Annotated in this window: 51 protein-coding genes and 1 pseudogene; 27 read left to right on the top strand and 25 right to left on the bottom strand. The window is 69.5% G+C overall.

Going from position 1 to position 53,530, the window contains the following annotated elements; genetic code table 11:
- On the top strand, positions 1-263 hold a 263-nt coding region (locus G7A99_RS00750; protein ID WP_163138638.1), incomplete at its 5' end, for a hypothetical protein.
- Between the two features lie 235 nt (positions 264-498).
- Here the strand turns inward: G7A99_RS00750 and guaA are convergent.
- Entirely contained in the window at positions 499-2,076 is a 1,578-nt protein-coding gene (guaA, locus tag G7A99_RS00745; protein ID WP_163138637.1) for a glutamine-hydrolyzing GMP synthase, read from the bottom strand.
- Positions 2,077-2,173: 97 nt separating this feature from the next.
- On the opposite strand from guaA, the gene G7A99_RS00740 reads away from it, so the two are divergent.
- Complete coding sequence (locus G7A99_RS00740; RefSeq protein WP_018718213.1) at positions 2,174-2,977, top strand: RimK family alpha-L-glutamate ligase; 804 nt, start codon at positions 2,174-2,176, stop codon at positions 2,975-2,977.
- Positions 2,978-2,986: 9 nt separating this feature from the next.
- Here G7A99_RS00740 and G7A99_RS00735 read toward each other — a convergent pair whose 3' ends face one another.
- Positions 2,987-4,192 carry an MFS transporter gene (locus G7A99_RS00735; RefSeq protein WP_205599686.1) on the bottom strand — a complete coding sequence of 402 codons (1,206 nt, stop codon included), beginning with the start codon at positions 4,190-4,192 and terminating at the stop codon, positions 2,987-2,989.
- Positions 4,193-4,208: 16 nt separating this feature from the next.
- Positions 4,209-5,678, bottom strand: a complete 1,470-nt coding sequence (guaB, locus tag G7A99_RS00730) for an IMP dehydrogenase (protein ID WP_163138636.1) — start codon at positions 5,676-5,678, stop codon at positions 4,209-4,211.
- Between the two features lie 218 nt (positions 5,679-5,896).
- Here guaB and G7A99_RS00725 point away from each other — a divergent pair, with 218 nt between their 5' ends.
- The 7 genes from G7A99_RS00725 to G7A99_RS00695 all read left to right on the top strand — a co-directional run bounded on the left by G7A99_RS00725 (position 5,897) and on the right by G7A99_RS00695 (position 15,770).
- The gene (locus G7A99_RS00725) at positions 5,897-7,087 is read left to right on the top strand and encodes a cation diffusion facilitator family transporter (protein ID WP_163138635.1); all 1,191 of its coding nucleotides are present in this window, start codon (positions 5,897-5,899) and stop codon (positions 7,085-7,087) included.
- A gap of 11 nt (positions 7,088-7,098) precedes the next feature.
- Positions 7,099-7,563, top strand: coding sequence for a flavodoxin family protein (locus tag G7A99_RS00720; RefSeq protein ID WP_163138634.1), 465 nt, complete (start codon positions 7,099-7,101; stop codon positions 7,561-7,563).
- Positions 7,564-7,664: 101 nt separating this feature from the next.
- Positions 7,665-9,068, top strand: a complete 1,404-nt coding sequence (gene xseA / locus G7A99_RS00715) for an exodeoxyribonuclease VII large subunit (protein ID WP_163138633.1) — start codon at positions 7,665-7,667, stop codon at positions 9,066-9,068.
- A 149-nt stretch (positions 9,069-9,217) separates the two neighbouring features.
- Complete coding sequence (gene putA, locus G7A99_RS00710; protein WP_163138632.1) at positions 9,218-12,418, top strand: bifunctional proline dehydrogenase/L-glutamate gamma-semialdehyde dehydrogenase PutA; 3,201 nt, start codon at positions 9,218-9,220, stop codon at positions 12,416-12,418.
- A gap of 161 nt (positions 12,419-12,579) precedes the next feature.
- Positions 12,580-14,052 (top strand): sodium/proline symporter PutP, encoded by a 1,473-nt coding sequence (gene putP, locus G7A99_RS00705; protein WP_163138631.1) that lies wholly within the window; start codon positions 12,580-12,582, stop codon positions 14,050-14,052.
- Positions 14,053-14,299: 247 nt separating this feature from the next.
- The gene (locus G7A99_RS00700) at positions 14,300-14,740 is read left to right on the top strand and encodes an NfeD family protein (RefSeq protein WP_163138630.1); all 441 of its coding nucleotides are present in this window, start codon (positions 14,300-14,302) and stop codon (positions 14,738-14,740) included.
- Positions 14,741-14,786: 46 nt separating this feature from the next.
- Entirely contained in the window at positions 14,787-15,770 is a 984-nt protein-coding gene (locus G7A99_RS00695) for an SPFH domain-containing protein (protein WP_018718223.1), read from the top strand.
- 45 nt (positions 15,771-15,815) lie between these two features.
- Here the strand turns inward: G7A99_RS00695 and azu (G7A99_RS00690) are convergent, their stop codons facing one another.
- From azu (G7A99_RS00690) to paaN, 6 genes are all read right to left on the bottom strand, one after another.
- On the bottom strand, positions 15,816-16,268 hold the full coding sequence (gene azu, locus G7A99_RS00690; RefSeq protein ID WP_163138629.1) for an azurin: 453 nt from the start codon (positions 16,266-16,268) through the stop codon (positions 15,816-15,818).
- A 294-nt stretch (positions 16,269-16,562) separates the two neighbouring features.
- Positions 16,563-17,015, bottom strand: a complete 453-nt coding sequence (gene azu / locus G7A99_RS00685) for an azurin (RefSeq protein WP_018718225.1) — start codon at positions 17,013-17,015, stop codon at positions 16,563-16,565.
- A gap of 140 nt (positions 17,016-17,155) precedes the next feature.
- Positions 17,156-17,872 carry a 5,6-dimethylbenzimidazole synthase gene (gene bluB, locus G7A99_RS00680; RefSeq protein ID WP_018718226.1) on the bottom strand — a complete coding sequence of 239 codons (717 nt, stop codon included), beginning with the start codon at positions 17,870-17,872 and terminating at the stop codon, positions 17,156-17,158.
- A 138-nt stretch (positions 17,873-18,010) separates the two neighbouring features.
- Positions 18,011-18,790 (bottom strand): enoyl-CoA hydratase, encoded by a 780-nt coding sequence (locus G7A99_RS00675; protein ID WP_018718227.1) that lies wholly within the window; start codon positions 18,788-18,790, stop codon positions 18,011-18,013.
- Between the two features lie 97 nt (positions 18,791-18,887).
- On the bottom strand, positions 18,888-19,496 hold the full coding sequence (gene paaY, locus G7A99_RS00670) for a phenylacetic acid degradation protein PaaY (RefSeq protein WP_018718228.1): 609 nt from the start codon (positions 19,494-19,496) through the stop codon (positions 18,888-18,890).
- Between the two features lie 182 nt (positions 19,497-19,678).
- Complete coding sequence (gene paaN / locus G7A99_RS00665; protein WP_163138628.1) at positions 19,679-21,346, bottom strand: phenylacetic acid degradation protein PaaN; 1,668 nt, start codon at positions 21,344-21,346, stop codon at positions 19,679-19,681.
- Between the two features lie 374 nt (positions 21,347-21,720).
- On the opposite strand from paaN, the gene paaF reads away from it, so the two are divergent.
- From paaF to G7A99_RS00630, 7 genes are all read left to right on the top strand, one after another.
- Complete coding sequence (gene paaF / locus G7A99_RS00660) at positions 21,721-22,500, top strand: 2,3-dehydroadipyl-CoA hydratase PaaF (RefSeq protein ID WP_163138627.1); 780 nt, start codon at positions 21,721-21,723, stop codon at positions 22,498-22,500.
- Positions 22,501-22,506: 6 nt separating this feature from the next.
- Positions 22,507-23,298, top strand: a complete 792-nt coding sequence (paaG, locus tag G7A99_RS00655; RefSeq protein ID WP_163138626.1) for a 2-(1,2-epoxy-1,2-dihydrophenyl)acetyl-CoA isomerase PaaG — start codon at positions 22,507-22,509, stop codon at positions 23,296-23,298.
- A 2-nt stretch (positions 23,299-23,300) separates the two neighbouring features.
- Complete coding sequence (gene paaH, locus G7A99_RS00650; RefSeq protein WP_163138625.1) at positions 23,301-24,821, top strand: 3-hydroxyacyl-CoA dehydrogenase PaaH; 1,521 nt, start codon at positions 23,301-23,303, stop codon at positions 24,819-24,821.
- Positions 24,814-25,281 carry a hydroxyphenylacetyl-CoA thioesterase PaaI gene (paaI, locus tag G7A99_RS00645; RefSeq protein WP_163138624.1) on the top strand — a complete coding sequence of 156 codons (468 nt, stop codon included), beginning with the start codon at positions 24,814-24,816 and terminating at the stop codon, positions 25,279-25,281. The genes paaH and paaI overlap by 8 nt, the downstream gene beginning before the upstream one ends.
- On the top strand, positions 25,278-26,486 hold the full coding sequence (gene pcaF, locus G7A99_RS00640; protein WP_163138623.1) for a 3-oxoadipyl-CoA thiolase: 1,209 nt from the start codon (positions 25,278-25,280) through the stop codon (positions 26,484-26,486). Before paaI ends, pcaF begins: the two co-directional genes overlap by 4 nt.
- Positions 26,487-26,575: 89 nt before the next feature.
- A complete protein-coding gene (gene paaK, locus G7A99_RS00635) occupies positions 26,576-27,892 on the top strand; it encodes a phenylacetate--CoA ligase PaaK (protein ID WP_018718235.1) in 1,317 nt (438 codons plus the stop codon).
- Positions 27,893-28,021: 129 nt separating this feature from the next.
- Positions 28,022-29,239 (top strand): multidrug effflux MFS transporter, encoded by a 1,218-nt coding sequence (locus tag G7A99_RS00630; protein WP_018718236.1) that lies wholly within the window; start codon positions 28,022-28,024, stop codon positions 29,237-29,239.
- A gap of 16 nt (positions 29,240-29,255) precedes the next feature.
- Here the strand turns inward: G7A99_RS00630 and G7A99_RS00625 are convergent, their stop codons facing one another.
- From G7A99_RS00625 to G7A99_RS00560, 15 genes and pseudogenes are all read right to left on the bottom strand, one after another.
- Entirely contained in the window at positions 29,256-29,969 is a 714-nt protein-coding gene (locus G7A99_RS00625; RefSeq protein ID WP_163138622.1) for an ABC transporter ATP-binding protein, read from the bottom strand.
- Positions 29,966-30,715, bottom strand: a complete 750-nt coding sequence (locus G7A99_RS00620) for an ABC transporter ATP-binding protein (RefSeq protein ID WP_018718238.1) — start codon at positions 30,713-30,715, stop codon at positions 29,966-29,968. Before G7A99_RS00620 ends, G7A99_RS00625 begins: the two co-directional genes overlap by 4 nt.
- On the bottom strand, positions 30,712-31,674 hold the full coding sequence (locus G7A99_RS00615; RefSeq protein WP_018718239.1) for a branched-chain amino acid ABC transporter permease: 963 nt from the start codon (positions 31,672-31,674) through the stop codon (positions 30,712-30,714). Before G7A99_RS00615 ends, G7A99_RS00620 begins: the two co-directional genes overlap by 4 nt.
- A 10-nt stretch (positions 31,675-31,684) precedes the next feature.
- Positions 31,685-32,557 (bottom strand): branched-chain amino acid ABC transporter permease, encoded by an 873-nt coding sequence (locus tag G7A99_RS00610; protein WP_018718240.1) that lies wholly within the window; start codon positions 32,555-32,557, stop codon positions 31,685-31,687.
- A 45-nt stretch (positions 32,558-32,602) separates the two neighbouring features.
- Positions 32,603-33,862, bottom strand: a complete 1,260-nt coding sequence (locus tag G7A99_RS00605; protein WP_018718241.1) for an amino acid ABC transporter substrate-binding protein — start codon at positions 33,860-33,862, stop codon at positions 32,603-32,605.
- A 466-nt stretch (positions 33,863-34,328) separates the two neighbouring features.
- Positions 34,329-34,907 (bottom strand): DUF2946 family protein, encoded by a 579-nt coding sequence (locus tag G7A99_RS00600; RefSeq protein WP_018718242.1) that lies wholly within the window; start codon positions 34,905-34,907, stop codon positions 34,329-34,331.
- Positions 34,908-34,923: 16 nt separating this feature from the next.
- Positions 34,924-35,130: a DUF2783 domain-containing protein gene (locus G7A99_RS00595; RefSeq protein WP_018718243.1), complete on the bottom strand. Its 207-nt coding sequence runs from the start codon at positions 35,128-35,130 to the stop codon at positions 34,924-34,926.
- A 50-nt stretch (positions 35,131-35,180) separates the two neighbouring features.
- Entirely contained in the window at positions 35,181-36,860 is a 1,680-nt protein-coding gene (locus tag G7A99_RS00590) for an FAD-dependent oxidoreductase (RefSeq protein WP_163138621.1), read from the bottom strand.
- Positions 36,861-36,872: 12 nt separating this feature from the next.
- Positions 36,873-37,823, bottom strand: coding sequence for an MBL fold metallo-hydrolase (locus G7A99_RS00585; protein ID WP_018718245.1), 951 nt, complete (start codon positions 37,821-37,823; stop codon positions 36,873-36,875).
- A gap of 99 nt (positions 37,824-37,922) precedes the next feature.
- Positions 37,923-39,086, bottom strand: a complete 1,164-nt coding sequence (locus G7A99_RS00580) for an ABC transporter substrate-binding protein (RefSeq protein WP_018718246.1) — start codon at positions 39,084-39,086, stop codon at positions 37,923-37,925.
- A 157-nt stretch (positions 39,087-39,243) separates the two neighbouring features.
- Positions 39,244-39,948: an ABC transporter ATP-binding protein gene (locus tag G7A99_RS25890; RefSeq protein ID WP_371807590.1), complete on the bottom strand. Its 705-nt coding sequence runs from the start codon at positions 39,946-39,948 to the stop codon at positions 39,244-39,246.
- Between the two features lie 234 nt (positions 39,949-40,182).
- A pseudogene (locus G7A99_RS25885) lies at positions 40,183-40,590 on the bottom strand (hemerythrin domain-containing protein); the annotation flags it as partial.
- A gap of 19 nt (positions 40,591-40,609) precedes the next feature.
- Complete coding sequence (locus tag G7A99_RS00570) at positions 40,610-41,371, bottom strand: ABC transporter ATP-binding protein (RefSeq protein WP_018718248.1); 762 nt, start codon at positions 41,369-41,371, stop codon at positions 40,610-40,612.
- Between the two features lie 3 nt (positions 41,372-41,374).
- Positions 41,375-42,316: a branched-chain amino acid ABC transporter permease gene (locus tag G7A99_RS00565; protein WP_018718249.1), complete on the bottom strand. Its 942-nt coding sequence runs from the start codon at positions 42,314-42,316 to the stop codon at positions 41,375-41,377.
- 3 nt (positions 42,317-42,319) lie between these two features.
- Complete coding sequence (locus tag G7A99_RS00560) at positions 42,320-43,195, bottom strand: branched-chain amino acid ABC transporter permease (RefSeq protein WP_018718250.1); 876 nt, start codon at positions 43,193-43,195, stop codon at positions 42,320-42,322.
- A gap of 401 nt (positions 43,196-43,596) precedes the next feature.
- Between G7A99_RS00560 and paaX the strand changes: the two genes are divergently transcribed.
- The 8 genes from paaX to G7A99_RS00520 all read left to right on the top strand — a co-directional run bounded on the left by paaX (position 43,597) and on the right by G7A99_RS00520 (position 50,122).
- Positions 43,597-44,520: a phenylacetic acid degradation operon negative regulatory protein PaaX gene (paaX, locus tag G7A99_RS00555; protein WP_018718251.1), complete on the top strand. Its 924-nt coding sequence runs from the start codon at positions 43,597-43,599 to the stop codon at positions 44,518-44,520.
- Between the two features lie 43 nt (positions 44,521-44,563).
- Positions 44,564-45,310, top strand: coding sequence for an SDR family oxidoreductase (locus G7A99_RS00550; protein ID WP_018718252.1), 747 nt, complete (start codon positions 44,564-44,566; stop codon positions 45,308-45,310).
- A gap of 252 nt (positions 45,311-45,562) precedes the next feature.
- Complete coding sequence (gene paaA, locus G7A99_RS00545; protein WP_163138619.1) at positions 45,563-46,555, top strand: 1,2-phenylacetyl-CoA epoxidase subunit PaaA; 993 nt, start codon at positions 45,563-45,565, stop codon at positions 46,553-46,555.
- Between the two features lie 26 nt (positions 46,556-46,581).
- A complete protein-coding gene (gene paaB / locus G7A99_RS00540; RefSeq protein WP_018718254.1) occupies positions 46,582-46,863 on the top strand; it encodes a 1,2-phenylacetyl-CoA epoxidase subunit PaaB in 282 nt (93 codons plus the stop codon).
- A gap of 10 nt (positions 46,864-46,873) precedes the next feature.
- On the top strand, positions 46,874-47,629 hold the full coding sequence (gene paaC / locus G7A99_RS00535) for a 1,2-phenylacetyl-CoA epoxidase subunit PaaC (protein ID WP_163138618.1): 756 nt from the start codon (positions 46,874-46,876) through the stop codon (positions 47,627-47,629).
- Positions 47,616-48,128, top strand: a complete 513-nt coding sequence (gene paaD, locus G7A99_RS00530; RefSeq protein ID WP_163138617.1) for a 1,2-phenylacetyl-CoA epoxidase subunit PaaD — start codon at positions 47,616-47,618, stop codon at positions 48,126-48,128. Before paaC ends, paaD begins: the two co-directional genes overlap by 14 nt.
- A gap of 41 nt (positions 48,129-48,169) precedes the next feature.
- Entirely contained in the window at positions 48,170-49,246 is a 1,077-nt protein-coding gene (paaE, locus tag G7A99_RS00525; protein ID WP_163138616.1) for a 1,2-phenylacetyl-CoA epoxidase subunit PaaE, read from the top strand.
- A gap of 111 nt (positions 49,247-49,357) precedes the next feature.
- Complete coding sequence (locus G7A99_RS00520; protein ID WP_163138615.1) at positions 49,358-50,122, top strand: alpha/beta fold hydrolase; 765 nt, start codon at positions 49,358-49,360, stop codon at positions 50,120-50,122.
- A gap of 22 nt (positions 50,123-50,144) precedes the next feature.
- Here G7A99_RS00520 and G7A99_RS00515 read toward each other — a convergent pair whose 3' ends face one another.
- Positions 50,145-50,933 carry an IclR family transcriptional regulator gene (locus G7A99_RS00515; protein WP_163138614.1) on the bottom strand — a complete coding sequence of 263 codons (789 nt, stop codon included), beginning with the start codon at positions 50,931-50,933 and terminating at the stop codon, positions 50,145-50,147.
- A gap of 88 nt (positions 50,934-51,021) precedes the next feature.
- On the opposite strand from G7A99_RS00515, the gene G7A99_RS00510 reads away from it, so the two are divergent.
- The 3 genes from G7A99_RS00510 to G7A99_RS00500 all read left to right on the top strand — a co-directional run.
- Entirely contained in the window at positions 51,022-52,104 is a 1,083-nt protein-coding gene (locus G7A99_RS00510; protein WP_205599685.1) for an LLM class flavin-dependent oxidoreductase, read from the top strand.
- Between the two features lie 11 nt (positions 52,105-52,115).
- Positions 52,116-52,655 carry a flavin reductase family protein gene (locus tag G7A99_RS00505; protein WP_240466042.1) on the top strand — a complete coding sequence of 180 codons (540 nt, stop codon included), beginning with the start codon at positions 52,116-52,118 and terminating at the stop codon, positions 52,653-52,655.
- 68 nt (positions 52,656-52,723) lie between these two features.
- A partial coding sequence (locus G7A99_RS00500) for an ABC transporter substrate-binding protein (protein ID WP_163138613.1) occupies positions 52,724-53,530 on the top strand: 807 nt, incomplete at its 3' end.

Below are 53,530 nucleotides of genomic sequence, written 5' to 3'. Positions count from 1 at the left end.
ACAATTACCTGCTTGGCTATCAGCTCAGGTGGGCCATCGGGGCCGGCCTTTTCGTGGCACTGACCTTTTTCCTCCTGATGCAGCCCTACACGTTAACCTTTCTCAGCCAGACCAATTTTCTCCTGATGCTTCTGGTGCTCATCGGTTACGCGATAGGAGGGGCCCTAGCCATGGGCCTCGTCATTGAAGGTTACCAGAAGCTGCGCAAGCGGCTTGATCCCGACTATGACGATACGCCCCACGAGGAGAGACTGAAGGGATAACTGGTGACTCCGATCCACGGAAACACCGCTTCATTCCGTTCCGGCGGCATCGGACCGCGGTCACGGATGCCCCCGCCTGGCCTGCAACCCATTGCTCGTGCGTACGCCCCCCGGCAGTCCTTCGAACGCTCCAGCGGGACCGTTCCCGATGCGATCTCCCCTGTTTGAAACATCGCCGATTCCCGGAACGACACACCCTCGCCCGGCGGATCTTCAAGCCGCTCCCGACGTGTAATCACTCCCACTCGATGGTCGCCGGCGGCTTGCCGGAGATGTCGTAGACCACGCGGGAGATGCCCTCGATCTCGTTGATGATGCGCCGCGAGACGTGGTCCAGGAACTCGTAGGGCAGGTGTGCCCAGCGCGCGGTCATGAAGTCAACGGTCTCCACCGCCCGCAGCGCGATCACGTACTCGTAGCGGCGGCCGTCGCCGGTCACGCCCACGGACTTCACCGGCAGGAACACGGCGAATGCCTGGCTGACCTGCTCGTAGTGACCGCCGGCACGCAGCTCCTCGATGAAGATGGCGTCCGCCTGGCGCAGGGGATCGGTGTATTCCTTGCGCACCTCGCCGAGGATGCGCACGCCGAGGCCCGGCCCGGGGAAGGGATGACGGTGGATCATCTCCGCGGGCAGACCGAGCTCCAGGCCGATGCGCCGGACCTCGTCCTTGAACAGCTCGCGCAGCGGCTCCAGCAGCTTGAGGTTCATCTTCTCCGGCAGCCCGCCCACGTTGTGGTGGGACTTGATCACGTGGGCCTTGCCGGTGGCCGCGCCGGCGGACTCGATGACGTCCGGGTAGATGGTGCCCTGGGCGAGCCACTGGACGTTCTCGAGCCGGCCCGCCTCCTCGTCGAAGACGTCGATGAAGGTGTTGCCGATGATCCGGCGCTTGTCCTCCGGGTCGTCGACACCGGCGAGGCGGTCGAGGAAGCGGTCCTCGGCGTCGACGTGGATCACGCGCACGCCCATGTGCCGGGCGAAGGTGGCCATGACCTGCTCGCCCTCGTCGAGGCGCAGCAGGCCGTTGTCCACGAACACGCAGGTGAGCTGGTCGCCGATGGCCTTGTGCAGCAGCGCGGCGACCACGGAGGAATCGACGCCGCCGGAGAGCCCGAGCAGGACGTTCTCGTCGCCCACCTGCTCGCGGATACGGGCGACGTTGTCCTCGATGATGTTGCCCGCCGTCCAGTCGCCGGCGCAGCCGCAGATCTCGTGGACGAAGCGCGAGAGGATGCGCTGGCCCTGGGCGGTGTGGGTGACCTCGGGGTGGAACTGCACGCCGTAGTAGCCGCGCTCATCGTCGCCCATGCCGGCAATCGGGGCGCTGTCGGTGCTGGCGACGACCTTGAAGCCCTCCGGCAGCGCGCTGACGCGGTCGCCGTGACTCATCCACACGTCCAGCAGCCCGTAGCCCTCGGGGCTCGCGTGATCCTCGATATCGCGCAGCAGCCGGGAATGGCCGCGGGCGCGTACCCGCGCGTAGCCGAACTCCTTGTGCGAGGACGGCTCCACGGCGCCTCCGAGCTGGGCGGCCATGGCCTGCATGCCGTAGCAGATACCGAGCACCGGCACCCCGAGCTCGAAGACCGCCGCGGGGATCCGCGGGGTGTCGGCGAAGTGCACGGACTCCGGGCCGCCGGAGAGGATCACGCCGCTCGCCCCGAAGCCGCGGACGGCCTCCCCGGTGCAGTCGCAGGGGTGGATTTCGCAGTACACGCCCGCCTCGCGCACCCGCCGGGCGATGAGCTGGGTGTACTGGGAGCCGAAGTCGAGTACGAGGATGCGGTGGGCGTGGATATCCTGGGTCATGGGCTGTTCCGGAATCTCGGGAATGGGGGTAGACTTCGCGCGCGAATTCGAATTGCGAAGGATACCGTATAGAGGCGTCACGCACGATACGACAGCCATGAATCTGATCACCTTCAACGCCTACCGCGCCCTGGGCCTGCCCGGCGTGCGTTACCTCCGCCCGGAGTCCTTCCCCGCCTGCCGCAGCGAGCTCCTCGACGCCGACTGGCTCCTCTTCCCCGAGTACTGGCAGGTCAACGCCCTCGTCTACGCGATGCAGCGGCGGATCTTCCCGAGTCCGGCGAGCTATCACCTCGGCCACGACAAGATCGAGATGACCCGTGCCCTGCAGGCGGCCTTCCCGGCCCACGTGCCCGAGACCCTCATCCTCCCGGCGAACGCCCTCGCCGTGGAGCAGGCACTCGACGTGCTCGGGCTGCCGCTGGTGGCGAAGGTCCCGCGCAGCTCCATGGGCCGGGGCGTGGCGCTGATCGACAGCGCCGCGGCGCTGCGTGCGTGGGCGGCGGAGCACGACGTGCTCTACGTGCAGGAGGTCCTGCCGGCGCAGCGCGACCTGCGCGTGGTCTACGTCGGCGACCGGGTGGTGACGGCCTACTGGCGCGAGGGCGCCGAGGGCGCGTTCCACAACAACGTCGCCCGCGGCGGGCGGCTGGTGTTCGACGACGTCCCCGACGCGGCGGTGGCGCTGGTCGGGCGCATGGCACGGCACCTGGGCATCGATCACGCGGGCTTCGACCTGCTCACCGTGGGCGGCCACTTCTACGTGCTGGAGTTCAACGTGTTCTTCGGCAACGAGGGGCTCAACGCGGCGGGCGTCCCGCTCGCACGCCATATCCTCGACTATCTCCGCGACGGCAACCGCACGCCGCCGGGAGACACGCCCCTGCGGCTCGCCGGCTGACGCCCGGGTTCAGGCCGCCGGGCGCAGCAGCCGCCGCGCGGCGATCAGCCCCAGCAGCGGACCGATCACCAGCGGCGTGAGCAGGTAGCGCGCCGGCAGCACGAACTGCAGCCAGTCCAGCAGGCCGAGGGTGACGATGCTGATGGCGAAGCCGACCGAGTTCACCAGCGTCAGCGCCGAGCCCACGAGCTCGCGGGGGGCATTGGCGGCGTTCAGCGTCGAGAACTGGGGCGAATCGCCGGCGACGGCAATCCCCCAGACCAGCAGGATCCCGACGAAGGCCGTCGGTCCGGCCTGGAAGATCAGCGGCGAGAGTGCGCAGCACACCCCCGAGACGAGGAGCTGCACCCAGGCAACCCGGCCGCTGCCCCACCGCCGCGCCAGCAGGCCGCCGCCGGCGCAGCCCAGCGCCCCCATGGCGATCACGCCGAAGGCCAGCAGCGGGATCGCCCGGGGATCGCTGCCGTGGGCGGCGAACCACACCGGCGCGAACGCCCAGAACGCGTAGAGCTCCCACATGTGGCCGAAATAGCCGAACGCCGAGGCACGGAAGGCCGGGGAGCGGAAGGCGAGGAACACACCGCCGAAGCGCACCGGCCCGCTGCGGGCGAGGTGCGGCCCCTCCGGGGCCAGGGCCATCACCGCGCCGGCCACCACCCCGGCCAGCGAGGTCGCGGCGATCACCAGCGGCCACAGGGCGCCCGGCAGGATGCTGCGCAGCAGGTGGCCGGAGGCGGTGCCGAGCACCAGTGCCCCCACCAGGAAGCCCAGCGCCCGGCCCAGCCCCTCCCGGTACCAGCCGGCGGCGATCTTCATCCCCACCGGATAGATCCCGGCGAGGCACACCCCGACGACGAACCGGGCCACCACGACGGCGACGGCCTGGTCCGCGAGGGGGATCACCGCGGCGTTGGCAGAGGCACCGGCCAGCGCCGCGACCAGGAAAACCCGGCCGGGGTGGAAACGGTCCGCCACCGCCAGCAGCGCGTTGACGAGGGTGCCGGCGATGAAGCCGAGCTGCACCGCGGCGGTGACCCAGCCCACACCGCCGGGGACGTCCCAGTGCGCCTGCAGTGCCGGCATCACCGCGTTGGGCGCGAACCACATGGACGTGGCCAGCAGCTGGGCGGCCACGATGGCGGGCAGGAACCAGCGGGGGCGCCCGGCGGCGTCCGTGCCCCCGCTGTGGTGCCCCCGCTGTGTCCGGCGATCCACGCGCGTTCGCCCGGGTTCAGTCGACCCGGTAGTTCGGCGCTTCCTTGATGATGTTCACGTCGTGGACGTGGCTCTCGCGCACGCCGGCACCGGTGATGCGCGTGAACTCCGGACGGGTGCGGAAGTCCTCGATGGTGGCGCAGCCGCAGTAGCCCATGCTGGCACGCAGGCCGCCCATGAGCTGGTGGACGATGGCCGTGAGGCTGCCCTTGTAGGGCACGCGCCCCTCGATGCCCTCGGGCACGAGCTTCTCGACGCTGTCGGCCTCCTCCTGGAAGTAGCGGTCGGAGGAGCCCTGGGCGCCGGACATGGCACCGATGGAGCCCATGCCGCGGTAGGACTTGTACGAGCGGCCCTGGTAGAGCTCGACCTCGCCGGGGGCCTCCTCGGTGCCGGCGAACATGCTGCCCATCATCACCGCGTGGGCGCCGGCGACGATGGCCTTCGCCATGTCCCCGGAGTAGCGCACGCCGCCGTCGGCGATCACCGGCAGCCCCGAGCCCTCAAGCTCGCCGGCGACGTTGGCGATGGCGGTGATCTGGGGCACGCCCACGCCGGCGATCACGCGGGTGGTGCAGATCGAGCCGGGTCCGATGCCGACCTTCACCGCGTCGGCGCCGGCCTCGTAGAGCGCGCGGGCGGCGTCCGCGGTGGCGATGTTGCCGGCGATCACCTGCATGTCCGGATAGGTCCGCTTGATCCAGCGCACCCGGTCGGCGACGCCGCGGCTGTGGCCGTGGGCGGTGTCCACCACCACCACGTCGGCACCGGCCTCGACCAGCGCGTCGACGCGCTCCTCGGTGCCGGAACCGGTGCTCACGGCAGCGCCGACGCGCAGCCGGCCGTGCTCGTCCTTGCAGGCGAGCGGGTAATCGCGGGACTTCTGGATATCCTTGACGGTGATCATGCCGCGGAGCTGGAAGTCGTCGTTGACCACCAGCAGCTTCTCGATACGATTCTGGTGCAGCAGCTCCAGGATCTCGTCGCGCTCGGCCCCCTCGCGCACGGTGACCAGGCGGTCGCGCCCGGTCATCGCCTCGGTGACCGGTGCGTCCAGGCGCCGCTCGAACCGCAGGTCACGGCTGGTCACGATGCCCGTGAGATTGCCGGCGCCATCCACCACCGGAACGCCGGAGATGCCGTGCTGGCGGGTGATCTCGAGGACCTCGGCGATGGTGGTCTCCGGCGGCACCGTGATCGGCTCCTTGATGATGCCGCTCTCGAACTTCTTGACCTGGCGGACCTCCCGGGCCTGGGCCTCGGGGGTCATGTTCTTGTGCACGATGCCGACACCGCCCTGAGCCGCCAGCGCGATCGCGAGGCGGGCCTCGGTGACCGTGTCCATGGCCGCGGAGACCAGCGGGATGTTGAGCTCGATGCCCCGGGTCAGCCTGGAACCGAGGTCGGCGTCGCGGGGCAGGACGTCGGAATAGGCCGGAAGGAGGAGGACGTCGTCGAAGGTCAGGGCTTCCTGGGCGATTCGCATACGGCGGGCACCTGCTCGTCATGGCGGGATTGATGAATAACCGGCCATTATAGTCCGCGCGCGAGTCACGGTAAACGCGCGCGGCCCGCGCGGAGAGACGCCCGCCGGCCCCACCGCGACGACGGTGCACACGGCATCGCCCGTCCCCGGCCCTGGTAGTATCATCCGCGGACGGCGGGCGCCTCACCGCCCCATTCACGAGCCGCCGATACGGGACCATGAACGAGTCAGACACCGACACCGCCGCAACGCAAGACAACCGACGCGACGCCGAGACGCGGGAGGCCCACCGGGTCACACTGCTCGGCGCGGGCATCGACACGGCCATCGGTGTTGCCAAGGTCGTCGCCGGCGCGCTGGTGGGCTCCGCTGCACTGATCGCCGACGGTATTCACTCGTTCTCGGACGTGCTCACCGATGCGTTCGTGATCGCCGCCACCCACTTCGGCCGGCGCGGGCCGGACAGCAATCACCCCTACGGCCACGGCCGTATCGAGACCCTCGCGACACTGTGGCTCGGCAGCGTGCTGATCTTCGTCGCCGGCGGCATCGCGTGGGCGAGCATCTCCCGCCTGGTCCACGGCACACCGGTGCACGCCCCCGGCGCCTGGGCGATCGGGGTCGCGGTGATCGGCCTCGTCTCCAAGGAGTGGATCTACCGCTACACCCTCGCTGTCGCCCGCCGGATCGGCTCGCGGTTGCTCGAGGCCAACGCCTGGCACTCACGCTCTGACGCCCTCTCCACCGTCGTCGTGCTCCTCGGCCTGATCGGGGCGCAGTTCGGGATCGGCTGGCTTGACGCCGTCGCCGCCACGGTGGTGGGCATCATGGTCGGACAGATCGGTGGCCAGCTGCTGTGGGAATCCAGCCAGGAGCTGGTGGACACGGCACTGCCGGAGGCCGAGCAGGAGACCATGCGCGAGGTCGCGGAGGCCGTCGAGGGCGTGCGCGGCGTCCACGAGCTGCGCACCCGCACCCTCGGCAGCGAGGTCGTCGCGGACCTGCACATCGTCGTGCCCGCAAGGGTCACCGTCTCCGAGGGCCACGAGATCGGCAACGAAGTTGCCCGGCGCCTGCGCGAGTCATTCCCGCGGCTCACCGACGTCACCTTCCACATCGATCCCCAGGATGACGAGGCCAAGCCGGAGCACGGCCTGCGCCCCGGCCTGCCCCTGCGGCGGGACGTGGAGGGCGAGCTGGAGGCGGTCTGGTCCGGTTTACCCGCCTGGCGGGACCGCGTGGCGCTGGACCTGCACTACCTCGACAACGAGATCGACATCTCGCTGTACGTCGACGACCTCCCGGACGGCCAGGACCTGCACCAGGCAGCCGCCGTGCTGCGCGAAGCCGCCCGGGGACTCGAATGGATCGGCGACCTGCGCGTCTGGAAGGGCCCCGGCCGGGGCTGAGGGGAGGGATCATGGCCCGCCGCCTGCTGATCGTCGCCCACGCACCCTCCCCCAACACCCGGACGCTGCTGGAGGCCGCCGAACGCGGCGCGCGCAGCCCCGAGGTATCCGGGGTGGAGGTCGAGGTGTCCGCGCCGCTGGAGACGGGCCCGGAGTCCGTTCTCGCCTGCGATGCCATCCTGCTCGGCACCACCGAGAACCTCGGCAGCATGAGCGGCGCGCTCAAGGACTTCTTCGACCGCTGCTACTACCCGGTGCTGGAGCGCCAGCAGGGCCTGCCCTGCGCGCTGTACATCCGCGCCGGCCGGGACGGCACCGGCACCCGGCGCCAGGCCGAGACCATCATCACCGGCCTGCGCTGGCGCTGGGTGCAGCCGCCGCTGATCCTGCAGGGCACGTGGGACCCGGCCTTCGCCGATCAGGTCGAGGAGCTGGCGGAGGGCCTCGCCGCAGGGCTGGAGACCGGCATCATCTGAACGCAGCCTTGACGGCGGCCGCCGGACGGTCCGGCGGTTGCGCTGTGCAGCATCATCCGTGCTTGCCCGGGCACACCCCGACCTTGGTATTCTTCCCGCCCATGGTCGACAACGCGCCGCCGCCACAGGACGTCTACACCGTCTCCCGGCTCAACCGCGAGGTGAAGCTGCTGCTGGAGAGCGGCTTCCCCCTGCTCTGGGTCGAGGGCGAGGTCTCCAACCTGGCACGTCCACGCTCCGGCCACATCTACTTCAGCCTCAAGGACAGCGAGGCGCAGGTGCGCTGCGCCATGTTCCGCAACCGCAACCTCCACCTGCGCTTCCGCCCGGCGGACGGGACGCGCGTGATCGCACGCGTTCGCGTGAGCCTCTATCCCGCCCGCGGCGAGTTCCAGCTCATCGTCGAGCACATGGAGCCGGCCGGCGACGGCGCACTGCGGCAGGCCTTCGAGCAGCTCAAGGCGCGGCTCGACCGCGAGGGGCTGTTCGCCGCCGAACGCAAGCGCGCCCTGCCGTCGCGGATCCGGCGCCTGGGGGTGGTCACCTCGCCGACCGGCGCGGCGATCCGCGACGTGCTCCACGTGCTCCGGCGGCGCTTCCCCGGCATGCATGTCATCGTCTACCCGGTACCGGTCCAGGGCGAGGGCGCGGCAGAGGCCATCGCCGCACGGCTGGCCCAGGCGGGCCGCCGCGGCGAGGTCGACACGGTCCTGCTCACCCGGGGCGGCGGCTCGCTGGAGGACCTCTGGGCGTTCAACGAGGAGGTCCTCGCCCGCGCGATCGCCGCCTGCCCGCTGCCGGTGGTCTCCGCCGTGGGCCACGAGGTGGACGTCACCATCTCCGACCTGGTCGCCGACCAGCGCGCACCGACCCCCTCCGCCGCTGCCGAGCTCCTCTCGCCGGACGCGGCAACGCTGCGCCAGGCGGTCGTCGAGCGGCGCCGCCGCCTCATCGCCGCCATGCGCGATGTGCTCCACCGGCGGCGCACGACACTCACCGGGGTGGACCACCGGCTGCGCCTGCAGCATCCCGGCCGGCGCCTGCAGGAGCGCGCCCAACGGCTCGACGAGCTGGAGCAGCGCCTCGCCGGCGCACAGCGGCGGGCCATCGCCACGCGGCGGCAGCACCTGGCCGGCCTGGCCCGCCGGCTCGCGCCCCACGATCCGCGCCGGCGGATCCCGGAGCGGCGCGAGCGCGTGGACGAGCTCACCCGGCGGCTGGGCAACGGTGTCCGGCGCACACTGGCCGCCAAACGCACCGGCCTGACACACCAGATGCACGCCCTCCAGGCCGTCAGCCCCCTGGCAACCCTGGAGCGCGGCTACGCCATTGTCGCCGATGCCGGAAATGGCGTGCCGCTTCGTGACGCCACCGAGGCGGGCGACGGCACCCGGGTGCTGGCCCGGCTCTCCCGCGGCGAGCTCCTCTGCCGGGTGGAGTCGCACCGGCCGGCCGGCGGGGAGACGCTGCTGCCCGCACCGGACAATCCGGACTCCACGGCGTGAACGCGCCGGAGGACCCGACAATCGCCGTGGGAGGCACCAGCCGTCACCCCACGGCATAGCGATGCCAAAACGTCTAGGATGGTGCGATCGGCCCGGACTGCCGGACCGCAGCACCGATATGAGCCGTATCAACCCTTAACGAGGCGCCCATGCACTTCGAGAAACCCTCTGTTGTCGACCACCCGCTGTACCAGCCCGTCATCTCCGCCTATCGCTGTGACGAGACGGCGCACGTGCGCAAGCTGCTGGACGCCGCGGATCTGCCCGCCGAGTCCAAGGAGCGCATCGCCGAACGCGCCCGGGGCCTGGTCCAGGAGGTCCGGCGCAACAGCCGCGACAGCGGTATCGACGCGTTCATGCACGAATACGAGCTCTCCAGCCAGGAGGGGGTCGTGCTCATGTGCCTGGCCGAGGCGATGCTGCGGGTGCCGGACGCGGAGACGGTCGACAAGCTCATCGAGGACAAGATCGGCGGCTCCAACTGGGAATCGCACCTCGGCGCGAGCACCTCGTGGTTCGTCAACGCCTCGACCTGGGGCCTGATGCTCACCGGCCGCGTGCTCAAGAGCCAGGACAACCCGGAGCGCAACTTCCGCACCATCATGCACCGGATGGTCCGGCGCAGCGGCGAGCCCGTGATCCGCCAGGCGGTGCGCCAGGCCATGCGCATCATGGGCCGGCAGTTCGTGATGGGCCGCACCATCAACGAAGCGCTCAAGCGCGCCCGCCCCCTGGAGAAGGAGGGCTACCGCTACTCCTACGACATGCTCGGCGAGGCCGCCCGCACCGAGGCGGACGCCCTGCGCTACTTCGAGGACTACCGCCAGGCCATCGAGGCGATCGGCGCCGTCGCCGGCGACCGCGGTCCGTACGACTCCCCCGGGGTGTCGGTGAAGCTCTCCGCGCTGCACGCGCGCTACGAGCTCAGCCACCGCCGCCGCGTCATGGAGGAGCTGCTGCCACGGCTGCGCGACCTCTGCCGGCTGGCCGCCCACCACGACATCAACCTCACCATCGACGCCGAAGAGGCCGCGCGCCTGGACCTGTCCATGGAGATCATCGAGATGGTCTCCTCGGACCCGGAGCTGGGCGACTGGCAGGGCCTCGGCCTCGCCGTGCAGGCCTACCAGAAGCGCGCCTTCCCGCTGCTGGACTGGCTCGCCGACCTGGCACGGCGCCACGGCCGGCGCTTCATGGTGCGGCTGGTCAAGGGCGCATACTGGGACACCGAGATCAAGATCGCCCAGGAACAGGGCCTCGACGGCTACCCGGTGTTCACCCGCAAGGCGAACACCGACGTCGCCTACCTGGCCTGCGCGCGCAAGATGCTCGCCGACCGCGAGGCGTTCTACCCGCAGTTCGCCACCCACAACGCCCACACCCTCGCCTACGTGCTGGAGGTGGCCGGCGATAACCGCGACTTCGAGTTCCAGCGCCTGCATGGCATGGGCGAGGCGCTCTACGACCAGATCGTCGGCGAGGACAACCTAGACCTGCCCTGCCGCATCTACGCCCCGGTGGGCAGCCACGAGGACCTGCTTGCCTACCTGGTGCGCCGGCTGCTGGAGAACGGCGCGAACAGCTCCTTCGTCAACCGCATCGTCGACGAGAAGACCCCGGTGGACGAGATCATCGCCGACCCCATCGCCCAGGTCCGTCGTCACCATACGATCCCGCACCCGCGGATCCCCCTGCCCGCGGACATCTACGGGCCGGAGCGGCGCAACTCCATGGGCGTGGACATCAGCGACATCACCCACCTGAACTGGCTGCACGAGGGCATGCAGCGCGCCGACGCGATGGACTGGCAGGGTGGCCCGATCATCGGCGGCAGCACCCGGCTCGGCGAGGGCGAGGCGGTACGCGCCCCGGCGGACCGCACCCGCGTGGTCGGCCAGATCACCTGGGCCACGCCCCAGGACGTGGAGGACGCCATCGCCCGCGCCCAGCGCGCCTTCGACGACTGGGACCGCACCCCGGCGAGCGAGCGCGCCGCCTGCATCGAGCGCTACGCGGACCTCCTCGAGGCCGAGATGCCCACGCTGATCGCCCTGTGCGCCCGTGAGGCGGGCAAGCACATCCCCGACGGCATCGCCGAGGTGCGCGAGGCGGTGGACTTCTGCCGCTACTACGCAGCCCAGGCCCGGCGGGAGTTCGACGGTCCCATGCCCCTGCCCGGCCCCACCGGCGAACGCAACACCATCGAGCTGCGCGGCCGCGGCGTGTTCGTGTGCATCAGCCCGTGGAACTTCCCGCTGGCGATCTTCACCGGCCAGGTGACCGCCGCCCTGGCGGCCGGCAACGCGGTGATCGCCAAGCCCGCGGAGCAGACCAGCCTGATCGGCCACTACGCCGTCAGCCTGCTCCACCGCGCCGGCATCCCCGGCGACGTGCTCCAGCTGCTGCCCGGCGACGGCCCCACCGTGGGCGCGCCGCTGGTGGCGGATCCGCGCATCTCCGGCGTGGCCTTCACCGGCTCCGTGCCCACCGCCCGCGGTATCAACCAGACCCTGGCCCAGCGCGACGGGCCGATCCTGCCGCTGATCGCCGAGACCGGTGGCCAGAACGCGATGATCGTGGACTCCTCGGCGCTGCCGGAGCAGGTCGTCGCGGACGTGCTCAAATCGAGCTTCCAGAGCGCCGGCCAGCGCTGCTCCGCGCTGCGGGTGCTCTACGTGCAGGAGGACATCGCCGACAAGCTGCTGGTGATGCTGCGCGGCGCCATGGCGGAGCTCAGCATCGGCGACCCGTGGTCGCTCGCCACCGATGTCACCCCGGTGATCGACGAGGACGCCCGGCGGATGCTGAGCGAGCACGCGGAGCGCATGGAGAAGGAGGCGACCCTGCTGCACCGCTGCGAGCTCCCCGTCAACGGCGGCAGCGGCACATTCTTCCCCGCCCAGGCCTACCAGCTCGAGAGCATCGAGCAGCTCGGCGAGGAGAAGTTCGGCCCGATCCTGCACGTGGTCCGCTTCCGCGCCCGGGACATCGACCGCGTCGTCGACGAGGTCAACGCCATGGGCTACGGGCTCACCTTCGGCATCCACAGCCGCATCGACACCACGGTGAACCGCGTGGTCTCGCGGATGAAGGTGGGCAACGCCTACGTGAACCGCAACATGATCGGCGCGGTGGTCGGCGTGCACCCGTTCGGCGGCGAGGGGCTCTCCGGCACCGGCCCGAAGGCCGGCGGCCCGCGCTACCTCTACCGCTTCGCCACTGAGCGGGCGCTATCCATCGACACCACCGCCGCCGGCGGCAACGCCTCGCTGATGTCGCTGGAGGACGAGGGCACCGGGGAATCCGGCGAGAACCTGCTGCTGCCCGAACCGCAGCGCTTCAACGAGTAACCACCCACACGAGAGACGCGACAACGAGCAAAAGGGGATCCCCATGGAAGACGCACTGACCACGGCCACCTGGTTCTGGCTGCTCGTGCCCATGCCGCTGTGCGTGGCGCTGTCCGTCATCACCTGGCTCGGTGCACGCCGGGGCTAGAGGAGGCGAGGCGATGGAAGTCACGATGAATCTCCCGACGGTGACCACGTTCGTGGTCTACCTGGTGGCGATGATGGCCATCGGCATCGCCGCCTACCGCCTGACCAGCAACATGTCCGACTACGTCCTCGGCGGACGCAGCCTCAACGCCGGCGTGGCGGCCCTGTCCGCCGGCGCCTCGGACATGAGCGGCTGGCTGCTGCTCGGCCTGCCCGGTGCGATGTACGCCTCGGGCATGAACCAGATCTGGATCGCCATCGGCCTGACCATCGGCGCCTACCTGAACTGGCAGTTCGTTGCCCGGCGGCTGCGCGTCTATACGGAGGTCGCGGACGACGCCATCACCGTGCCCGACTACCTGGAGCGGCGCTTCGACGACACCAGCAAGATCCTGCGGGTGATCTCGGCGGCGGTCATCCTGCTGTTCTTCGCCTTCTACACCTCCTCCGGGCTGGTGGCCGGGGCGAAGCTGTTCGAGGCGAGCTTCGGGCTGTCCTACACCGCTTCGCTGTGGATCGGCGGCCTGGTGATCATCTCCTACACCTTCCTCGGGGGTTTCCTGGCCGTCTCGTGGACCGACTTCATCCAGGGCATCCTGATGTTCCTGGCCCTGGTCATCGTGCCCCTGGTCGGCATCCAGGCGATGGGCGGCTGGGGGTCCACGGTCTCCCAGGTCGGCAGCATGGACCCGAGCTTCAACGATGCCCTGAGCGGCATGACCCTGTTCAGCATCGTCTCGCTCATGGCCTGGGGGCTCGGCTACTTCGGCCAGCCGCACATCATCGTGCGGTTCATGGCGATCCGCAGCCATCACGACGTGCCCACCGCGCGGCTGATCGGCATCGCCTGGATGGTGCTCGGACTGTTCGGCGCCATCTTCACGGGCTACGTGGGCTACGCCTATTTCGCCGACAACCCGCTCCAGGACAGTGAGAAGGTGTTCATCCTGCTCTCCACCACGCTCGCCAACCCGTGGATCGCCGGCGTTCTGCTCGCCGCCATCCTCGCGGCGGTGATGTCCACCATCGACTCCCAGCTGCTGGTCTCCTCCAGCGCCCTCGCGGAGGACATCTACAAGCCGTTCGTCCGGCCCAACGCCACGCAGAACGAGCTCGTCTGGGTGGGACGCCTCGCGGTGGCGGGCATCGCGCTGATCGCTCTGATCATCGCCGGCAACCCGGACAGCAAGGTGCTGGGGCTCGTCTCCTACGCCTGGGGCGGCTTCGGCGCGGCCTTCGGCCCGGTGATCATCGGCTCGCTGTTCTGGCGGCGGATGACGCGCAACGGCGCCCTGGCGGGCATCATTGTGGGTGCCGTGACCGTGGTGGTCTGGAAACAGCTCTCCGGCGGCATCTTCGAGATGTACGAGATCCTGCCGGGCTTCGTGCTCTGCGCGGTGGCCATCGTAGTCGCGAGCCTCCTCGGCCAGCCCACCGGTCACATGACCGAGACCTTCGACAAGGCCGCAGCCGAGTGGCAGGGCTGACCCGCACCGCCATGCGGTGAACGGCGGATGGGGGCACCCCCATCTGCCGTTCACCCCCTACCGACGGGCACCGGGCGGGCATCCACCGACCGCTGCGCCCCCTCCCGACCCTGGTATGCATACGAACGGCTTCCCGCTATGCTGTGCGGACCCGGGCCGCCCCGGCCATGTCCCTGCGGAGGCCACTGCCGGCACGGGGCCAAACGATGCAACCAGGCCAGACCCACGCTCACGACAGGGAGATTTCATGGGCCTCGAGTTCGCCGCCTGGCACCTGTGGCTGATCGCCGCCCTCGCCGCCCTGCTGCTCGAGCTCCTCGCCGGCGGTGAGCTGTTCTTCCTGGCGCTGGCTGCCGGCCTCGCGGTCGGGGGCCTGGTCGCCGGATTCACCGGCTTTCCCCTGACCGTCCAGATTATTACCGCCGCGGTGGTCGACATGGCGCTAACGCCGCTGGTCATCCGGCGCGTCCGCCGCCGGCGCGAGCGTGTCCGGTACGCCGTCGCCGGCGAAGGCGGCGAGGCCGGCCGGATCTGCACCGTGATCGTCCGAAACGGCCGCGCGGTGATCCACCTGCGTCATGACGCCCTGCCCGTGCGCTTCGAGGACGGCAGCATCCCACCGGCGGACAGCCGTGTCCGCGTGCTGCGCATCGAGGGCATCACCGCCATCGTGGCGCCGGCGGACTGACGCCGACGCCACACCGCCCCCCGCAGAGACGAGGAGACTCACAACCATGGGCCTGACCATCGCGGGCATCCTGGCCGCCGTCGCCATCGCCGTCATCATCAAGGGCATCATGCTCGTTCAGCAGAGCGAGGCCGTGGTGATGGAACGGCTGGGTTCCTACAGCAAGACGCTGACTCCGGGTATCAACTGGGTCATCCCCTTCATCGACCGCCCGCGGGCGATCACCGTGCGCCGCTATCGCGAGAAAGGCGGGGAGATGACCGCCTTCGTCGAGCGGGTCACACGCATCGACCGCCGCGAGACGGTGCTGGATTTTCCCGGCCAGAACGTGGTCACCCGGGACAACGTGACCGTCACCGTCAACGGCGCACTGTACTTCCAGATCCTGGACCCGAAGATGGCCGTCTACGAGGTGGAGAACTTCATCCAGGCGGTGGAGGTGCTCGCCAAGACGTCCCTGCGCTCGGAGATCGGCAAGATGGAGCTGGACAAGCTCTTCGAGAGCCGGGACGAGGTTAACAACGCGCTGCAGACCACCATGGACGAGGTCGGCGACAAGTGGGGCGTGAAGGTCAACCGCGTGGAGATCCAGGATATCGCGATGCCCACGGAGGTCGAGGAGGCGATGCGACTCCAGATGGCCGCCGAGCGCAAGCGCCGCGCCACGGTCACCGAGGCCAACGGCCAGAAGGAAGCGGAGATCGCCCGCGCCGAGGGCGAGAAGCGCGCCGCCGTGCTCACCGCCGAGGGCGACCGGGAGGCGGCCATTCTGCGCGCAGAGGGCGAGAGCAAGGCGATCACCCGGCTGACCGAGGCCACCGGCGACGCCGCCGGCATGGACACCATCATCGGCTACCTGCTGGGGCTGGAGTACCTCAAGAAGCTCCCGGATATCGCCAAGGAGGGCGACCGCGTGCTCGTCCCCTACGAGTCTTCGGCCCTGCTCGGCGCCCTCAGCAGCTTCCGCGAGCTCGGCGGCAACGCCGAGGCGGCCCGCTCGTTCCTTGCCATGGGCGAGGGCTCGCGCTAGCACCAGTGGCGGGCGGGGCCGGCAACGGCCCCACCGCCGGCGCCGTCACTCCACGACGACGAGCTCGCCCTTCATCTGCGAGGCATGACCGGGGAAGGTGCAGTAGAAGCTGTAATTCCCGCCCTTCTCCAGCTTCGAGGGGTCGAAGGTCGTCGAGGTTTGCTCGCCACCGCCGATAAGGTCCGTCGCGGCGATCACGCGCTCGTCGCCGGGCTTCACGTAGCCGTTGTCCACGCCGGCGGTATTGCCCGCGTTCACCACGTCCCACATGTCGTTGGTCTCGCTGAGGACCCAGTCGTGGCCCATGGCCTGGAGCGAGAGGTCGCCCACGTGCTTGAGCACGACCTTGAACGTCTCGCAGGACTGGCTGACCTCGATATGCTCGGTGCTGAACTGCATGGCGTCGTTCGCTTCCACCGTGGCGGTGCAGTTGGCAGCGAAGCTCGCCGGCGCGGCGGAGAACAGCACCAGGGCGACGAGAAGACAGGAATAACGCATGGGAACCTCCTGAAGTGGGAGAGAGGAATGGCAATGGCCGAATCCGTGGCGATCCCCATGCTGCAACTTAGAACCATTCCACGTATTGATGGATATCAATCGCCACGTCGGGTCCGCCCTGGCCCCCGGCCCCGGGCAGGTGGTCGAGGCCACGGCACCCGAACAGCCACCGGTCCGCGCGAAGGGCGCCCCCGCGGACATCGCCGGGAGGAACCCGGCACCCCGGCGGGCCTCCGGGGTCGGGAGGGGCGCCGGCGGCGCGCCCCGGGCACCGCCGCCGGCCTGGGGAGCGGGTCAGTCCGTGACCACGAGCTTGCCGGTCATCACCGACGCGTGGCCGGGGAAGGTGCAGTAGAAGCTGTAATCCCCGCCCTCCTCCAGCTCGGAGGGATCGAAGGTCACCGTCGTCTGCTCGCCACCGCCGATGAGGTCCGTGGCGGCGATGACCCGCTCGTCGTCGGGCTTCACGTAACCCTTGTCGATGCCCGCGGCGATGCCGTCATTGACCACGCCCTGCTTGTCCGCGGTGGTGCTGAGGACCCAGTCGTGACCCATCGCCGCGCGGGGCAGCTGGCCGACGTGCTCGAGGGTCACGGTGAACGTCTCGCAGGACTGACTGACCTCGATGCGGTCGGTGTCGTACTGCATGGCGTCGTTGGCCTCGACGGTGACCTCGCACTGCGCCGCGAAGGCCGCCGGCGCCGCCAGCAGCAGTATCAGGGCTAAGAGGGCTCGAGGGTGGTGCATGGGTCGACCTCCTGGAAGGCTGTTGCTGAGAGATCGCCCCACCATACCCCCTAAAACGCGAACGCGAAATATTCTTATTAACAAAACGTGTCTGCGTATGTCTCGGCGGACCCGGTCCCCGGGATAGGCACGCGGACGGGCTATCCCCCGAAGGGATCGGGGTCCCGCAGCGCCGATGCCAGCGGCCCGACCGGCAGCGGCTGCCCCCAGACGTCGGTGTGCACGAGCTCGTCCAGCGGCAACCGCGAGCGCCAGCCGCGGCTCTCCAGCTCCGGCCGGGTCAGGAACTCGCTCACGTAGCCCACGCAGAGATAGGCCAGCGGATAGACCGCTTCGGGCAGCCCCAGCGTTCCGGCCAGCTCCCCCTGATCAAGGATGCTCACCCAGCCGACGCCAATGCCTTCCGCCCTGGCGGCAAGCCAGAGGTTCTGCACGGCCAGGCAGGCGCTGAACAGATCCGTCTCCAGGATCGTGTTGCGCCCGAGCACGTTGGTCCCGCCGCGAGATCGGTCGCAGGTCACGCAGAGGTTGAGCGGGCTTTCCAGGATGCCCTCGAGCTTGAGGCTGCGGTAGAGCCCGGCACGTTCACCGCCGTACTGCGCGGCAGCCCGCTCGTTCTCCCGCTCGAAGATCCCGCGCACGGCCTGCCGTACCGCCGTGCTCTCGATGACGATGAAGTCCCAGGGCTGCATGAAGCCCACCGACGGCGCATGGTGCGCCGCCTGCAGCAGACGCGCCAGCACCTCCGGCGGGACCGGATCGGGCAGGAACTGCGAGCGCACGTCCCGGCGCTCGCGAATGGCCCGGTAGAGGCCGTTGCGGTCGGTATCGGGGAATCGGTTGTCCGGCTGTGTCATGTCACTCCAGGTCGTCGGCGCCGGCTGGCGATGAGCGACCCATCCTTGCACGAAAGGCCGGCGCGACCTACCTCGACGCACCACGGAGACCAGGCCCGACGCGACGCGGGTCCGGTCTCCGTGATCGCCGCATCCGGATCACCGGTGCTTGAAGTCCGGCTTGCGCTTCTCCACGAACGCGGCCATGCCTTCCTTCTGATCCTCCGTGGCGAAGGTCGCCTGGAAGAGGCGGCGCTCCTGGCGCAGACCGTCGCGAAGCGGGGTCTCGAAGGCCTGGTTGACGGACTCCTTCACCAGCATGGTCGACGGCAGGGAGTGGCCGGCGATCTTCGCCGCGGTGCGCACGGCATCCTCGAGGAGCTGCTCGGCCGGGACGATGCGGGCCACCAGGCCGGCGCGCTCGGCCTCCTCGGCGTCCATGTTGCGGCCGGTCAGGCACATCTCCATGGCCTTGGCCTTGCCCACGGCGCGGGTCAGGCGCTGGGTGCCGCCGGCGCCGGGCATCGCGCCGATCTTTATCTCCGGCTGACCGAACTGGGCGTTGTCCGCTGCGATGATGAAGTCGCAGGCCATCGCCAGCTCGCAGCCGCCACCCAGTGCATAGCCGGCGACGGCGGCGATCAGCGGCTTGCGGAAGCGATCCGGCGCACTCCAGCCGTCGGTGCCGGGGAAGTCCCGGCGGAAGAGGTCGACGAAGTCGGAGCTCGCCATGTCCTTGATGTCCGCGCCGGCGGCGAAGGCCTTCTCGCTGCCGGTGAGGACCACCGCGCCGATGGCGTCGTCCGCGTCGAAGGCGGCGAGCGCCTGCCCGACCTCGTGCATGAGGGCATCGGAGAGGGCGTTCATGGCCTTGGGCCGGTCGAGGGTGACGATGCCGACGCGGCCGCGGGTCTCGGTGGTGATGTACTGGTAGCTCATGGGGCTGTCTTCGCCTCCTGTATTCAGGCTCTGGTGATCCGGGGTACGGGCGCGGTCTGCGCCGGCGGCGCCCCGGAGGGCGTGCCCGCGGTGACGTTCAGGACCCGCGCCGGCGCCGCTGGTACAGCGGCTCGACGTCGCCGACGTCCATGCGCGGACGGTCCGGCTCCATCTCCGCCTGCGGCGTGACCTCCACCATACTGCCCGCCGAGCGCAGGGTCAGGTTCTGGTAGGTCCGGGTGCCCTCGCGCTTCCACTCGACCTCGTCGTCGGTGAGCTCACGCAGGACCCTGGCGGGGACCCCGACGACCAGGCTGCGCGCCGGCAGCTCCACGTCGGCGCGCACGAACGCGGAGGCCGCGACGATGGTGGACTCGCCCACCACGGCGTTGTCCATGACCACGGCGTTCATCCCGACCATGGCGTTCTCGCGCACGCGACAGCCGTGGAGCACCGCACCGTGGCCGATATGCCCGTCCGGCTCGACGACGGTGTCGGTACCGGGGAAGCCGTGCATCACGCAGGTGTCCTGGAGGTTGCTGCCCTCCTCCAGGATCAGGCGGCCGAAGTCGCCACGCAGCGAGGCACACGGGCCGACGTAGACACCGGGACCGACGATGACGTCGCCGATGAGCACGGCGGAGGGATGGACGTAGGCGTCCGGGTGGACGACGGGGCGGATCCCGTCGATGGCGTAACAGGGCATGGGCTCTCCTCCTGGATCACTCGCCGCGGGGCACGCATCAGCCGGGGCGGGAGGATGGCCTGCCGGTCCCGGAGACGCCGTGACTGCCTCCCGGCAGGCGTGTCGGCGCCCCTCCCCGGCCACCGAAACGCCGCCACCGGTAAGCCACCCCGCCCCCGGTCGGGCGGTGCGGCGACGTTAGCTTACGCCGCGTGCCGCCGCGTCTCCACCACGCGGAAGCGGTTGGCCACGAACGCGCTGTCGCACAGGCAGGCATTCGCCGCCGGGTTGGCGCCGGTGGCGTGGTAGTCGCTGAAGGCCGCGGTCTGGTTGACGTAGACACCGCCGGTGAGGTTCACGGACAGCGACACGCCGGCGTCCAGCGCCGCCGCCTCCATGCGCTCCAGCACGACCTCGTCGCTGGCATACACGCCCCAGGTGATCGCCCCCCTGGACTTCGCGAGGCGGCGCGCCCGGTCGATGCTGTCATCGGTGCCGTCGGTCGCGATGACCATGGCGATCGGCCCGAAGAGCTCGCGGCCGTAGGTGTCCTCGTCGGCGCTGTCCACCTTGAGGATAAGCGGCGTGCGTACCCGCGCATTCTCGAACTCGGGGTGCTCGCGGGCCTCGGAGGCGAGCACCACCTCGCCGAGGCTGGTGGACTCCTCGATGCGGTCCGCCGTCACCGGTGCCTGGATGGCGCCGAGCACCGCGGTGGCCCGGTCGTTGTCCGAGAGGAACTTGCGCACGCCCTCGGCGATGGCGCTAGCCACCTCGTCGAAGGACAGGTGCCCCTGGTCGGTCTCGATACCGTCCCGCGGCACAAAGATGTCCTGCGGCGTGGTGCACATCTGCCCGGAGTACAACGACAGCGAGAACGCGAGGTTCTGCACCATGCCCTTGAGGTTGTCCGTGGAGTCGATGACGATCGAGTTCACGCCGGCCTTCTCGGTGTAGACCTGCGCGTGGTGGCAGTTGCGCTCCAGCCACTCGCCGAACTCGGAGCTGCCGGTGAAGTCGATCACGCCGATCTCCTCGCGCAGCGCCAGCTCCTTGGTCACCGGCGCCTCGCGGGTATCCACCACCATGGAGACGAGCCACGGGTCGAAGCCCGCCTCGCGCAACACCTGCTGGCAGACCTCAACGGTGATCGCAAGCGGCAGCACCGTGTGCGGGTGCGGCTTGACGATCACCGGGTTGCCGGTGGCGAGGCTCGCGAACAGGCCCGGGTAACCGTTCCAGGTCGGGAATGTGGACACGCCGATCATCAGCGCGAGCCCGCGCGGGATGACGCGGAAGTGCTTGTCCATCTCCAGCGGGTCACGCTTGCCCTGGGGCTTGACCCAGCGCGCGTCGCTGGCAGTGCGGGTCTGGGCCTCGAGCGCGTACGCCACCGCCTCCAGACCGCGGTCCTGGGCGTGGGTGCCGCCGGCCTGGAAGGCCATCATGAAGGCCTGCCCGGTGGTATGCATCACCGCGTGGCCCATCTCGAAGCTGCGCCGGTTCAGACGCTCCAGGATCTCCGCGCACACGCCCGCACGCTGCTCCGGGCCGGCGTCGCGCCAGGCCTTGAGCGAGGACTGCATGGCGGGGATCAGGGTGTCAATGTCGACCCGGGGATAGCGGATACCGAGGTCGAAGCCGTAGGGGGAGTGCTCCTCGCCGATCTCGCCCTCGATCCCCGGCATCTCCAGCTCGAACGGCCGGTTCAGCCGCGCCTTGAACGCCGCCTCGCCCTCGGACGCGGCGTTCTCGCCGTAGATCTTGCCGCTCGGCATCTCCGGGTACGGGCTCCAGAACTCCCGCGTGCGCGTGACCTCGATCGCCTTGTCCAGCGTCTGCTGGTGCTTCGCGTAGAAATCCTGTGCCATCTCGCCTCCTGGGGTGCCGCCCGCCGATGATTCACCAACGGGCCTGGTCCATACTTCTCGTCGGCGCCGCGTGCCGGCTACGGCGCGGGGACGGGCGCGGACGATGCCTTAAGGTCGCCCGTATTTTGATACGTATTTGACCTCTGTCAATGAAATTCTTGTATCCTATTAAACCGTTGCTGTATTGTTCGGCGACCTGAACCGGCGCCCGAAACCCGCCGCAAGGCGCGTCATGACGGGGATGCCGGCGGGAACGAGGCACCCCCGTACGGGGCTGCGGGACGCGATACCGAATACCGGCCGGAAAAGACTCAGGCCGTGTTCCTCCGACCCGCCACGGCGCCGACAACCCGTTTGCAGGAGGAGGGGCAGACATGGCCGACTTCGAGGACATCGTCGTGGCGCACGCGACGGATCATGTCCTGCAGATCACCCTGAACCGACCCAAGGCGCGCAACGCCCTGCGCACCAATCTTCTCCGCGAGATCGCCGAGACCCTGGACGCCGCCGCGAACGACGACGCCGTCCGCGCGGTCGTGCTCACCGGCGGGGAGAAGGTCTTCGCCGCCGGCGCCGACATCGGCGAGCTCGCCTCCCTGGATCTCAAGGGCGTGGTCGAGGACGCCCGCCCCGGCTACTGGCAACGCATCGCCGACTTCCCCAAGCCCATCGTCGCCGCGGTCAACGGCTACGCGCTCGGGGGTGGCTGTGAACTCGCCATGCACGCGGACATCATTATAGCCGCCGACGACGCCCAGTTCGGCCAGCCGGAGATCAATCTCGGCATCCTGCCCGGCGCCGGCGGCACCCAGCGCCTGATCCGTACCGTAGGCAAGCCGCTGGCGATGAAGATGGTACTCGCCGGGGAATGGATCGACGCCCGCACCGCGCTGACCAGCGGGCTGATCGCCGAAATCACGCCCCGCGAGGCCACCATCGAGCGCGCCCAGGCGCTGGCCGCCACCATTGCCGCCAAACCGCCCATAGCGGTCCGCCAGGCGAAGGACGTGCTGCTCAAGGCCTTTGACACCGGCCTCGGCGCCGGCCTGCGCCTGGAGCGCCAGGCGTTCACCATCCTCGCCGCCACCGAAGATCGCCAGGAAGGCCTCAGCGCCTTCATGGAAAAGCGCAAGCCCGAGTTCAAGGGACGGTAGACCGCCATGAGCTACGAGACCATCGAATACGCCGTCGAGGCCGGGGTCGCCACGCTGACCCTCAACCGGCCCAAGGCGCTGAACAGCTTCAACGCACAGATGCACGAGGAGGTCCGCGCGGCGATCAAGTCCGCCGAGCGTGACGAGGGCGTGCGCTGCCTGCTGATCACCGGCAGCGGCCGCGGCTTCTGCGCCGGCCAGGACCTCTCCGACCGCAACGTTGCCCCGGGCGGCGACGCCCCGGACCTCGGCGAGTCCATCGAGAAGAACTACAACCCGCTGATCCGCAAGCTCCGCGCCCTGGAGATGCCGGTGATCTGCGCGGTCAACGGCGTCGCCGCCGGCGCCGGCGCGAACCTCGCGCTCGCCTGCGACATCGTCCTCGCCGCGCGTTCGGCGAGCTTCATCCAGGCGTTCTGCAGGATCGGCCTGCTACCGGACTCCGGCGGCACCTGGCACCTGCCGCGACTGGTGGGCCACGCCCGCGCCATGGGCCTGGCGATGCTCGGCGACAAGCTCTCCGCCGACCAGGCCGAGGCCTGGGGCATGATCTGGCGGGTGGTCGACGACGAGCAGCTCGCCGCTGAGGCCGACGCCCTCGCCCGCCACCTCGCAGGCCAGCCCACCAAGGGCCTGTCGCTGATCAAGCGCGCGATCAACGCCTCCTGGCACAACGACCTGGACCAGCAGCTCGACCTCGAGCGTGACCTCCAGCGCGCCGCCGGACGCACCGACGACTACCGCGAGGGCGTGGCCGCCTTCATGGACAAGCGCGACCCGCAGTTCCAGGGGAAATGAGCATGAGCGCACTGAGCACCGACACCGTCATCGGCGTCATCGGCGCGGGCACCATGGGTGCCGGCATCGCCCAGGTGGCCGCCACCGCCGGCCACCCCGTGCTGCTGTTCGACGCCGTCGAGGGCGCCGCCGCCAAGGGCATCGAGCGCACGCGCTCGGGCATGCAGCGCCTGGTCGAGCGCGGGCGCATGAGCGCCGAGCAGGTGGACGCCATCTGCGCGCGGATCACGCCGGTGGATACCACCGCCGGACTCGCGCCGGCGGGCCTGGTGATCGAGGCCATCGTCGAGGACATCAATATCAAGCAGACGGTGTTCGGCGAGATCGAGACCATCTGCGGTGAGGACGTCATCCTCGCCACCAACACCTCCTCGATCTCCGTGACCGCCATCGGCGCCGGGCTCCGGCGCCCCGAACGCCTGGTGGGCATGCACTTCTTCAACCCGGCGCCGATCCTCAGGCTCGTCGAGGTCATCAGCGGCATCGCCACCGACCGCGCGGTGGCGGAGACGGTGCACGCGACCGCCGCCGCCTGGGGCAAGCACCCGGTGCACGCCCGCTCCACGCCCGGGTTCATCGTCAACCGCGTCGCCCGGCCCTTCTACGCCGAGGCGCTGCGGGTGCTCGAGGAGGGCGGCGCGGACGTCGCCACCATCGACGCCGCGCTCAAGGGCTCGGGGGGCTTCCGTATGGGGCCGTTCGAGCTCATGGACCTGATCGGCCAGGACGTGAACTTCGCGGTCACCAACTCGGTGTTCAACGCCTACTACCAGGACCCGCGCTTCCTGCCCTCGCTGCTGCAGCGCGAGTACGTCGAGGGCGGGCTGCTCGGGCGCAAGTCCGGGCGCGGTTTCTACGACTACCGCGAGGGTGCGGACAACCCCGTCCCCGCCGCCGCTCCGGCCGCCCCGCGCCCGGAGCGGGTGGTCGTCGAGGGCGACATGGGTGTCGCCGAGCCGCTGGTGGAGGCGATCGAGGCCGCGGGTATCGCGGTCGAGCGCCAGGACGGCGAGGACGGCTACCTCCACGTCGGCCCCACCACCCTCGCCCTCACCGACGGCCGGCTGGCCACGGAGCGGGCGTTCGAGGAGGACCTCGAGGAGCTGGTGGTCTTCGACCTGGCGCTGGACTTCGCCGACGCCGCCCGCGCGGTGATCGCCGCCGCGGACCAGACCCCCGCCGCCGGTGTCGAGCGCGCCGCCGGGCTGTTCCAGGCCCTCGGCCGGGAGGTCTCGGTGATCGACGACGTGCCGGGACTGATCGTGATGCGCACCGTGTGCATGCTCGCCAACGAGGGCGCGGACGCGGTGAACCAGGGGGTGTGCGACGCCGCGGGCTGCGACACCGCCATGAAGGGGGGCGTGAACTACCCGCGCGGGCCGCTGGCCTGGGCGGAGGCCATCGGCCTGCCCGAGGTCTGCCAGGTGCTGGACAGCCTCGCGGTGGTCTACGGCCTGGATCGCTACCGTGTCTCGCCGCTGCTGTGGCGAAAGGTCTATGCAGGAGCCGGATTCCATGAGTGATGAAGCGACCGTCGAGACCGTCTCGGCGCAGGAGATGGCCGAGCGCTGCGCCCGGGCCATGTGGGACGACGATACCGCCTCGCGCGGTCTGGGAATGACGCTCGAGGCCGTGAGCCCCGGGTATTCCCGGCTGTCGATGACCGTGCGCGACGACATGGCCAACGGCCACGACAACTGCCACGGCGGGTTCATCTTCACGCTGGCGGACTCGGCGTTCGCCTTCGCGTGCAACTACAACAACCTCATCACCGTCGCCCAGGGTGCGTCCATCGACTACCTGGCGCCGGCGAAGCGCGGCGACCACCTCACCGCAATCGGCGAGGAACGCAGCCGCGGCGGGCGCACCGGGGTCTACGACATCCGGGTGGAGAACCAGGACGGCCGCGTGGTCGCGCTGTTCCGCGGCAAGTCCTATCAGACCCGGGGCCGGATCGTGCCCGGGCTGGAGGTGAAGGAATGACTCAAGCGTATATCTGCGACGGCGTGCGCACGCCCTTCGGCCGCTACGGCGGCGCGCTGGCGGCGGTGCGCGCGGATGACCTGGCCACCGTGCCGCTGAAGGCGCTGATGGCGCGCAACCCGGACGTCGACTGGGCGGCGGTGGAGGATGTCATCCTCGGCTGCGCCAACCAGGCCGGCGAGGACAACCGCAACGTCGCACGCATGGCCGCCCTCCTCGCAGGCCTGCCCGAGGACGTCCCCGGGAGCACCGTCAACCGCCTGTGCGGCTCCAGCCTGGATGCCGTCGGCACCGCCGCCCGCGCCGTGCGCGCCGGGGAGGCGGAGCTGATGATCGCCGGCGGCGTCGAGAGCATGTCCCGGGCGCCGTTCGTCATGGGCAAGGCCGAGAAGGCCTTCTCCCGGCACGCCGACATCTACGACACCACCATCGGCTGGCGCTTCGTCAACCGCCTGATGGAGGAGCAGTTCGGCACCCACTCCATGCCGGAGACCGCCGAGAACGTCGCCGAGGACTACGGCGTCTCCCGCGACGACCAGGACGCCTTCGCCCTGCGCAGCCAGAAGCGCACCCACGCCGCGATGGAGTCGGGCCGCCTCGCCGAGGAAATCACCCCGGTGACGATCCCCCAGCGCAAGGGCGATCCGGTGGTCGTGGACAGCGACGAGCATCCCCGTCCGGAGACCACTGCGGAGGCATTGGCCAAGCTGCCGACGCCCTTCCGTCGCGAGGGCGGCAGCGTCACCGCCGGCAATGCCTCCGGCGTCAACGACGGCGCCGGTGCGCTGATCGTGGCCTCCGAGGGGGCGGTTAAGCGCCACGGCCTCACCCCGCGGGCGCGGGTGCTGGGCATGGCCACCGCCGGCGTGGCCCCGAGGGTGATGGGCATCGGCCCCGCCCCGGCGAGCCGCAAGCTGCTGGAGCGCCTCGGACTCGGCATCAAGGATATGGACGTGGTCGAGCTCAACGAGGCCTTCGCCGCCCAGTCGCTGGCGGTGCTGCGCATGCTCGGCGTCGCCGACGACGCCGGACATGTGAACCCGAACGGCGGCGCGATCTCCCTGGGCCATCCGCTCGGCGCGAGCGGCGTGCGCCTGGCGCTGGCGGCGGTCAACGAGCTGCACCGCCGCGGCGGGCGCTACGCCCTGTGCACCATGTGCATCGGCGTCGGTCAGGGTATCGCCATGGTGATTGAGCGGGTCTGAGGCCCGCACCGGCCGCCGGGGAACGGCGGCCGGGCAACGCGACCAAGAATACCGGCAAGCATCCCTACCCCGGGGAAGGAGAGTCCCAGATGAAGAGCCCCAACGTCCCGCTGCGAACGCTGCTCGAGCCCGTCGAGACCTGCACCCTCGACGAGCTGCGCCACGTCCAGCTCGAGCGCCTGCGCTGGTCGCTCAACCACGCCTACAAGAACGTCCCGTTCTACCGCGAGAGCTTCGACCGGGCCGGGGTGCATCCCAATGAGCTCAACAGCCTCGCCGACCTCGCGAAATTCCCCTTCACCTACAAGAACGACCTGCGGGACAACTACCCCTACGGCATGTTCGCCGTGCCCATGAGCGACGTGGTCCGCATCCACGCCTCCAGCGGCACGACCGGCCGTCCCACCGTGGTGGGCTACACCAAGAACGACATCGACACCTGGGCGGACGCCGTGGCCCGCTCCATCCGCGCCGCAGGCGGGAGTGCCAACGACATCGTCCACGTGGCCTACGGCTACGGCCTTTTCACCGGCGGGCTGGGCGCGCACTACGGTGCCGAGCGCCTCGGTGCGACGGTGATCCCGATGTCCGGCGGGCAGACCGAGAAGCAGGTGCAGCTGATCACCGACTTCAAGCCGTCGATCATCATGGTCACGCCCTCCTACATGCTCAACATCGCCGACGAGTTCGAGCGCCAGGGCATGGACCCGCGCCAGACCTCGCTGCGTGTCGGCATCTTCGGCGCCGAGCCCTGGACCGACGCCATGCGCCAAGAGATCGAGGAGCGTTTCGACATCGACGCGGTGGATATCTACGGCCTCTCCGAGGTCATGGGTCCGGGTGTGGCCCAGGAGTGCGTGGACACCAAGGACGGCCCCACCATCTGGGAGGACCTCTTCTACCCGGAGATCATCGATCCGGAGACCGGCGAGGTGCTGCCCGACGGCGAGGAAGGCGAGCTGGTGTTCACCAGCCTCACCAAGGAGGCGCTGCCGATCATCCGCTACCGCACCCGCGACCTCACCCGCCTGCTGCCGGGCACCGCCCGCACCATGCGGCGGATGGGCCGCATCACGGGGCGCTCGGATGATATGCTAATCATTCGCGGTGTTAATGTTTTCCCCAGCCAGATCGAGGAGCGGATCTGCAACCAGGGGCAGCTGGCGCCGCACTACCAGATCGAGGTCTGGCGCGACGGGCACCTGGACAAGATGGCTGTCTACGTCGAGCCCCGGCAGGATCTCGGCGAGGTCGGCGACGAGGAGAAGGTCGCGCTGGCCAAGGACCTGCAGCATCACATCAAGTCCTACATCGGCATCAGCACCGAGGTCCGCGTGCTGAACGCCGGCGAGGTGGAGCGCTCCCAGGGCAAGGCCAAGCGGGTCATCGACAAGCGGCCCAAGTAGCGCCGCCCCCGCTCGCCACCCGCCAACGGCCCGACGCAGTCGGGCCGTTTTGTGTGCAGCGATACTAACCTTCCAGGGCGTATACGTCCTGAAAGGTTAGTCACAACGACGGGCCGAAGGAGGAACGCATTGCTGGAACCCAAGTCCAGGACGACCACCCTGCTGCTCGCGGCGCTGGTCGCCATCGGCCCGCTCGCCACGGATCTCTACCTCCCCGCCCTGCCGGCCATCAGCCGGGCGCTCGAGGCGAGCAGCGACGAGGTCCAGCTCACGCTGAGCGTGTACATGCTCGGCTTCGCCCTGTCCCAGCTCATCTACGGCCCGCTCGCTGACCGTTTCGGCCGCAAACCGGTGATCGTCGGGGGGCTGGCGCTGTTCGTGCTGGCCACCATCGGCTGCGCGCTGGCCCCGACCATCGAGACGATGATCGCCCTGCGCTTCCTCCAGGCCCTCGGCGGGTGCGTCGGCCCGGTGCTCGGGCGCGCGGCGGTTCGCGACATCCACGGTCACCGCGAGGCGGCCCGGGTGCTCTCGCACCTGGCGACGGCGATGGCCCTGGCACCCGCCGCCGCCCCCGTGCTCGGCGGCTACCTGCTCGTGGCGGCCGGCTGGCCCTCGCTGTTCGTGGTACTCGCGGTCTACGCCGCCGTCGTGACCGCGACCGTGGCCCTGGCGCTGCCGGAGCCCCTGCCCGCCGCCTACCGCCAGCCCATCCGTCCCGGGGTCATCGCCGCCAACTACCGCACCCTCGTCCGCTCGCGGGTGTTCGTGGGCTATTCCCTGGCGGTGGGCTTCGTCTTCGGGGGTCTGTTCGCCTTCCTCTCCGGCTCGTCGTTCGTGCTGATCGAGTTCCTCGGCGTGGCGGAGGAGCACTACGGGCTGTATTTCACCCTGGTGGTACTCGGCTACATGGGCGGCAGCATCATCGGCGGGCGGCTGAGCCGGCGCTGGGGGATCGAGCGACTGATGCTCGCCGGCAGCCTGCTCTCCGCCGCCGCGGGCTCGGCCATGGCGGGCCTGTCGGCGGCCAGCGTCTATACGGTGGCGGCCGTGATCGTGCCGCACATGCTGTTCATGACCGGCGTGGGCATCGTCATGCCCCAGGCCATGGCCGGCGCCATCGGCCCGTTCCCGCAGATGGCCGGCTCCGCCTCCGCGCTGCTCGGGTTCATACAGATGGCCATCGCCGCCGGCGCCGGTGCGCTCGTGGGCCAGTTCCACGACGGCACCTCCCACTCCATGGCCTTCATCATCGCCGCCATGGGGCTGGCGACGCTGGCAAGCTTCCTGCTCATCGCCCGCCCGGCGGAACGCGCCCCGGCGCGGGAGACGGCAACGCCATCATAGGGGCGGTTCCGGGCGTTCAGCCGCCCATGTACAGGCTCATGAGCTGGGCGTCGTCGCGGATCTGCTCCGGCGAGCCGCCGAACTGGCGGCGGCCGCCGGCGAGGACATAGATATGGTCCGCCACGGGAAGCGCCTCGCGGATGTTCTGCTCGACCATAAGCACGCCGACACCGCGGTCGCGCAGGGTGCGCACCCGCTCGATGGTGTCGTGGACCATCGCCGGCGACAGCCCCGCCGAGGGCTCGTCGAGGAGCACGAAGCTGGGCTCGGGCACCAGCGCCCGGGCGATGGCCACCATCATCTGCTCGCCGCCGGACAGCGAGCCGGCGGCGACATGGCGGCGCCGGCCGAGGTTCTCGAACTCACCGATCAGGGCCTCGACACGCGAGTCCACCCAGTGACGGTCGGCGATGGAGTAGCCGCCCATGCGCAGGTTCTCCTCCACGCTCAGACGCGGAAAGACGCCGCCGCCCTGGGGCATGAGCACGACGCCCTCGCGCACGATCTCATGCACGCGCCGCCCGCTCAGGGTGCGATCGGCGAGGCGGATCTCGCCGGACCATACCGGCAGCGCGCCGGCGATGGCCTTGATCACGGTGGACTTGCCGCTGCCGTTGGGCCCGAAGATGCAGGTGATCCGGCCCGGGCGTGCGGCCAGGGAGACGCCGTGGACGATTTCCTGCTTGCCGTAGCCGGTGACCAGATCCTCGACTTCCAGCGATTCGCTCATTCGCTCCGTCCCAGGTACGCGCGCCGGACCTCGGCGTTGCCGGCGATCTCCTCGAAGCTGCCCTCCGCGACGACCTGGCCGAAGTCCATGACGATGATACGGTCGCAGACCTCGCGGACAAGCTCCATGTCGTGCTCGATGAGCAGGAAGGTGGCGCCATCCAACTGCATGGCGCGCACCGCGTTGAGGATGATGGCGCGGATGTTCGGGTGCACCCCGGCGGTGACCTCGTCGAGGAGCACCACCCGCGGCGAGCGCATGTACACGCGGGCGAACTCCACCAGCTTCTGCTGCCCGCCGGAGAGCTCGGAGGCGAGGTTCCCCGCCACGTGGTCGATCTCCAGAAGCGCGAGCGCCTGCCGCGCGCGTTCCGGGGCGCCCCGCCAGTCCCCCTCGCAGCTCGCCGCCAGGAGGTTGTCGTGGACACTCATGTTGCCGAACAGCGAGGGGATCTGGAACGTCCGCCCGAGCCCGGCGCGGGCCACCCGCCACGCCGGCCAGCCGGTGACGGCCTGCCCGCCGAGCCGCACCGTTCCGCCGTCCGGCGTCAGCGCGCCGGCGATGAGGTTGAACAGCGTGGACTTGCCGCTGCCGTTGGGCCCGATCAGGCCGAGCACCTCGGCGCGGTCGACGTCGAAGGTCACGCCGTCGACCGCGACGATGCCGGCGAAACGGCGCCTCAGCCCCGCGACCGCTAGCGCCGGGGGCTCGTCCGTGTGCGTACGTGTATCCGTCACCGTGCTCATAGCTTGCGCACCATGCCCGTGAGCAGGCGGTGACCGCGCCGGCGCAGCTGTCCGAGCCCCGGCAGCAGACTCACCAGCCCGTTGGGGAGGAAAAGCACCACCGCGACGATGATCACGCCGAGGATGGGCAGGTAGATCGCCGTGTCACCCAGCGCGGACCAGACCATGCGGTTGGTGAGCCACAGCAGGCTTGCCCCGAGCGCGGGGCCCCAGACGGTACCGAGCCCCCCGAGCAGCACCATCACCACCATCTGGTCGGTGATCTCGCCGCCCATCACCGACATCGGGTCGATGAAGGTCACCCAGTAGGCGTAGATCCCGCCGAACACCGCGGCGATACCTGCCGACAGCGCGAAGGCCTGAACCTTCACCAGGGTGGTGCGGATACCCAGCGCCTCCGCCGCCGGCTCGTGATCGCGCAGCGCCCGCAACCGGAAGCCGAAACGCGAGCGCTCCACCAGCACCCAGACCGCCAGGTAGGCGATCACCGCGGCGGCGAGCATGAGGTAGTAGAAGAAGTGCTCGTTGAGATACGGCGGCACCGACAGCCCCCCCGGCCCGCCGGTGACATCGAGGACGTTGACGAGCTGGAGCAGCATCTCCGCGAACGCCCAGGTCGCAATGGCGAAGTAGGAGCCGCGCAGGCGCATGGTCGGCGCGCCGATCACCGCCGCAACGCCGGCGGCCACCACCAGTCCCACCGGTAGCGTCGCGAAGAACGGCCAGTCCATCCCCCGCTGCATGAGCAGTGCCGTGGCATAGGCGCCGATACCGAAGAACGCGGAGTGGCCGAAGCTGATGTAGCCGGCGTAGCCGCCGACGATATTCCAGGCGCAGGCGAGCCCGGCCCACATGCACACCCCGGTGGCGATCCGCAGCGAGTAGGCGTCCAGTCCCAGCGGCAGGGCAGCGAGCACCGCGACGACGATCACCCCGGCCAGCCATCGTGTCAGCCCCATTCGCCCCCCTTCACAGCCCGCGCCTGAGGATGCCCTGCGGCGATATCAGCAGCACCGCGTAGAGCGCACCGAAGATCACCAGGTGGGAGTAGCTGATGCCGACGTAGATCGCGACCAGCGACTCCACCACACCGAGGAACAGCCCCGCCACCAGCACCCCGCCCACCGAGCCGAGGCCGGCGAGCACGGCGACGAAGAAGGCGAACAGCGTGTAGCGCACGCCCACGTCCGGATTGACGGAGTAGATGGTCGCAAGCAGCACACCCACCCCGGCGGTCAGCCCGGTGTAGACCGCGTACACCTGGGCCGAGAGCCTCGGCACGTCGACCCCCATGAGCCCGGCATTCTCCCGGCTCTGCGCCACCGCGCGCACGGCCAGCCCGAAGCGGGTCCGGTAGAGGAACAGGAACACCGCCAGGCTCAGGGCCGCGGCAGCGGCGAAGGCCACCACCCGCAGCACCGGCAGGGCCACCGGCCCGAGCTGGATCGCCGGGCCGGCGATGGCGGTGTCCACGTTGCGGCTGTTGAACGACCACAGCCACAGTGCCCCACCGCGCATGAAGATGAAGATACCGAAGGTGAGCGCCAGGGCCATGAGGTCGGGGCGTGCGTAGCGGCTGGTGCGCACGTGGTAGATGAGCGGGCCCAGCGCCCGGCCCACCAGCGCGAACACCACGGCCACCAGCGGCAGGCTGATGAACGGGTCCAGGCCCAGCAGGGTCAGCGCCCAGTAGCCGGCGTAGCCGCCGAGCATGACCCAGCCGCCCACGGCAAAGTCGATGACGTGGAGCACCCCGAAGGTGAGCTGGAAGCCGATGGTCAGGCACGCCAGGATCCCGCCGATCAGCACGCCGTTGGCCAGCGCCTGCAGGAACAGATCCACCCGATTGCCTCCCGCTGTCGCCGTCAGGAATGCCGCCCGTCGTTCTCAGGACCAGGCCGGCAGCGGGTAAACGATATCACCCTCGGCCGCGTCGGCGGGGGCGACCGGCACCACCTTGCCGTCGGTGATCTGCACCACGACCGGCACCGGACGGGTATTGTTGTGGAAGTGATCGCCCTTGGTCTCGAATGCCACCGGTCCGTAGAAGGTCTCGATGTCCGTGGCCTCGATGGCCTTGGCCAGGGCCTCGCGGTCGCTGCGGTTCCACGGCGGCGCCTTACCCATGCGCGCGGCGGCGTCCTGGAGGACCAGACCGCTGGCCGAGCAGGCCGCCTCGGTGTAGTCCGGGTGGCTGCCCCAGCGGGCGTAGGAGAGCTTGTCGTAGTCCGCCGCACTGCCGAACAGATCGTCGCTGTAGGGCACGCCGGGTGTCCACAGCGAGATGCCCATGACGCCGTTGGCGTCCGCACCCAGCTGGTCGGCGAACGCCGGCGCGGTGATGCCGTAGTGCATGACCATCGCCTTGGGCCGGTAACCCAGCGACTTCGCCGCCTTCACGAAGTTGATCAGCACCTCCTCGTGACCGCCGACGGCAACGATATCCGGGTTCTGCGACTTGAGCTTGGTCACCACCGGGGTGACGTCCGCCTTGGCCGGGAAGAGCTCGAAACCGGTGAGCTCGAGCTCCGCGGGCTCGGCGCCATCGCGGAAGCCCTTGGCGGTGTCGTCGGAGAACGGCTCGTTGACGCCGACCACACCGACGCTCTCCGGCCGCGGCGAGACCGAATCCGCGATCACCCCGAGGGACTTGCCCGATGAGAGGTCCACGGCGGGAATCATGCCGAAGTTGAACGGCGGCTTGTCCACCCAGACCTTGGGCGACTCGGCGGAGCCGGAGATCATCGGCACGCGGTACTTGTTGCAGATGGGCTGCACCGCCAGCGTCACCCCGGACGTGTAGGGCCCGAAGATGACGTCCACCTCCTCCTGGACGATCAGCCGCTCGGCGGCGGAGGCACCGGAGGCCGGGTTGGACTGTGCGTCACCGTAGGACATCTCGACCTTGTATCGGGTCCCGCCGATATCGATACCGCCGAGCTTGTTGATCTCCTCGGCCCACAGGTCGTAGCCGCGCCGGGTGAGGTTGCCGCCGAAGCGGTTGGCACCGGACAGCGACGTCACCACCCCGCAGCGGATGGTCGGTGTCTGGGCGCGGGCCCCACGGCCCACGGCGCCGACGGATAGCGCACCGACGCCGAGCGCCGAGGTCTTGAGGAAATCGCGGCGGGAAAGCTTGCTGGCCATGATGACGCCTCCTACCCGTGCGCGGGTCTTGTTCGTTCTGAGGAAAACGTTGCCGCCCCTTTCAAGATAGGCCGGATTCGCGCACTGACAAGCCGCAGCAGGACCCGGCAAGGGATTCAGGACCTGCGGAATGGCACCGTGCGCGGCATGTCAGGCAGGCGCTTCACGCCTCCCCGATCTACGTGAGCGGGTCACCAGGGTTTCACCGCGACACCTACCGCAGAGCCCGGTTGCCCCTACCAAGCGACAGCCGCGGTGGTATCGCTGGCAATACCGGGCGGCAGGCCGGGTACCGGGTGCCTGACGGGCGGACGTGTCGCACGCCTGGGGCGTCCGGCCGGCACGAACGGCCGATCCCGGCCACTCCCTTGGGTCGGCGGTTCCCCGCGACCGCAAGGCCCCGGACGACGCCGGCCCGGCGGTTCACGCCCCCCCGAGCGGCATGAGCGGGGCGCGGGCAGTCGTTCTAATCGGCGGAGGGCTCGGCCACGAAGCCGAAACGCGCCGGGACCTCGGTGCGGCGCACCCCGGCCAGCGGCGCCGGGGCGGAGGCGTCCAGGACCACACACAGCCCGCTCTCCCCGCCCGCCGCCGCGGCCTCGATCCCGGCGTCCACGGCATCGGCGTCCGCGGCCGCGCCGTCGGCGCGGCACAGCCGTGACGCGAGCCACTCCGCCGCGTCGCCCAACAGCAGTCCGACACCACGGTCGAAGGCGAGCAGGGTGTCCCCGGCCTCGTCGATGAAGGCAGCGCTCACACCGTTCACGGGATCGCCGGTATGGGTCGCGAGTCCGCCACGGCCGTCGGCATGAAGAATCCAGGGGGTGTAATCGAGGCTTACGTAGACACGCTGCGGGCCGTTCTGGAAATAGTAACGGCCCTTATCGTCGGCAAGGTAGTTACGGGCGATGAACTCGGCGAGCGCCTCGCGCTCCACCAGCCCGCCGTCGATCCACCAGCGCCCGCGCCGGTCCAGGCGCAGCCACCCCGCGAGGGCCGGGACATCCGGCCAGCGGGCCATCGCGCGGCGTACGGAATCATCCATCACGCCGCCCCCGCAATCACTCCGTGACGCCGCGACGGGCGATACGCATCGCCTCGTCGAGTACGTCGGCGTCGCCGATGTGATTGCTCAGCAGCAGGATCAGCCGGGCGTTGGCCAGCCGGCTCTGCTCCTCGTCGAGGTCCCGGTGCATTTCCACCAGGGCTTCATAGACGTCGTCGCCGCGCTCCAGGCGCGGGTCGACCCGCAGGTACTGCGTCGACATCGCTCTCCTCCTCGTGCGGCCTCGTCGACGGGGCCGCGCCGTTCAACCGTTCAGGCCGCGAGCGCGCAGGCCCGGTCTATCGCCTGGTTTATCAGCGCGGCGTCCACGTCGCGCCAGCGTGCGACCACGTGCTGATCCGGGCGAATGAGGTATACCGTGCCCGGACGGGCGTCGTAGCGCTGCGCGGCCAGGCCCTGCGGGTCCTCCACGATCACCGCGTCCGCCGGCGTGCCGGCGACCGGCCCGTCGGCCACCACGAGCACGCGAAGGTCCCGCTCGTGGGCGCGGACGCGCTCGACGGCGTCCACCACCCCGGCCGGGCAGCCCTGCCGCGTGTCGGCGAAGACCATCAACGTGAACACGTCGCCCAGGCACGCCAGCAGCCAGTCCTCATTGCCGTCGACGCGCACCGGTGCGTCAAGACACGGGGCCCCCGGCACCATCCGGCCTTCGAAGTCGGCGGAGTCCGGCGTGTTCAGCGGCGAGTCGGCGTGCACCGCCGGCAACGACAGACGGCCGCTGTTGACCAGCTTGCGGGCGAACGGAAACTCCTCGGCCAGCATCAGCGTGGCGTCACGGAAGGCCCGGCTCACCGGGCTCTTCGGGGTGATGAAGTCCGTGCTGCGCGTGGAGTTGAGGATGTTCTCGTCCGCCGCGGCCACCCGTTCGCTGTCATAGCTGTCCAGCAGGGCGTCGCCGCCGCGGCCGGCAAGCACCCGCTCGATCTTCCAGACCAGGTTGTCCACGTCCTGCACGCCGCTGTTCGCGCCGCGGGCACCGAACGGCGAGACCTGATGAGCCGCGTCGCCGGCGAAAAACACCCGGGCGGAGGTGCGGAAGTGCTCCATGCGCCGACACTGGAAGGTGTAGATGCTGACCCAGTCCAGATCGAAGTCCACGCCCTCGCCGAGCATGGCGCGGATCCGCGGGATCACCCGCTCGGGCTGGCGCTCGACATCGGGGTCCGCCTCCCAGCCGAGCTGGAAGTCGATGCGGAAGACATTGTCCGCCTGGCGGTGAAGCAGCACCGACTGCCCCGGGTGGAACGGCGGATCGAACCAGAACCAGCGTTCCGTGGGGAAGTCGGCATCCATGACCACGTCGGCGATGAGGAAACGGTCCTGGAAGACCTGCCCCTTCGACTGCAGCCCGAGGAGCTTGCGCAGCGGGCTGCGCGCCCCGTCGGCGACGACGAGGTAGTCCGCGACCAGCTCGTAACGCCCCTCCGGCGTCTGCACACCGAGCACGACCCCGTCATCGCGCTCGGCGAGCTCGACGACCTCGTTGCACCAGCGCAGGTCGGCGTCCGCCAGCGCATCGAGGCGCTCGATGAGGTATTCCTCGACATAGTACTGCTGGAGGTTGATGAACGCCGGCCGGCGGTGCCCCTCCTCGGGCAGCAGATCGAAGTGATAGACCTCGTGGTCGCCGAAGAACACCCGCCCGTGCTTCCAGGTGATGCCCTTCTCGACCATCCGCTGCCCACCGCCGATGCGGTCGAACACCTCCAGCGTGCGCTTGGCGAAGCAGATCGCCCGGGAGCCGTCACTGACGCCGTTCTCGGCGTCCAGCAGCACCACCGGGATGCCGCGCCTCGCCAGGTCGATGGCCGCCGACAGGCCCACCGGGCCGGCGCCGACCACCACCACCGGGTGACGGACCGGCTGCCCGGCGTCCTGGTCGGGGGAGCGCCGGTAGTCGAAGACCGGGCACTGATGTGACTTCGGCATGACCGCTCTCCCTCAGCCCTCGAGGGCCTCCCACATCTCGCGATCGCGCTCGGCGGTCCAGATGCGCGGATCCGGATAGTCGCCAGCCTCGTCGTAGGCACGGCTGACGTCGAAGGGCATGCAGTGACGGAAGATCACCCAGTGGCCGTACTTCGGCTCGAGCTCGGCGATCATGGTCTCGTAGGTGGCCTTGAGGTCCTTGCCCTCGGCACGGCAGCGCTTGACCCCGCCGTAGAGATCGCTGATGAACGACTGCGTGCCCTCGAGTCCGTTCTGGCACTCCTCCGGGGTCTTGAGCGCCTCACCGCGGCCCGGCACCAGTGCACTCGGCTCCAGGTTGCGCAGGCGGCTGAGGGTGTCCGGCCAGTCGCGGTGATAGGCGTCGCCGGTATACGGGGTGGCGCCGTACTCGACCAGGTCGCCGCTGAACAGCACCTTCTCGTCGGGCAGCCACACGACGGTGTCGCCCTTGGTGTGACCGCGGCCGAGCTGCATGATCTCGACCCGGCGCTCACCCATCCACAGGGTCATGTGGCCCTCGAAGACCATGGTCGGCCAGGTCAGGCCCGGGATGCTGTCCGCGCCCTGGAACAGCCGCGGGAAGCGCCCGAGCTCGGAGGCGTAGTCCTGCTCGCCACGCTCGACGAGCAGGTCGTAGGTGTCGCGGCTCGCGATGATCTGCTCCGCGCCATAGGCCGAGGCCCCCAGGGTGCGCACCGCGTGATAGTGGGTCAGCAGCACGTAGCGGATGGGTTTGTCGGTGACCTGACGGACCCGCTTGATCACCTCCTCGGCCATCATCGGGGTCGCCTGGGCATCGATCACCATGACGCCGTCATCGCCAACGATGATGCCAGTGTTCGGATCGCCTTCCGCCGTGTATGCATACGCACCGGGCGCGAGCTCGGAGAAGGTGATCTCCTTGGGGGTCATATCGCCTGCGGAAGCGAATTGCTTGGCCATGACAGCATCTCCAGATTCGTGTTGCGGAAAGGGGGCCGCGCCGCACGGACGGCGACGCGGCGATGGCCGTGGACGCCGGCGGCGTCCACGGCGGCGCGGTTACTCGGCGAGTTCCCACTCGCCGTCGCGGATCTCGAGCATCCGGAAGGCGGAGAGATCGAGGCCGAGGTGATCGTCCGGCCCCATGTTGAACTCGCCACCGGTGCCCATCAGGCCGCTGGTCTGCTCGATCGCGTCGCGCACAGCGGCCTTGTCCGTGGTGCCGGCCCGCTTGATCGCCTGCGTGGCGATCATCAGGCCATCGTAGGCGTGGCCGCCGAAGGTCGAGACCGACTCGTTGTAGGTCGACTCGTACTCCTTCTTGTAGGCGGTGACCACCGGCTTCTGCGGATCGTCGTCCGGAAGCTTCTCGGCGACGAGCAGCGCCGCGGCGGGCAGGCGCACACCATTGGCGGCCTCACCGGCGAGCTCGATGAACTTCTTCGAGGCCACGCCGTGGGACTGGTAGAACGGCAGTTTCAGGCCGAGCTGCTCGTAGTTACGCGTGACGATCGCGGGGCCCTGACCGAAGCCGAAGTTCAGGATCGCATCCACGCCGTCGGTGTTGGCGATGTTGGTCAGCTGCGCGGTCATGTCCGTGTCGTTGGGGCCGTAGGTCTCGTCGGCCACGATCTCGATGTCATAGTCTCCGACGACACTCAGGGTCTGCTTGCGGCCGGACTTGCCGAAGCCGCCGGTCCCCGAAATCAGGCCGATCTTGTCGAAGCCGCGGGCCTGCATGTCCTTGAGGATCTTGCGCGCCGCCATGCGGTCGGTATGCGGGGTCTTGAACACCCACTTCTTGACCGGATCGATGATCGGCACGCCGCCGGCCAGGGAGATGAACGGGATCTCGTAGCGCTGCACCAGCGGGATCACGGCCATGGTGGTGCCGGTGGTGGTCCCGCCGACGATGACATCCACCTGATCGGAGGTGATCAGGCGCTTGGCGAACGTCCGCGCCTTGCCGGCGTTGCCGGCGGTGTCGTAGTGGACCAGCTCGATCTGGCGGCCGTCGACGCCGCCCTGGTTGTTGATCTTCTCGACCCAGTGCTGGAGCGTCTTGAGCTCCGGGTCACCGAGGAACGACGCCGGGCCGGTGACGGCCAGGAACGTGCCCACGCGGATCGGGTCCTGCTGGGCGCTGGCGTTGGACATTCCCGCGACCGCGACGCCGGTGACGGCGGCCGCCAGGCCGATCTTCTTCAGCAATGCATGCAACATGCTCTCTCCTCCTGCTTCCGCGCTAGGCGCGACGGTGGCGGACCGGTGTCCCGGTGACCGCCGGCTTCCAGCCTGGCTGGCGCGGTATTGCTGTATGGCCAACCAAACTATTTTCGCTCAAAACTAAAGTCAAGGGCCGTGGCCACATCTCTCGCGGCTACATCCCAAGATATGCCCGTTTGACCTCCTCGTCGGCAAGCAATTCCGAGCCCGTGCCGGAGAGCGTGATGGTCCCGGTCTCGATGACGTAACCGCGGTCGGCGATCGCCAGCGCACCGGAGGCGTTCTGCTCGACGAGCAGCACCGTGATCCCTTCCTCCCTGAGGCGCTCGACGATGCGGAAGATCTCGCCCACCAGCAGCGGCGCCAGCCCCATGCTCGGCTCGTCGAGGAGCATGAGCTGGGGGCGCGTCATCATCGCGCGACCAATGGCGAGCATCTGCTGCTGGCCGCCGGAGAGCGTGCCCGCGGCCTGGTGGCGTTTCTCTTGCAGAATCGGGAAGAGCTCGTACATGTGCTCCAGATCCCGCGTCACCGCGGCGCTGCGGCCCCGGGTATAGGCCCCGAGGATCAGGTTGTCCTCCACGCTCATCGGACCGAAGACCTGACGGCCCTCGGGGACCTGGGCGATACCCCCGGCGACCCGGCGCTCGCCGGTCATGCGCGTGATATCACGGCCGTGGAAGTGCACCGTGCCTTTGGTCGCCGGCTGCAGCCCGGAGATCGTGCGCAGCAGCGTGGTCTTGCCGGCGCCGTTGGCCCCGACCAGGGCGACGATCTGCCCGCGGGGCACCTCGATGTCCACACCGCGCAGCGCCTGGATACGCCCGTAATACGTCTCCAGCCCGGAGACGCTCAGCAGCGCCTCCTCCGCCGGCGCCGCAGACGGCGTGAAGCGCTCCGCCTCCGGGCCCTGCGGGGTCTCGCGGGTGAGACCCAGACCGATGGGGGCCGGTGCGTAGTTCACGATGGTCTGGTGCAGATCGCGGAACGCGTCCTGCTGACGCTCGCCGAACAGCGGGTCGTCGTTGTCGGCGAAGGCGCGGTTGATCTCGCGCCAGTCCGCCTCCGTGAACACCTTCCGCGCCAGCGGGATGACCTCCTTCTCCTCCAGGCGGAGGTGGTCGCGCTGGAAGGCGAGATACCGTTCCAGCACCTCGCGGAAGGCCTCGCCCTCGCCGGCGGGGTCCGCGGCGTAGCGCTCCAGCGCCACCCGGGCATCGGTGACCAGCGCCGGCCCGGCCTCGTGCTGGGCCTCCAGCTCGTCGAGCACACCGGCGCTCTCCGGGGCGCGCGCACGCAGCAGCCGGAACAGGTAGTCATCCTCCTTGGGATGGTGGACACGGTCGGCGTAGAGCTCGATGTAGTCGAAGATCGCGGCGAACAGCGCCCGGTCCGGCCGCGTGCCCGACTCGCGGTACTCCCGGGCCAGGGCCTCGGCGGTGTCGAGCACCCGCCAGATGCCATTGTGCTCGCGCTGTATGACGGAAATCGCGTCGGTCATGTCCTCTCCCCCAGCCGGCTCACGCCGCCCCCAGATAGGCGGAGATCACCTCAGGGTTGTGGCGTATCTCCTCGGACGAGCCCTCGGCGAGCTTCTTGCCGTAGTTCAGCACGAGGATGTGGTCCGAGATGTTCATCACCAGCTTCATGTCGTGCTCGACCAGCACGACGGTCACACCGCTCTCGGCGACCCGCTGGATGAGCGCGTCGATCTCCGCGGTCTCGTTGGCGTTGAGCCCCGCCGCGGGCTCGTCGAGGAGCAGCATGCGGGGCTCGGCGGCCAGCGCCCGGGCGATCTCCAGGCGTTTGAGCGCGCCGTAGGGCATGGCATCCGCGTCGGCGTCCAGGTAGCGCTCCAGCCCCACGAAGCGCATGAGCTCGGCGGCCTTCTCGCGGCAGGCGCGGTCACCGCGGGTCACCGCGGGCAGGCGCAGGAGCGCCGGCAGGAAGCGGCGATCGAGCCGCAGGTGGCGGCCCACCATCACGTTCTCCGGCGCGGTCATGTTCATGCACACCTGCAGGTTCTGGAACGTGCGGCTCATCCCCAGCCTTGCCAGTGCGTGGGGCGGCATGCCGCGGGTATCCTCGCCGGCGAAGCTGATCCGGCCCTCCGTGGGCGTGTACACGCCGGTGACCAGGTTGAACAGCGTGGTCTTGCCCGCGCCGTTGGGCCCGATCACCGAGTGGATGTGGCCAGGCTGGATCTCGAAGGAAAGCTCCGAGATCGCGTTGACACCACCGAAGGTCTTGGTCAGTCCCTCAACGGTCATGAGTGCGCTCATCGCTCAGCTCCCCTTGCGCAGCCGCGCGGTCAGCGTGGGCACCAGCCCCCGCGGCATGAAGATCATCACGGCCATGAGAATCGCGCCGAAGATCACCATCTCCAGGTCGTCGAAGCCGGTGAGCAGCTGCGGCAGCGTGGTAAGGATCACCGCCCCGATGAGCGCGCCATAGGTGGAGGCCATGCCGCCGAGCACGACCATGGTCACGAACTCGATGGAGTGGAAGAAGCCCGCCAGGTCCGGCGTGATGAACCCCGAGTAGTGGGCGCTGGCGGTGCCCATGAGCGCCGCGAACACCGCCGAGACCACGAAGATCAGCACCTTGTAGCTGATGGTGTTCACCCCGGCGACCTGGGCGGCGACCTCGGAGCCGTGCACCGCGCGCAGCGCACGCCCCACCGGCGAGTCGATGAGGTTGAGCGCCAGCCACACCGCCACCAGCAGCAATACCGCCATCACCCAGTACCAGCGCGTCTCACCGAACAGCTCCCAGCCGAAGACGCTGATCGTCGGCACGATCATCCCGTCGGGACCGCCGGTGAGCCAGCCCTCGGTGGAGATCACGATGGAGATCAGGATGCCCAGGCCCAGCGTCGCCATCGCGAGGTAGTGGCCGGACAGCCGCAGTATCGGCCGGGCGACCGCGAACGCGAGCACGCCCACCACCACCAGCGCGGCGAGCACCGACAGCAGCGGCGGCCAGCCGTAGACGCCGCTCAGAATCCCGGTGGTATAGGCGCCCAGGCCGAAGAAGCCGGCGTGGCCGAGGCTGATCTGGCCAGCGTAGCCGATCAGCAGGTTCAGGCCCACAGCGACCACCGCATTGATGAGCACGTGGATCGCCACGTCGTAGTGATAGGGGTTGGAGAACGCCAGCGGCAGCACGGCGAGCACGATGGCCAGCACCGGCAGACCGGCGTAGGGATTCCGGAAACGATTCCACATGACTCAGACGCGCTCCGTTCCACGCTTGCCGAACAGGCCGCTGGGCAGGAAGAAAAGCACCAGCAGAATGATCACGAAGGGCACGGCATCCTTGTAGTCGGAGGAGATGTAGCCCGCGGCCATCGCCTCCATGATGCCGAGCAGCAGCCCGCCGATCACCGCCCCCACCGCGCTGCCCAGCCCGCCGAGCACTGCGGCCACGAAGCCCTTGAGCCCGAGCATGATGCCGACATCGTAGGAGGTGAGCGTGATCGGCGCGGAGACGATCCCGGCGACCGCGCCCAGCGCCGCCGACAGGGCGAACGCGAGCATCAGGATGAAGCGGGGATTGATGCCGACCATGCGCGAGGCGTCCTTGTTGTGCGAGACCGCCAGCATGGCCTTGCCCTTGAGGGTACGGTTGAAGAAGAACGCCAGCGCCACCAGCAGCACCGCCGCCACGCCGAGCACCCACAGGCTCTGCGGCAGCAGCGTCGCGCCCAGCACCTTCAGCGGCTCGTCGCCGGTGAATGCGGGCAGCGAGTGATAGGACTTGCCCCAGAAGTACTGCGCGAGACCGCGCAGGAACAGCGACGCACCGATGGTGATGATGATCAGCGGCACGATATCCGCGTCCCGCGCCCGCTCGATGGCGAGCTTGTCGAGCGCCACCCCGGCGATCACCGCCAGCGCGACGGCACCGAGCACGGCCAGCGGCATGGGTACGCCGGCGGCCATCATCATCACGGTGCCCATGCCGCCGATCATCACGAACTCGCCCTGGGCGAAGTTGATGACGTGGCTGGCGTTGTAGATGATCGCGAAGCCGAGTCCCACCAGGGCATACGTGGCCCCGGTGGTCAGCCCCGAGAACAGGTACTGCAGAAACTCCCCGAGCATGGCTCTCCCCTCGTGGCGGGCGCGGGCACGCCCTCTATACGAATCGACGCCGGCGGATTACGGTTGGCCCGGCCGGGCGCGCGGTGACGGGTAATGACAGGCAGGCTGATCTGATGGCGAATCCATGGACACTCCTCCCCGGCTGCTCGTCGGGGCCCCGGCCGCCCCGCAAATCACTTATTCTCGAACGCGCCATGGCGACTCTTGCGGCCGCTTGCGCCGGGCGAAAGGCGGAAACGCACAATATTTTTGAACGAAACCTTTTGTCAACCGCGATGCGGCGGCGTCGTTGATACGATACATTGGGCAACGACGCGGCGCCAGAAAAGTATCAGAACCACCTCCCACGGTGAAGCGGCCGCGGGCTCGATGCGATCACAGAATGATACGAAGGACACTGCATGGCACGCTCCAAGGTCATCGATGAGCTGGTCGCGGAGTTCCAGGAACGCCGCCCGATCCGCGCCGGCTCGCTGATCATCACGGTCTACGGCGACGCCATCGCGCCCCGGGGCGGCACCGTCTGGCTCGGCAGCCTGATCAAGGCGCTGGCACCGCTCGGCCTCAACCCAAGGCTAGTACGCACGTCCGTCTACCGCCTCTCCAAGGAGGGCTGGCTGACCTCCGAGCAGATCGGCCGGCGCAGCTACTACAGCCTCACTCGCACGGGCTGGCGCAGCTTCGAGCGCGCCTACCAGCGCGTCTATGCCGAGCCCCACCTCGCCTGGGACGGCAGCTGGACGCTGGTGATCACCACCCAGATCGACAACGGCCAGCGCGAGGCCCTGCGCAAGGAGCTGGTCACCCTCGGCTTCGGCACCTTCGCACCGGGGGTGCTGGCCCACCCCCTGCCGCCGACGGACGCGCTGACCGCCGTGCTCCAGGACCTGGAGGTGCACAACGACGTCATCATCATGCACGCACGCAATGAGGGGCTGCCCACCTCCCGGCCATTGAACCGCCTGGTGCGCGACTGCTGGAACCTCGAGGCGCTGGCGCGGGAATACGAGGTCTTCCTCGAGCGCTTCCGCCCGGTCTGGCGTGCCGTGCGCTCGGCCCGACACCTGGACGCGCAGCAGTGCTTCCTGGTGCGTACACTGCTCATACACGAGATCCGCCGGCTGCTGCTGCGCGACCCCCAGCTGCCGGACGACGTGCTGCCCGGGGACTGGCACGGCGCCGCCGCGCGGCTGCTGTGCCGCAACCTCTACCGGGCCACCTTCCGCCAGGCGGAGGCGTATCTCAGCGAGACACTGCAGACCGCGGAGGGCCCGCTGCCCGAGCCGGCGCCCTACTTCTACCGCCGCTTCGGCGGGCTGGAGTAAGCCGGCGCGGCGTCCCCCACGACAACGACGACGGGAGAAGGCGATGGAACTGACCGGCAAGATGATCTGGATCACCGGCGCGAGCAGCGGCATCGGCGAGGCCACGGCCCACCGGCTCAGCCGGGCGGGGGCGACGGTGTTCCTCTCGGCGCGCCGTACCGACCGCCTCAACGCCCTGGAGCGCGCGATCCGGGAGGCCGGCGGCACCGCCTACGTGCTGCCCATGGACATCACCGACCGCGAGGACACCCTGCGCGTGGGCCGCGAGATCGAGGACCTCGGCGGCGCCTCGGCGCTCATCAACAACGCCGGCGTGATGCCGCTGTCGCCGCTGATCAGCGGCCGGATCGACGAGTGGGAGCGGATGATCGACGTCAACCTCCGTGGCGCACTCTACGCCATTCACGCCGTGCTGCCCGGGATGGCGGACCGTGGCCACGGACACGTGGTCAACATCTCCTCCGTGGCCGCCCGGGTGACTTTCCCCAGCGCCGCTGTCTACTCGGCCACCAAGGCCGGGCTGAGCGCGGTCTCCGAGGGCCTGCGCCGCGAGGGCATCCGCCACAACATCCGCGTCACCGACATCCAGCCCGGCGCCGTGGACACCGACCTGCCCGAGGGCATCGCCCACGACAAGGTCCGCGAGGCGGTGCGTGACAACCTCTACGCCCCCGGCTCACCGATCCTGCGGCCGGCGGACATCGCCTCGGCGATCCACTACGCCCTGACCCAGCCGGATCACGTCGACGTCAACGAGATCCTGGTGCGCCCGACGATCCAGGACCAGTAACCCCCGCTACTGATACACCGCCACGCCGCGACGGCCCCGGCGCGTCTTGCAACGCCCGGGGCCGTCGTGCGTTGCAGCATCCCCCTTCCCGCCCATATCCCGCCAGACGCGAGGCCTCGCCCGGTTTTTGACATGCCTCATTTAAATGACACAAACAATTGACTAGGGCCGTTTGACTTGTATCATTACCAGGGTGAACCAACGGCGCACGGGGACGTCCCGCCGCGGCTTCCGTTCCGAGGAGGAGTAGCCATGTACAGTCAGTTCGTCGACACCGGCAGCGACCGGGTCCTGTCGTCCGAGGAGCTCGAGGGCCTGGAGCGGGCCTTCCAGGAGCGCATCGACGACGAGATCACCATCGAGCCCCGGGACTGGATGCCCGAGAAATACCGCGAGACCCTGGTCCGCCAGATCTCCCAGCACGCCCATTCCGAGATCGTGGGCATGCTCCCGGAGGGCAACTGGATCACCCGCGCACCCAACCTCCGGCGCAAGCTCATCCTGCTCGCCAAGGTCCAGGACGAGGCCGGCCACGGGCTGTATCTCTACAGCGCCGCCGAGACCCTGGGCGTGTCCCGCGAGGAGCTCATCGACGCCCTCCACGCGGGCAAGGCGAAGTACTCCAGCATCTTCAACTACCCCACCCCGACCTGGGCGGACATCGGCTGCATCGGCTGGCTGGTGGACGGCGCGGCGATCGTCAACCAGATCCCGCTGTGCCGCTGCTCTTACGGCCCCTACGCCCGCGCGATGGTGCGCGTGTGCAAAGAGGAGAGCTTCCACCAGCGCCAGGGCTACGAAATCATGCTCGACCTCTGCCGCGGCACCGACGAGCAGCGGCGCATGGCCCAGGACGCGTTCAACCGCTGGTGGTGGCCGTGCCTGATGATGTTCGGCCCGGCGGACGGCGCCTCCGTCCACTCCCAGCAGTCGATGGCCTGGAAGATCAAGCGCCACACCAATGACGATCTGCGTCAGCGCTTCATCGACCAGACCGTGCCGCAGGCGGAGCACCTGGGGCTGTCCATCCCCGACCCGGACCTGAAGTGGAACGAGGAGCAGGGCCACTACGACTACGGCGAGATCGACTGGAACGAGTTCTGGCAGGTCCTCAAGGGCAACGGCCCGTGCAACCGCGAGCGCCTGGAGGCCCGGCGCAACGCTTACGAGGACGGCGCCTGGGTCCGCGAGGCCGCCCGCGTCCACGCCGACAAGCGCGCGCGCCGCGAGCGCGAGGCCGCCTGACCCCCGCACACGAGGAGGATCGAATCATGAAGGAATGGCCGCTCTGGGAAGTGTTCATCCGCAGCAAGCACGGGCTCGCCCACAAGCATGTCGGCAGCATCCATGCCGCCGACGCCACCATGGCCGTGGAGAACGCCCGCGACGTCTACACCCGGCGCAACGAGGGCGCGAGCATCTGGGTCGTGCGCTCGGAGAACATCGTCTCCTCCGCCCCCGGCGACAAGGAGATCCTGTTCGACCCCAGCGACGACAAGGTCTACCGGCATCCGACCTTCTACGAGGTGCCTGACGAGATCGAGAACATGTAAGGGGCCGGAGATGAGCGACGATCAGCATCTGCAGACCTACGTCCTGCGCCTGGCGGACAACGCCCTGGTCCTTGGCCAGCGGCTGTCCGAGTGGGTCGGTCACGCCCCGGCGCTGGAGGAGGAGATGGCCACGGCCAACGTCTCCCTCGACCTCATCGGCCAGGCCAAGTCCTGGCTGGAGTACGCGGCCGAACTCCGCGGCGGGGGCGACGCCGACCGTCTCGCCTTCCACCGGGACGTGCTCGACTTCCATAACACGCTGCTGGTGGAGCAGCCGAACGGCGACTACGCGATGACCATCGCGCGGCAGTTCCTCTTCGACGCCTTCCACCTGCCGCTGCTCGAGCAGCTCGCCGGCTCCACGGACCCGCGGGTCGCCGAGATCGCCACCAAGTCCGCCAAGGAGGTGGGCTACCACCTGCGGCGCAGCGGCGAGTGGATGATCCGCTTCGGCGACGGCACCGACGAGAGCCGCCGCCGCGTGATCGATGCCGTCGAGCGGCTGTGGCCGTTCACGGGCGAGCTGTTCACCGGCGACACGGTGGACGAGGCCATGCACGCCGCCGGCGTGGGCGCCGACCTCGCCGCCGTGCGCGAGCGCTGGTCCGGCCACGTCGACGAGGTCTTCGCCGAGGCGGGGCTCGAACGGCCGGAGGACGGCTGGATGCAGTCCGGCGGCAAGCAGGGGCATCACAGCGAGCATCTCGGCTACCTGCTCGCGGAGATGCAGCAGCTGCCCAGGGCCTATCCCGATGCGCGCTGGTAACGACACGGACCGCCGCCCGCCGGCGGACACCGTCCGCGGCTGGCTGGAGTCGGTGACCGATCCCGAGATCCCGGTGCTCACGATCGCGGATCTCGGCATCCTCCAGGATATCCGCTGGGACGGCGACGAGCTGGTGGTCGTGATCACGCCGACCTACTCCGGCTGCCCGGCGATGCGGACCATCGAGCAGGGTGTGCGCGATACCGTGCGCGCCCACGGCGTCGACCGCGTACGCGTCGAGGAACGGATCTCGCCGGCCTGGACCACCGACTGGCTCACCGAGGCCGGCCGGCAGAAGCTGCGCGCCTACGGCATCGCCCCGCCGGAGGGCCGCTCCACCAGCAAGCGCGGGCTGTTCGCGCCGCTGCCGGCGGTCGCCTGTCCACGCTGCGGCTCCACCAACACCACGCGGGTGAGCGAGTTCGGCTCGACGGCCTGCAAGGCGCACTACCGCTGCGACGACTGCCTGGAGCCCTTCGACTACTTCAAGTGCATCTAGGCCCCGTCCCCGGGCCGTATCACGAGGAGAGAACACCGGTTATGTCCCGATTCCACGAACTCACCGTCACCGACGTCCGTCAGGAGACCCGCGACACCGTCTCCATCCGTTTCGACGTGCCCGAGACGCTGCGCGAGACCTACCGCTACGCCCCGGGCCAGCACCTGGCGCTGCGCACCTGGATCGATGGCGAGGAGGTCATGCGGACCTACTCGATCTGCACCGGGGTGCAGGACGAGGAGCTGCGCGTGGCGATCAAGACCCAGCCCCACGGGCGCTTCTCGAGCTTCGCCAACAGCGAGCTGCGCCCCGGTGACCGGCTCGAGGTCATGCCGCCGCAGGGCCACTTCAACACGGCCTTCGATCCGGCGAACCGCAAGCACTACCTCGCTATCGCCGCCGGCAGTGGCATCACCCCGATCATGTCGCTGGCGCGCACGGCGCTTCACACCGAGCCGGGCAGCCGCGTGACGCTGATCTACGGCAACCGCTCGACGGCATCCATGATCTTCCGTGAGCAGATCGAGGACCTGAAGAACGCCTACATGGGGCGCTTCAACCTCATCAACATCATGAGCCGCGAGCGCACCGACATCGACCTCTTCCACGGCCGCATCGACGGTGACAAGCTGGAGGCGCTGTTCCGCCAGTGGATCGACATCGACGACGTGGACGAGGCCTTCATCTGCGGTCCCGAGCCCATGATCCATGCCGCCTCCGAATCCCTGAAGGCCCATGACATGGCCGCCGAGCGGGTGCACTTCGAACTGTTCACCACCCCCGGCGAGGTCAAGCAGCGTCAGCAGGAACGGGCCAACGACACCAACGCCGACCACTCCTCCAGCGAGATCGCGGTGCGCGTCGACGGCCAGGAGATCGTCTTCGACCTGGCGCGCAACACCCAGCCGATCCTGGAAGCGGGCCTGGAGGCCGGGGCCGACCTGCCCTTCTCCTGCAAGGGCGGCGTGTGCTCGACCTGCCGGGCCAAGGTCGTCGAGGGTGACGTCGAGATGGACGTGAACTACGCCCTGGAGGACTACGAGATCGAGGCGGGCTACGTGCTGAGCTGCCAGAGCTACCCGGTCAGCGACCGCGTCGTGCTGGACTACGACGAGTAGTCCCATGCCCTCCCCGCCGGGCCCGGCCGACGCCGGTGCCCGGTGACGGGTGTCATCCACCGTCCACGTGGGCCACACTGTGGCGAGGCACGGCCCGGAGGAGAGACGCCCATGACCCTGCCCGCCTTCTGTCATATCGGCAACGGCCCCGAGCCCGTGATCGTGCTCCACGGCTGGTTCTCGGACCACACCGTCTATGCGCCGCTCTACCCCTGGCTCGATACCCGGCGGTTCAGCTTCGCCTTCGTCGACGCCCCCGGCTACGGCGGCTCGCGCCATGTGGAGCTGCCCCCGAGCATCGAGGGCATGGGACGCGCCGCGCTGACGGTGGCGGACCACCTGGGCTGGCGGGAGTTCGGCGTCGCCGGCCACTCCATGGGCGGAAAGGCCGCGCAATGGCTGTGCACCTACGCGGAGGACCGCGTCACCCGCGCGGTGGGCATCACCCCGGTACCGGCGGCGCCGACGCCCTTCGACGACGAGGGCCGCGCCCTGTTCGAGTCCGCCGCCCGCGACGGCGCCGCCCGCGGGGCGATCCTGGAGCTGACCACCGGCGCCCGCCTTGGGCCACTGTGGCTCGAGCGCATGATCCGGGACTCCTTCGAGGCCTGTGACGAGGCGACCTTCGCCGCGTACTTCGCGGACTGGGCGGACGGCGACTTCTCCCGCGCGCTCAACGGCTGCGAGACCCCGTTCCTCGGCCTGGCCGGGCTCCACGACGGCGCGATCACCCCGGAGTCCCTCTCCGCCACCATCGGCGAGTGGTTCGACCACTGCGCTATCGAGCCCATCGAGGGCGCCGGCCACTACCCCATGCTCGAGACCCCGGCATGGCTCGCGACGCGGGTGCAGGCCTTCCTCGCCGGCGAGGGCTGAGGCCGGCGGGACCGCCCCGCCACTACCCGTCGCCACCCGCGCCGCGGTGGCCCAGACGCCGGGAAAGATCGTCGGCGGCGGCGCGCACCGTCCGCGCCGTGTCACCGGCGGGATCCGCGTCGAAGCCGCCCGCATAGCCGAGCGCGGTCACCACGCCCGCGACCTCGTCCTGGTGGTCGAACACCGGCGCGGCCACTGCGGCCACCCCGGGCAGCAGGTCCCCGGCAACGGTGGAGACGCCGTCACTGCGGGTCTGCGCCGCCAGCGCCTCCATGCGTCCGCGCTCCACCTCCGGGTCGTCTGCCGCCGCCAGTTCCGCATCGAGCAGTGGCTCGATCACCCGCCTCGCGCCCCAGGCGAGGAAGGCCCGGCCGGTGGCGGAGCGGCACAGGGGCATCACGGAGCCCAGGCGCACGTTCACCGTCACCGCCTCGGAACTCTCCAACCAGCGCACCACCGTCGGCCCGCGGTTGCCCCATACCGCGAACAGCACCGTCTCGTCGAGATCGTCGCGCAGCCGGTGCAGCGTGGCGTCCGCCAGCCGGACGATATCCAGCCGCCGCAGCGCCGCCATGCCAAGCTCCAGCGCCAGCGGGCCAAGGTCGTAGTGACCGGTCTCCGGATGCTGCTCCACCAGCCCGGCCCGCACCAGGCTCACCAGGTAACGGTGGGCCTTTGCCGGCGCCATGCCCGCCCGGCGCGCAAGGCACCCCAATCCCAGCCCGGTATCCGCCGCCCCGAGCGCGGCCACCAGCGCCAGCCCCGTCTCCACCGAGCGCACGCCCTGCTGGGCACGTTCCTCACCTGTCATTGCCTGTCCCTGTTGCCGTGTTGACGATACCCATCGGGGGTATTATGTTTTTCATAACGTATTTCATATATCAGAACGGAGGAGAGCCATGAGCACCGCCAGTGCCACCCCCCGGACCGCGGGGCCCCAGCAGGACCCCATGCGCTATTCCATCTTCTCGGTCCAGGATCACTACCCCGGCGAGAAGTACCCCGGCCACGAGCGCACCGTGCCCGGACTCTACCGCGAGGTGGTCGACCAGGCCCGCCTGGCAGACCGCCTCGGCTACGACACCTTCTTCGTCGCCGAGCACCATTTCCACGAGTACGGCGCGGTGCCGAACCCGGCGGTCATGCTAAGCCACCTGGCCGCGCACACCCAGCGCATCCGCCTGGGCTCGGCGATCTCCATCCTCACCTTCCACGACCCGCGGGTGGTCGCGGAGAGCTACGCCATGGTCGACGCGCTGTCCGGCGGCCGGCTGGTGCTCGGCGTCGGCTCGGGCTATCTCAAGCACGAATTCGAGGGCTTCGGCGTCGAGGGTGCGGAGAAACGCGACCGCTTCGACGAGAACCTGGGCCTGGTGCGCCGCCTGCTCGCCGGCGAGCGCGTGACCCACGAGGGCACCTACCAGCACCTGGACGGCGTGAAGCTCAACGTCCCGCCTGTGCAGGACCCGCACCCGCCGATCAAGGTCGCCGTGCTGCGCGCCGAGGCCGCCTATCACATCGGCCATGCCGGCCACGACCTCGTGTGCGTGCCCTACGCCTCGGTGGACGGCTGGGACGAGATCGCCCCGCTGGTGCACAGCTACCACCAGGGCCGCGCCGAAGCGGGCCTGCCCGGGCACAGCGACGACGCCGTGGTCGCGCTGCACACCCACGTCGCCGAATCCGCCGAGGAGGTGCGCCGTAACGCCGCCGATCCGTTCGATCTGTATGTCGATTCCCGGCTCTACGCCAAGAAACAGACCTACGACGACATCATGGCGAGCGGCCTGTCTCTGTTCGGCACGCCGGACGAGGTCGCCGACAAGCTCGTCGAGCTCTACGGCAACGGCGTACAGCACGTGATGATGCTGCAGAACTTCGGCCACATGCCGCCGGAGACGGTAAAACGCTCCATGCAGCTCGTCGCCGAGGAGGTCATGCCGCGGGTCAACCGCCGGCTCGGGCACACCGCCACCGCCTGACGGAGGACGCGATGGCTACGGCAACGGCCTTACCCATGCACGACGACACCACCATCGACCCGCAGGCGCTGCGCAACGCCCTCGGCTGCTTCGCCACCGGCGTGACCATCGTCACAACCCGGGGTGAGGACGGCTCACCGGTGGGACTCACAGTGAACTCGTTCAGCTCCGTGTCCCTGGAGCCGCCGCTGGTGCTGTGGAGCCTGGTGCGCCGCTCGCCCAGCCGGGCGGCGTTCGAGCGGGCCACGCACTTCACGGTCAACGTGCTCACCACCGGACAGCGCGACCTCTCGCAGCGCTTTGCCACCGCCCGGCCGGACAAGTTCGAGGGCGTACGCTGGTGGGCCGGGGCCGGTGGCGCACCGGTCATCGAGGGCTGTCTGGCGCATTTCCAGTGCCGGCAGGCGCTGCGCTACGACGGCGGGGATCACGACATCTTCCTGGGCCGCGTCGAGGACTTCGACGCGAGCCCGGCGGGCGAGCCGCTGGTGTTCGTCACCGGCCGCTATCACCAGGCCCGTCCCGCGGACGGACCGGACAAGACGGCCTGAACCGGGCCGCGAACTACCACAAAAAGCCGGAACAACCGGCACACGACAAACCGAAGGAGGAGACACCCATGTTCAGGCGCCTTGCCATAGGATTCGCCCTGGGGCTGTGCAGCCTCACCGTCAGCGCCCCTCTGGCCGCCAAGGAGCCGGTGCGCATCGGTGGGTTCATGCCCGTCACCGGCCCGGCCTCATTCCTGGGCGACCCGGAGAAGAAGACCCTGGAGCTCTACGTCGACCGGCTCAACGAGGCCGGCGGCGTGCTCGGCCGACAGCTAGAGCTGGTGGCCTATGACACCGGCGGCAGCGCCGCCAAGGCCCGCACCTTTGCCAAGCGGCTGATCAGCGCCGACCAGGTGGACGTGGTCATCGGCGGGCTGACCGGCAGCACCATGGCGGTGATGCCGCTGATGAAACGCGGGGAGATGCCCTTCATCAGCCTCTCCGGCTCCGTCGCCCCGATCGAGCCCACCCGCAGCTGGATCTTCAAGACACCGCAGACGGACCGCATGGCGGCGGCGCGGGTATTCGACGACATGAGCCGGCGGGGGATCGAGCGCATCGGCCTGCTCTCGGGCAGCGGCGGGTTCGGCTCCTCCGGGCGCAAGCAGTCGCTCGCCATCGCCGAGGCACACGGCATCGAGGTGGTCGCCGACGAGACCTACGCCCCCAAGGACACCGACATGTCCGCGCAGCTCACCAGCATCGCCAACACCGAGGGGGTGCAGGCGATCTTCGTGTTCGGCTTCGGTCAGGGCCCGGCGATCGTGACGCGCAACTACCACCAGCTCGGCCTGGAGCTGCCGCTCTACCAGTCCCATGGCGTCGCCTCCGACAAGTTCATCGAGCTCGCCGGCGAGAATGCCGCCGAAGGCGTG

This window comes from Arhodomonas sp. KWT, from assembly GCF_010993615.1.
The sequence above is the reverse complement of the archived record's forward strand: the minus strand, read 5'-3'. Positions and strand labels throughout refer to the sequence as shown.

Excerpts from the sequence above, each read along its gene's own strand:
- guaA (WP_163138637.1), bottom strand. The coding sequence starts at position 2,076 with ATGACCCAGGATATCCACGCCCACCGCATCCTCGTACTCGACTTCGGC.
- G7A99_RS00740 (WP_018718213.1), top strand. The coding sequence starts at position 2,174 with ATGAATCTGATCACCTTCAACGCCTACCGCGCCCTGGGCCTGCCCGGC.
- guaB (WP_163138636.1), bottom strand. The coding sequence starts at position 5,678 with ATGCGAATCGCCCAGGAAGCCCTGACCTTCGACGACGTCCTCCTCCTT.
- G7A99_RS00725 (WP_163138635.1), top strand. The coding sequence starts at position 5,897 with ATGAACGAGTCAGACACCGACACCGCCGCAACGCAAGACAACCGACGC.
- G7A99_RS00720 (WP_163138634.1), top strand. The coding sequence starts at position 7,099 with ATGGCCCGCCGCCTGCTGATCGTCGCCCACGCACCCTCCCCCAACACC.
- xseA (WP_163138633.1), top strand. The coding sequence starts at position 7,665 with ATGGTCGACAACGCGCCGCCGCCACAGGACGTCTACACCGTCTCCCGG.
- putA (WP_163138632.1), top strand. The coding sequence starts at position 9,218 with ATGCACTTCGAGAAACCCTCTGTTGTCGACCACCCGCTGTACCAGCCC.
- putP (WP_163138631.1), top strand. The coding sequence starts at position 12,580 with ATGGAAGTCACGATGAATCTCCCGACGGTGACCACGTTCGTGGTCTAC.
- G7A99_RS00700 (WP_163138630.1), top strand. The coding sequence starts at position 14,300 with ATGGGCCTCGAGTTCGCCGCCTGGCACCTGTGGCTGATCGCCGCCCTC.
- G7A99_RS00695 (WP_018718223.1), top strand. The coding sequence starts at position 14,787 with ATGGGCCTGACCATCGCGGGCATCCTGGCCGCCGTCGCCATCGCCGTC.
- azu (WP_163138629.1), bottom strand. The coding sequence starts at position 16,268 with ATGCGTTATTCCTGTCTTCTCGTCGCCCTGGTGCTGTTCTCCGCCGCG.
- azu (WP_018718225.1), bottom strand. The coding sequence starts at position 17,015 with ATGCACCACCCTCGAGCCCTCTTAGCCCTGATACTGCTGCTGGCGGCG.
- bluB (WP_018718226.1), bottom strand. The coding sequence starts at position 17,872 with ATGACACAGCCGGACAACCGATTCCCCGATACCGACCGCAACGGCCTC.
- G7A99_RS00675 (WP_018718227.1), bottom strand. The coding sequence starts at position 18,790 with ATGAGCTACCAGTACATCACCACCGAGACCCGCGGCCGCGTCGGCATC.
- paaY (WP_018718228.1), bottom strand. The coding sequence starts at position 19,496 with ATGCCCTGTTACGCCATCGACGGGATCCGCCCCGTCGTCCACCCGGAC.
- paaN (WP_163138628.1), bottom strand. The coding sequence starts at position 21,346 with ATGGCACAGGATTTCTACGCGAAGCACCAGCAGACGCTGGACAAGGCG.
- paaF (WP_163138627.1), top strand. The coding sequence starts at position 21,721 with ATGGCCGACTTCGAGGACATCGTCGTGGCGCACGCGACGGATCATGTC.
- paaG (WP_163138626.1), top strand. The coding sequence starts at position 22,507 with ATGAGCTACGAGACCATCGAATACGCCGTCGAGGCCGGGGTCGCCACG.
- paaH (WP_163138625.1), top strand. The coding sequence starts at position 23,301 with ATGAGCGCACTGAGCACCGACACCGTCATCGGCGTCATCGGCGCGGGC.
- paaI (WP_163138624.1), top strand. The coding sequence starts at position 24,814 with ATGAGTGATGAAGCGACCGTCGAGACCGTCTCGGCGCAGGAGATGGCC.
- pcaF (WP_163138623.1), top strand. The coding sequence starts at position 25,278 with ATGACTCAAGCGTATATCTGCGACGGCGTGCGCACGCCCTTCGGCCGC.
- paaK (WP_018718235.1), top strand. The coding sequence starts at position 26,576 with ATGAAGAGCCCCAACGTCCCGCTGCGAACGCTGCTCGAGCCCGTCGAG.
- G7A99_RS00625 (WP_163138622.1), bottom strand. The coding sequence starts at position 29,969 with ATGAGCGAATCGCTGGAAGTCGAGGATCTGGTCACCGGCTACGGCAAG.
- G7A99_RS00620 (WP_018718238.1), bottom strand. The coding sequence starts at position 30,715 with ATGAGCACGGTGACGGATACACGTACGCACACGGACGAGCCCCCGGCG.
- G7A99_RS00615 (WP_018718239.1), bottom strand. The coding sequence starts at position 31,674 with ATGGGGCTGACACGATGGCTGGCCGGGGTGATCGTCGTCGCGGTGCTC.
- G7A99_RS00605 (WP_018718241.1), bottom strand. The coding sequence starts at position 33,862 with ATGGCCAGCAAGCTTTCCCGCCGCGATTTCCTCAAGACCTCGGCGCTC.
- G7A99_RS00600 (WP_018718242.1), bottom strand. The coding sequence starts at position 34,907 with ATGGATGATTCCGTACGCCGCGCGATGGCCCGCTGGCCGGATGTCCCG.
- G7A99_RS00595 (WP_018718243.1), bottom strand. The coding sequence starts at position 35,130 with ATGTCGACGCAGTACCTGCGGGTCGACCCGCGCCTGGAGCGCGGCGAC.
- G7A99_RS00590 (WP_163138621.1), bottom strand. The coding sequence starts at position 36,860 with ATGCCGAAGTCACATCAGTGCCCGGTCTTCGACTACCGGCGCTCCCCC.
- G7A99_RS00585 (WP_018718245.1), bottom strand. The coding sequence starts at position 37,823 with ATGGCCAAGCAATTCGCTTCCGCAGGCGATATGACCCCCAAGGAGATC.
- G7A99_RS00580 (WP_018718246.1), bottom strand. The coding sequence starts at position 39,086 with ATGTTGCATGCATTGCTGAAGAAGATCGGCCTGGCGGCCGCCGTCACC.
- G7A99_RS00570 (WP_018718248.1), bottom strand. The coding sequence starts at position 41,371 with ATGAGCGCACTCATGACCGTTGAGGGACTGACCAAGACCTTCGGTGGT.
- G7A99_RS00565 (WP_018718249.1), bottom strand. The coding sequence starts at position 42,316 with ATGTGGAATCGTTTCCGGAATCCCTACGCCGGTCTGCCGGTGCTGGCC.
- G7A99_RS00560 (WP_018718250.1), bottom strand. The coding sequence starts at position 43,195 with ATGCTCGGGGAGTTTCTGCAGTACCTGTTCTCGGGGCTGACCACCGGG.
- paaX (WP_018718251.1), top strand. The coding sequence starts at position 43,597 with ATGGCACGCTCCAAGGTCATCGATGAGCTGGTCGCGGAGTTCCAGGAA.
- G7A99_RS00550 (WP_018718252.1), top strand. The coding sequence starts at position 44,564 with ATGGAACTGACCGGCAAGATGATCTGGATCACCGGCGCGAGCAGCGGC.
- paaA (WP_163138619.1), top strand. The coding sequence starts at position 45,563 with ATGTACAGTCAGTTCGTCGACACCGGCAGCGACCGGGTCCTGTCGTCC.
- paaB (WP_018718254.1), top strand. The coding sequence starts at position 46,582 with ATGAAGGAATGGCCGCTCTGGGAAGTGTTCATCCGCAGCAAGCACGGG.
- paaC (WP_163138618.1), top strand. The coding sequence starts at position 46,874 with ATGAGCGACGATCAGCATCTGCAGACCTACGTCCTGCGCCTGGCGGAC.
- paaD (WP_163138617.1), top strand. The coding sequence starts at position 47,616 with ATGCGCGCTGGTAACGACACGGACCGCCGCCCGCCGGCGGACACCGTC.
- paaE (WP_163138616.1), top strand. The coding sequence starts at position 48,170 with ATGTCCCGATTCCACGAACTCACCGTCACCGACGTCCGTCAGGAGACC.
- G7A99_RS00520 (WP_163138615.1), top strand. The coding sequence starts at position 49,358 with ATGACCCTGCCCGCCTTCTGTCATATCGGCAACGGCCCCGAGCCCGTG.
- G7A99_RS00515 (WP_163138614.1), bottom strand. The coding sequence starts at position 50,933 with ATGACAGGTGAGGAACGTGCCCAGCAGGGCGTGCGCTCGGTGGAGACG.
- G7A99_RS00510 (WP_205599685.1), top strand. The coding sequence starts at position 51,022 with ATGAGCACCGCCAGTGCCACCCCCCGGACCGCGGGGCCCCAGCAGGAC.
- G7A99_RS00505 (WP_240466042.1), top strand. The coding sequence starts at position 52,116 with ATGGCTACGGCAACGGCCTTACCCATGCACGACGACACCACCATCGAC.